The following is a 57,671-nucleotide window of genomic DNA, read 5'->3' as shown; positions in this document are numbered from 1 at the left end:
GTTGAAAAAGGTGCACAAATAAAACAAGGTGGAAATAAGTATGATTCAAAACATGGTAATTATTATCAGCCAACCATTGTTGTGAACGCTACAGATGACATGCTTTGTATGAATGAAGAAACATTTGGACCATTACTTCCAATCGCTATCTTTAACAATGAGCAGGAAGCAATTCAACGAGCCAATAATACGCCATTCGGTTTGGCATCCTATGTGTTTACAGAAAATATCGGCAAAGCAATCCGAATCAGTGAAGCATTGGAATATGGTATTATCGGACTAAATGATGGAGGCCCGTCAACACCACAAGCCCCATTTGGCGGATTTAAAGAGAGTGGTTTAGGTAGAGAAGGCGGCCATCAAGGAATTGAGGAATTTTTAGAAACGAAATATGTTTCACTTGCATTTTAAAGCGTGGGGAAGAAGAACTTTTACTTTGAATGAACCCGAATAAGAACGTATCGAACGTTTTTATTCGGGTTTTGTTTTGCGTAATGTTTTGCTAATTATCAAAATTGCTCTATAATAGGAAATCATCCATAATATAAATCACTTGGAGGTTATTATGAGCCGTATTATTAAACCTGAATCTCTCCATTTGCAAGCCTACAATATCATAAAAAAAGGAATTTTGGAGGGGGATTACCAACCTTCTGAGCGTGTGGTAGAGGCTAGGATGGCTGACAAGCTTGGTATTAGTAGGGGACCAGTTCGTGAAGCGCTTCGTATGCTTATACAAGATGGATTACTTAATTATAATGATGGCTTTGTTCGCGTATACCAGCCAACTGTCCAAGATGTTGTGGAAATTTTCCAGTGCCGTGAAAGTTTGGAGACATTAGCGATTAGCTTAGCAATTAAAAATATAGCTGATGAAGAAAGAAAAAAATTGGCAATAAACCTAAAAGAAACAAGCAAAGCGTTTGCAAATGATAAAGGGATGGAATTAGGGAAACTGGACCAGCAATTTCACGATATCATCATTACAGCATCAAAAAATAAACAGTTAATGGAATTATTGGATGTTATCAGAACAAAAATTCATTATATGCGCACGAGCATGGTGAATGGTGACTTTTACCCATCTTTTGTTGAGGAACATGAACGAATTTATCAGATCCTGTTAGAGGGAAACGAGGAGGAAGCTAAAAAGATAATGAAAAAGCATATTAATAAAGGTTTGGAAGGTGTTCTAATGCATATTCAGACGCAATGAATCATGAAAAATCCCTTAGTCCCTAATCCTTAACGTGATAGATTGGGGATTTTTAATTGTTTAATTCAGTTAACTGTTAACTGTTGACTAAGTAGATTAAATATTGTAACATACAAAATATATTAAAATATTTAAACTATTTATAAATTATAAAGGGATTCGTTCGCCTGTTGCGTTTTCTAAAAGGTAAAATGAAAGCGGATACAAAAACAGATCTACATAGGCATATAAATACCTTTGCGTACAGCTAGCAATTTTCGAAAGGATGAATTCAATGAAAGAAGGCTAAAAGGTTGGTGATTCTGAATTTTAATAGCGGAAGTAACAAAAGAAAAGGTTACACAGCTTGATGGTGAAATCGGAAACGGAATGGTTAAGCAGGAGATAGTTCCTTAAAGAGGTTGTTCAAACCCTCATGTCTTATCCCGACACCGCAATTAATGAATAATAAGCGGCGAATCTCTTCGTTGGCTATTGATGTGACGTTCTTAGTCGAGCTTGCTTCTAATTTGGCAACTTTTTGAACACGCACTTAAACTAGGAAAGCATGAAATTCCACAATCTTGAGGACTATTTAGATGGTAATGACTTAGAGGAGGAAATTCAAAATGAAACAATTGGAAAAATCCAAGACTATGGAGTTAGATACGTTTCAAAAAATAGCGGAACATGAGCAGGTGATGTTTTGTAATGATCCTAAAACAGGGTTACAAGCCATTATTGCGATTCATGATACAACACTTGGTCCTGCTTTAGGTGGAACACGAATGTATCCATATGCAACTGTTGATGATGCATTGGAGGATGTGCTTCGACTTTCAGCAGGAATGACATCCAAATGTGCTGCATCTGATGTTGATTTTGGTGGAGGAAAAGCGGTAATTATAGGTGATCCCAAAAAAGATAAGTCTCCTGCGATGTTTCGGGCATTTGGACAATTTGTGGATTCATTGAACGGGAGATTTTACACGGGTACAGATATGGGAACCACGATGGATGATTTTGTGCATGCATTAAAGGAAACGAATTTCATTAATGGAGTGCCTGAAGCATTTGGTGGTAGCGGTGATTCATCAGTACCGACTGCACAGGGTGTTATATACGGGTTAAAAGCGACTAATCAATATTTGTATGGAAATGATAGTTTAGCAGGGAAAACCTATGCTGTTCAAGGATTAGGAAAAGTTGGATTTAAGGTTTGCGAGCATTTGTTAAGGTCAGGTGCAAATTTATATGTAACGGATATTAATTTAGCATCAATTGAAGCAATAAATGAAAAAGCCAAGGCAATGGGATCAATTGTAAATGTTGTAGATAGCGATGATATTTATAGTGTTGATGCAGATGTATTTGTACCGTGTGCTTTGGGCGGTGTAATTAATGATCAAACAATTCCGCAGTTAAAAGTAAAAGCTGTCGTAGGTTCAGCAAACAATCAATTACAGGCAGATAGTCATGCGAAAGATCTTTTGGATAAAGGAATTCTGTTTGCACCGGATTATATTGTGAATGCGGGTGGTCTGATACAGGTTGCAGATGAACTCTATGGTCCAAATCATGAACGTGTTTTATTAAAAACGAAGGCAATCTATGATTCACTGTTGGAAGTCTATGAACAGGCAAATCTTGATTGTATGACGACGGTTGAAGCGGCAAATCAAAAATGTCAAAAGCGGTTAACAGAAGAACAGAACCGTAATAATTTCTTCGTACGTACCCGCAGGCCGAAATGGAATATCAAAGGATAGGTTAAACTTCTTAAATGGAGGAAATGAAATGTATTCTCTTTTCCAAATTGTTGACCAAGCAAGACATTGAAAAAGTGGCAATGTCTTTGGAAAATCGAGACAAATGCCTTAATCTTGATGCGATCCATTAATGACGGATTACATGTAATGCTTGCAGAAGACAACCACACGTTTTTATTTAGGGGAAGATATCGACCATGTGATAGATGCTATTCAAACGATTGTAAATTTTCAGGAGGTGCAAACATGGTTCAAGTAAAATTTAGCGATGTAGGAGAAGGAATGAATGAGGGGGAAATCCTTCATTACTTTGTCAATGAAGGCGATGAAGTTAAGGTTGACCAGCCACTTGTTGAATTACAAACAGATAAAATGGTTGCAGAAATTCCCTCGCCAGCAGCAGGAAAAATTAAAACGATTCACTATGGTCCGGGCAATGTGATAACGGTCGGTACTGTACTAATTGAAATTGATAATGGTCAAGAGGAATCTCAATCTCAAGCCCCTAAGAAAGAAAATCAACAGGAAACAGTAACAATACCACAACAACAGGAATTCCCCAAGCGAACAAAGCGAATTTTGGCAGCACCATATACAAGAAAGATTGCCCGCGATCTTGGCATAGATATTGAACTAGTTAAAGGGACAGGACCTGCCGGCCGTGTGACAGATGCAGATGTCTACCAATTTACCAAAAGTGATATACCATCTCTTGAAGAAACAGAAGTGAAAGTTCCGATTGGTGAAACTAGCGCTAGCACAGATCAACCAGAAGCAGATACAATCCCATTTAGTGGGATACGAAAACAAATTGCAGCAAAAATGACACATTCTTTAACAACGATTCCACATGTGACCCATTTTGAGGAGGCTGATTTAACGAATCTGCTTAAATTTCGCAACGAATTGAAAGAAGAAGGTGTGAACATATCTGTTGTAGCATTTTTTATTAAGGCAATCGTCATTACATTAAAAGAGCATCGTATTTTTAATGCACAGTTGGATGAAAGAAATGGAGTAATTCGATTAGCAACCGATTACAATATTGGACTTGCAACAAATACTGATTCTGGATTAATGGTCCCTGTACTTCAGCAAGCTGATAAAAAGTCATTACAAACAATCAACAAGGAAATGAAGGCGCTAACAAAGAAAGCCCAGGATGGAAAATTAACTCCAAAGGATATGAAAAATGGCACATTCACAATCAGTAATGTTGGGCCACTTGGGGGGGTTGGTGCAACACCGGTTATTAATCATCCGGAAACAGGAATTATCGCCTTTCACAAAACGAAAAAAACACCTGTTGTGATGGGAAGTGATGAAATTGCAGTGCGTTCCATCATGACCATGTCACTTTCATTTGATCACCGGGTCGCAGATGGTGCATTAGCCATTTCGTTTACCAATCGGTTTACGGAGTTAATTGAAGATCCGAAAAAGTTATTATTGGAGTTGGTTTAATTGGTAGTAGGAGAATTTGCAGAACAACGTGAACTAATCGTTATTGGTGGTGGACCTGGTGGATACAATGCTGCAATTCGTGCTGCACAACTAGGCGTTCAAGTAACACTGATTGAAAAAGAGGAACTTGGTGGAATTTGTTTGAATAAAGGCTGCATCCCATCTAAGGTTCACACTCACGTAGCGAAACAACTTGCTTCAATCCCGAATTTCGCATCGTTAGGAATTTCCATTAGTAAGGCAAGTGTTGACTATGATCAGTTGACAAAATATAAGGATAAAACAGTCACCCAGCTAAGGAAAGGGGTAGAGGCGTTATGCGCTCAGAATCAGGTTGAAGTGATAAAAGGGACGGCAAATTTTCTCGCTGAAAATCGAATCGGAGTTGAAATTGGTCATCGTTTTGAAATGTTTGAGTTTAAGCATGCAATTATCGCAACGGGAAGCAACTCCGTCATTCCGGATCGTTTTCAGGAACATAAGGATCGCGTTTTAGTTGCTGAGACCATTTACAATCATAACGTTATGCCAGAGGAACTAATTGTCTGTGGCGAGGATGCGATTTCCTTAGAAGTTGCATTTAGTTTCCATCATTTAGGCGCCAACGTATCGATTGTCTTAGAGGAAGGAACTGATTTTCCATTTGACGGTGCTATAAATAGGGAACTGAAACGAATACTGAAAAAGGAAAAAATAAATGTATACCGAGGATATACGATAGATAAGCTAACATCTTCAAAACAAAATGTAGAAATCAGTCTGTCAAAGGATGGAAAAACAAAAAATATATCCGGAACACATGTGTATATTGAAACAAAACAACAACCAATAGTTGATACATTAGGGGTAGATCGCATTGGTATTCATATTGCAAACGATGGTTATATCGATATAGATAGCCAGATGCGGTCAACAGTAAAGCATATTTTTGCGATTGGTGATGTTACAGCAGGAGCACCATCTGCCGTAGTAGCGATTAAACAAGGAAAAGTAGCGGCGGAAACAATAGCAGGACTACAGAGTGAAGTTGATTATACCTTCATGCCCACTGTTGTCCATAGTACGCCACCGATTGCCTCTGTTGGACTGACAGAAACAGAAGCCGTTGAGCAGGGTTATACGATAAAAACGAGCCAGTTTTCATATAGCGGAAACAGCTATGCAATGATTGCCAATGAAAAAAACGGTATCACGAAGGTAATAAAGGATGCTGATACAGATTTACTTTTAGGGTATCATGCGATTGGTGCTGGTGCTATTGAATTAGTTAATACTGGTGTGACGGCACTAGAAATGGTTGGCCGTAATGAAGATTTGCGTTTCCCAATGTATCCACATCCAAGTTTTAATGAAACAATTCTAGAAGCAGTGGAAGGATTGACGGAAAGCGCTATCCATATACCACCGAAAAAGAAACGCGAATTAAGGGTACATTAATGCTATTCGAAATTAGATGATCCTCTCCCTTTAAAGAAAGGTTCTTTTTTCATACAGTTATCCGGACATATGCCTAGTCAACTATCTATCTGACAACAAATAAGGTCAACATTCCTCTTTTTACTAAAATAGGACTGTTGACCTTCATTTTGAATTAAAATTTTTGGAATGTTTGCTAATAGAAATTCACCGCAATAATAGCACCGATAAATACAATTAGGGGTATATACCACAAATTGTCTGTGAATTCCCGTTTAGCTGTATTGCCTTTACCTTTCATTTTAAATACCTCCTAAGCTAATTTTCGCACTTAGATTTTCAACATTGTTTAGTCTAACTTTTTTATTTGGATTTAGCAATACTTTTTTTAAATTTTTTTGGTGAATTTATTTTACTTAAAAAGTGCACTTAGGCTAGTCGAGCAGGAGCTTTAGACTGTGAACGAGAACATCGGCGCGAGAGCGAAAACATCAGCCTGAGAGCAGACACATCGGCGGGAGAACAGAAACATCGGCGCGATGATGCAAACTCTACAAAAGCTCAAAAAAACAGTCCGCCAAAAAAAGGCGAACTGTCGTTTAAGAAATCATTGTCCGGCATCATGAAATTTCCCTTACCGGTTTTGCTAATAAGCTATTCTCCAATATATTTCCAAAACGCTCCATATTTAACTGGGATTTTTTCAGCGGTTCGTTTTAGTTGTAGTTTTTTCATTTCTTTATCAGCTTTTTCGATTGTCCAGTCATATACGACAGCCACTTCTTTGTTTCCCACTACATCGAAGTCAGCTAAAAAGTCTTCTAAAGGTGGTTTTTCAGCAGGTCTAGGGTCTTTTTGTAACATTTGTTTTAAGACACGTACATAGATGTCATACGGGTAGAGGCCGGAAATTTTGATGCCTTGTTGCTCGATGACTTGATTGAAAAAAACGATGGTGGGGATGTAGTCAACCTCCATTTCTTTTGTTAGCTTTAGGTCCCCTTGAAAAGCCTTCTTTGCTGAGGTCGAATACAAATCATTTTTAAACTCATCAAGATCAAGATGTGCCTGTTTAGCGCAATCCAGTAGGACCTCTTCATCAGAAATATTTTGTTTTAATAAGAATAGATTTTCTTGTACCTTTCGCAAAAATAATCGTCCTGCTTTTTTCCCTTGGAGTTCAGCTGCTTTTATGGCAAGCGAGGCAACCCAAGGGGAGGAAATAGGATTCTCCATCCATAAATCTCCATCACAGCACATTCCTGTACGATTTGCTGTTTTTTCCCAAATATCTTTGAGTTTCTTTGGCTTATCAAATATATCTTTATTTAAATTGTTTAAATGACCGCTGACAATTGGTCTAATGGTGAAATAGTCTCCATATTCGATCGCTAATTTTTTTAGATACGGTTCTAATGACCAGCATTCAGGACAAAGTGGGTCGACAAAAACGTAAATTTCAACCGGTTTTTGTATAAAATCAAGTAATCTGTACCCTGCCGATGTGTTAGTCTTGTTTGAGCTTGATAGCCCAGCATGTTCCCAACTCACATCGATTCTCCTTTCTGTTATTCCGGTGTGTTCATCATATGGTGTGCCGTCATGGTTAATTTTTCAAATATAGCTGTACGATATGGTTCTTCAATTTCTGCTTCCCCTAGTGCGGCATGCATGCATTCCAGCCATGCGTCCTTCCTTGATGGGGTGATTTTAAATGGTAAATGCCGTCGTCTCATCATAGGATTGCCGCGTTCTTCGGAATAAATTCTTGGCCCTCCAAAAAACTGGGTGAGAAATAATCGCTGCTTCCTTGCTGTTTCAGTTAAATCTTCTGGGAAAATCGGTACCAATTTTGGATGTTTCCCAACTCGTTTATAAAAAGCTGTAACTAGTCGATCGATTGTATCAAATCCACCAATTGCTTCGTATATTGTTCCAGTTTGGTTCATAATCTTACTCGCTTTCCTTTTTATGTTTGTCTATATTGTAGCAACGTTCGCTACAAATGGGCAATTAATCTGATTGGAGACGAAAATTGGAGCGCAAGTTCACAGCTGTTTAATTCCCAAATTCGAACAATCTACCTTTTACTTCGATAATGTTGCAAAAAATCGTTTAATTTTATTCGGTGTATTTCGTTTTTCAATTTGGTTATTTTCCAACACATCGCTAAAAACGTGCATTCCGATTTCCCTCGTTGGTGCTTCCACTTCTAATTCGTAATCTGAAGTCTGATTGTACATACTATAGTCAAGAACAAGCAGCGCATTATCATGTTCAACTTCCCGTCGCTCAGTTGTTAATTTACCATAGTATACTAATTTGTTAATTGGAATATGCAATGCCTGCAAACGTTCCATCACATGGTGTTTTTGAACGATGTTGCCATTTATCCAATCAGTAGCTTCCTCTTCTGTTAATGTGTCATGTGTTTCCAGTAGACCGTGTGGATGTGGTTCCTTTAGTGTTAAGACATAATTTCCATGCTTTTTACGGATACGTAATGCACTGCCGTTTTTCCTTAGTAATAAATCGTCCGTTTCAAAATAATAGTTTGTTTGGCTATCGGCCTCCTTGGGAAAAGGATAACGTTGTAAAATTTTTGTATATTCTGTCCTTGTTAACAAATTTTTATATTCAATTTCAACTTCTTGATTCATGTGTGTGCCTCCATAAACTGCAGTAGATTATTATTGATTATCACGAATTATCGCTGATAATGCAAAAGTTATCTATTATGATATGTTATGTTAAAATATAAAGGGCTATGAACGATAGATGATAGTTAGGTGGTGCGTAAAATGAATTGGGAAGCATTACTTGCACCTTATTCACAGGTTGTTGAAGAATTGAAAGTAAAATTAAAAGGGATGCGAGCGCAATTTGAATATGAAAAAAGACATTCACCGATTGAATTTATTACTGGCAGAGTGAAACCGATACCAAGCATATTGGAAAAGGCAAAACGAAAAGGTGTTGCACTTGAACATATTGAGTGTGAGATTCAAGATATTGCTGGAGTGCGAGTAGTGTGTCAATTTGTTGATGATATTTATACAATCGTGACGATGCTCAGATCAAGAAATGATTTAACCATTATTGAAGAAAAAGATTACATTTCAAATAAGAAAGAGAGTGGCTATCGTTCGTTCCATATGATTATTGAATATCCCGCAGAAACCATTCACGGGGAAAAAATAGTTCTAGCAGAAATTCAAATCCGCACACTGGCGATGAATTTTTGGGCAACAAATGAACATTCGCTGAATTATAAATATGAAGGTAGGATTCCGTCTGATATTAAAACAAGATTAAAACGGGCAGCAGAGGCCGCGTTTAAGTTGGATGAGGAAATGTCCAAGATTAAAAATGAGGTTCAGGAAGCACAGGCGATTTTTCATCGGAAATAGGGGGATGCTGAAGTAGCAGTTTTCCGACTTGTAGAATTTATATATAGGGATAAAAGGGGATGACACACGTGAAATTTGTTATTGTATCAAAAGGTGACGAACGGTCAAACAAAATTAAGGCAACGATGAAACAGTACTTAACCGATTTTGATTTGGTGTATGACAAGCAGGAACCTGATCTTGTTATTTCAGTTGGTGGTGACGGGACATTACTTGAAGCATTTCATCGTTATGTACATAGGGCAGATACAACATCATTTATTGGGGTCCATACGGGTCACTTAGGGTTTTATGCGGACTGGGTTCCTGATGAGGTGGAGAAATTAATCATTGAAATCGCCAAGACACCATTTCAAGTTGTGGAATACCCATTGCTTGAAGTGATTATCCGGGCCAAAACGGGTGGCACAGAAGATCGGTACTTAGCATTAAATGAGGCCACAATAAAAACAGCAGATGGTTCTGTCGTATTCGATGTAGAAATAAAAGGAGAACACTTTGAAACATTTCGGGGAGACGGGTTATGTGTGTCAACCCCTTCTGGCAGTACGGCTTATAATAAAGCGTTGGGCGGAGGGATTATTCATCCATCACTTGAAGCGTTCCAATTAACCGAAATGGCGTCGATTAATAATCGTGTTTTCCGTACAATTGGCTCACCACTAATTTTGCCGAAACATCATACTTGTTTGTTAAAGCCAATTGTCGATCGCAGTTTTTTAATAACAATCGATCATTTTACAGAAACATATACAAATGTAAAGTCGATTCAATGTCGGGTAGCCAAAGAAAAGGTACGGTTTGCGAGATTCCGACCATTTCCGTTTTGGAACAGGGTACGTGATTCGTTTGTATCGGATGAAGATAAGAAAAAATAGAAGGTGACTTTCAGTGCAATGGACGATCAAGAAGGAACATGACGGGATGTCAATCCGTGATTATTTACAACAGGTGCAAGGATTTTCGAGAAGGATCTTGAAAGGGGTAAAATTCGATGGGGGAGAAATATGGGTGAATGGAGTTGTTAAAACGGTTGGTTTTCACTTATCCGCCGGTGATGTCTTGCAAATCCAATTCCCCCCTGAGATTATCGGAACTGGTATGAAACCAGAGGCATTACCACTAACCATTGTCTATGAAGATGATGCGCTCATCATTTTAGAGAAGCCAGATGGAATCGCTACAATCCCATCGATGAACCACTCATCTGGAACGATTGCCAATCGCTTATTGGGGTATTACCAGCACCAGCGTATCCCGTTTACCGTCCATGTTGTGACTAGATTAGATCGTGATACGTCTGGTCTATTGCTAATTGCCAAACATCGCTACAGTCATTCACTACTTTCCAGATCACAAAAAATGGGAAAAATAAAGCGGCATTATCAAGCGATTGTGGAGGGGAAACTGCCAATGAACGATGGTACGATTGAACAACCGATTGGCAGGAAAACAGGGTCGATTATTGAGCGAACAGTTATAGAAACAGGAAAGCAGGCAAAAACCAATTACCAGGTTCTTCAGGAAACGACAGAGCATTCGTTGCTTGATGTCAACCTGGAGACAGGTCGAACCCATCAAATTCGGGTTCACTTTTCCCATATTGGCCATCCACTTGCAGGTGATGATTTGTATGGAGGATCGACTGCTTTGATGAAACGGCAGGCATTGCATTGCTATCAGATTACGTTCGAGCATCCATTTACAAAAGAAAAGATGCAATTCCATTCAGCAATTCCTGATGATATGAGAGAGTTACTTAGTCAAAATAGCTGAATTTCTCCTCAACAAGTGGTTGCTTTGATGGGACGGTCACCGTTTCTTCCTCAGGCAAACGAAAAGCAGTCAAGGCGTTGCCGAATACACATCCGGTGTCAATATTAATCGTTTTGTGGACTTTTCTCGGCTCCTTTACTGGTGTATGACCATAAACAATCCAACGGTCCCCATGATAATGTTTTGCCCAATCCCTTCTGATGGGACGCCCATCTGGATAAAACTCACCGGTTGTGTCGCCGTAAAGGACGAAAGACTTCACTTTTTTATCAGTACGACCAATGAATGATTCTTTGATGCCTGCATGGGCAACAATAGCTTGTACATCCGTTATTTCTAAGTAAAGCGGTGCCTTCTCATACAGAGTCATGAATTGCTTTTTTATGAGGGTCTGGTCTTTTTTGTCCAGAGCTAAATACTCCGCAACTGTTGTCTCTAATCCATGTTTTTGCATCACATTATTCCCTAAAAAATAACGATAAAGTTTGTTGCAATGATTTCCCGGGACATATTTTGCTTTCCGCTGCTGTAAGACCATCTCGCTAACGAGTCTGATTACATCGATGGAATGTGGCCCTCTATCGGTAATGTCTCCCACAAAAACAGGCAATCTCCCGTCTGGATGGATAAAAATATTGTTCTGCTTTTGATAGCCTAGTACATAAAACAATTCGTGTAATTCTTCAAGACACCCATGTACATCACCAATCACATCGATTTTCATGAAAATCACCCATCTCTAAAATTGATTATAGAAAAGAAATCGACATATAACATATATTGCCGATTTCTTAAAAAATATTTAGTTGGTCATCCCCTGATATCCAGGGGGTTTTTCTATTCAAACATATATTTTCGCGTTCTTGAATGAACATTCAGTACAACGCCGATTGCCAATAAATAAGTTAAGGTCGAACTACCGCCATAGCTTAAAAACGGTAATGGTAATCCAGTGATTGGTAGCAACTGGATTGACATCCCAATATTTTGGAAAATCTGATAGGCGAACATCCCAACCATACCTGTTACAAGGTAGCTTCCATAATTATCATTGCTTAATAATGCAATGTGAATCAAGCGGTAAATTAAAATAAAGAATAGGGCAACGACAAGACTTGCACCAATAAAGCCAAATTGCTCGGAGATCCCAGAAAAGATCATATCGGTATGCTTTTCTGGCACATATACCTCCATGAAACTGATACCTTTACCAAATAGCTGTCCAGATCCTATAGCTCGCATTGCATAGATAAGTTGGTACCCGGAATCAATATGTTTTTCCGGATCAAGCCAACCATAAAACCTGCTTGATACGTGTCCGAAAACAGATTCTTCCAGGTAGTCAGCGATTGGCCCAGGGAAAAAGTACCAAGCTGCAAGTCCAGCTGCAATGATACCTATCCCAATCGATAAGATGGATAAGATAATTCGCCATCTTATCCCAGATACAAGCACCATACATGCGGTTATTGCCGCCAACACCAAAAACCCACCTAAATCGGGCTGCACAGCAATTAATAGCATTGGTGGAACAGCAACCAACATTATTTTGAGTAGTAATCCCAGATCACTTTTAATTGTGCGCTTTATATATTTATCATTATGCTGAACCATCACATTTGCGAGTGCCAACACAAGGAATACTTTCATAAATTCTGCAGGTTGAATCGTTCCTAAACCTGGAAATTTGAACCAACTGACGGCACCGTTTGATTCATGAATAATTGGTGCAGGAAAGTGCAAATACAACATAACCAATGATGTTAAGCAAATTCCATATAATATCCAAGTGATTTGTCTGAATCGATCATAATCCAGTATCATTGTGACAGCAATAAGTAAACCACCGCCAATGTACCAAATAAATTGTTTCAATACGAAGTGGGAACCGTCGTATTTTGGTGGCAGTGTCGGTACGATTGTATAAAGTGAAAATAAACTTACACACCCTAAAAGGATGACAATAAAAATTAATGTATAATCAATGTTTGATCGCATGTTTTGATTGTTCATTCTTATTCCTTGCTTTCTGCATCATCAGTGCTTGCTTTATTTTTTAAAGGATATAATAGACTCCTTTATGCCAGTTTACACGAAATGACGAATTTTTTTAAGCTATCTTATTGTATTTGGAAAAGTGAAATAATGGTATGTTGTTTGCAATAGTTGATGACGGGGAAATAATGATATAGTATAGTGCGGAAGGAAGTGATACATATGGAAGAACTGAACGAATCGACCGGGCAATGGGAACATCTAGAAAGTGTCTTGGCGAACGAACAAATTGAGATGTTTCGTGAAGAATTTATTGATATGCATCCATATGATCAGGCAAAATTTTTCATGAGTCAACCAAAAGAAATCCGTTTACAAATTTATCGTTATTTATCTCCAGAAGAAACTGCTGAAATAATGGAAAATATTGAGCTCGAGGAGATAGAAGTCTTTTTTAGTGAAATGGATCCACGGTTTGCGGCGATGGTTTTTGCTGAAATGGCAACAGATGATGCCGTTGATATATTAAATGAATTAGAAAAGGATAAAGTCGCAAGCTTTCTAACCATTATGAACCAAGATGCTGCAGAAGAAATTAAACAACTTCTCCATTACGAAGAAAAAACGGCCGGCAGTATTATGACAACTGAATTTATTGCACTGTACAAAACGCAAACAACAAGACAAGCGATGCTCGATTTGAAAAAAGAAGCACCTGATGCAGAAACGATTTATTATTTATATGTGATCGATGAAGATAAAAGACTAGTAGGGGTGCTTTCTTTACGCGATCTGATTATTGCTGATGAGGACACATTGATTGGCGATGTGATGAGTGAAAAAGTTGTGTCTGTTTCAGTCGGGCTTGATCAGGAAGATGTTGCACAGATGATGCGTGATTATGATTTTCTAGCAGTACCTGTTATTGATTTTCAACAACATTTACTCGGAATCATTACTGTAGATGATATTTTGGATGTTATGGATGAGGAAGCAAGCGATGACTATTCGAAACTTGCAGGGGTATCTGACGTTGATCGTCCAGATGAAAATGCTTTTGTATCTGCGAAAAAACGTTTACCATGGTTAATTATTTTGTTATTTTTAGGCATGTTAACAGCAAGTCTGATCGGCCGATTTGAGGAGACACTTAATAAAGTAACGATTTTGGCGATTTTTATTCCCTTAATTGCTGGTATGGCCGGTAATACAGGGACACAGGCACTCGCTGTTGCTGTAAGGGGGTTGGCAACTGGTGAATATGGAAAATCTGGCAAAATAAAACTCATTATGCGCGAGGCTGCGACAGGGATAATCACCGGTACAAGTTGTGGGATCGTGATAACAATTGTGATTTACTTATGGAAAGGAGAAATTTTCCTTGGGCTTCTCGTCGGTATTTCTATTTTGGCAACACTCACCGTTGCAACACTAGCTGGGTCACTGGTTCCACTTTTGATGGACCGTTTGAAAATTGATCCCGCTGTTGCATCTGGTCCGTTTATCACAACCATTAACGACCTTATTTCCATTTTAATATATTTTGGCATGGCAACTGCATTTATGGGCTTTTTAATAGGAGAGTGATTCCAGATTGGGGTCGCTCTTTTTATAGCTTTTCGTCCCCAAAGCGGCAGGATCATTCTAAGACGAAGGACATCTTCTGGCACCTTACCCATCAAACACATTTCCAAACCTGGGTTCATATAATAAGTTGATTACTCGTATAAAAAGGAGAGATTGTTCGATGGTGAAAAAGAGATATGCTAGAGATCCATTGTTCTATATTCAACAGCCGAAAATAACCAAACCGGAAGCACCAATGCAGCATAATTATTCTACTCCACGAAACGCGTCAAAAGGCAAGCCACAACAAAATAGTGATCATATAGGGAGGACACAATCTTTAAAAGGGGATAATTTCGAGCACTTTCGCAACCCTTTGCCCGATGACGAAAATGGTGATGTTGTTGAGTTTCAGCGAGAAGAAGAGGACAACAGAGAGGAACAAGATGGTGCAGAAGATCCAAAGGAAGAAGCGGAAAACAAGAATCGGCCAAAATTCAAGGATATGAGTATTGAGGAGAAAATTGATTATTTTGTGAATACGCCACCACATATACCTAAATTAAAATGTGAAGTGAGAACAGAAGAAAAAGCTCATCGTGGAATTATGGTTGATCAGGAAGATGAGACAATTTTAATGCGCACTGGCAGAAGAAAAGTCAGCGTATCTAAAAATGAAATTATCGAAATCCGAATGCTTGGTATGTAAAGATAAGAAGAGGACCTGTGGTGGTCCTCTTCTTATTTTTTATTGATTAATGGTGGTGATGATGGTTAGAGCTCTCCATGACATTATTAAAAGCAGAAATTGCTGGTAAGCATGTTACATGGCAGAAGCAATTTACATCAACTGTCATGCAGATTCCTGTAGCGCGTAATTGACAGGTGTTTTGATTGATCGGATCTGTCGGATTGCAATCAGTATCAGTAGGATCTACTAGTAACTCAAGAATCGCACAGCAATCATCATCCACTTTTTTTACTCTAAAGTAGTAGCTGCTGACTACCTCGCCAAAGTCACAAGGGGAGTTATTGTTACCGTTGCTATTTCTAAAAGCACCATACCCCTTAAACGGTTTGCAACCATCTTGGCAATATAAGAGAACAGGAACTGTATCCAAATCATTTCCGTTGTCTTGCTCCCCAAGTAAATCATTAATGGATCTTTCGCAACTTGTGTCACAGCAATTTTCTACTATATCGTTTTGTACATCCGCTATCTCTTTTAAAATGTCGCATACACAGTTACCCGTATCAAATTCTTTTCCACAACAACCCATGAATTAATTTCTCCTTCCTAATGTTTATTGACCTATTGTCCCTAATAGAATATGTCAGTTCCCCAAGTTGGTGTGGGCATTCAACCTGACAGGTAAAGAAGAGTAAGATTTGATTAAAAAAGGGCAGATGTCCATACATATGGGGAAGTGTCTACATAGACTAATAACGACCAAATTTCTACCTAGAAATATAAGGAGTGATAACGTAATGTCAGACAAGAAAAAGGTTATTCATGTAAAGGATTTAGTTATTAAAGCGGATAACGTCTATGTTGAACCTCGTCACCATCGCCGTTATGATCCATTTTTTGGACCAGGACGACAAGTGGAAGAACAAGAAGAAGTTGTAGAATCCACAAGCGATCGTGATGATCATTATGACAAGGACGATGATGAAAGTGGAGACAACCGGAGACCGCCGTTTTCCTGGATATAAATGGTTTTCAATAAAGGCAGCTTGCTTAGCTGTCTTTTATTTTTCATGAAAGGCGGCAAGTTTTATGAACCAAAAACCCCATATACCATGGTTAAAACATTTGCGGGATATCGAAAAGCATTTAGAAAAGAATGAAAAATGGTTTCAATATCCCGAGAAAAAAATGGAACGAATTGAGCAGGACATGACCAAATGGAATGAGGACTTTTTGCAAGGTATTACCCATCTGGAGAAGTTAATTAAGGAATTGGAGAAGAAAATGGAAGGATAATTGAAATTTTTAGATTAATTTTTTGGGAAAAGGGTATAAATAGGTAAAGGAAGGACATAATTTAGTTTGACTCAACGTATATGTATAAAAAATGATTGGGAGGATGTCATATGGGCTATGTTTTGCCAATTACACAATACCAATATATGGATTATAAACAGCGCCTCATGAAGAATAAACAAGATCCATTCTATATTGAAAGTCCATTCAAAGTTATTTTAGATTCCCAACATCAAGATATCCCACAAAAATACACACATCAACCACACGCAAATACCACATCTGATGATCCTGTTAAACGACCCTTTCGCTATGGAACAGAAAAAGTATATGCTGATATAACCGGAAAAGGGCGTAATTTTAGTAAAAGCATATAAGAAAGTTATGATCAAAGCCGTACCAGATAACATGGTACGGCTTTGATCGGTTTGCCATAAAGTTAAATTAATCATTTTGTTCTTGCTTTCGCTCCACGAATGGGAGAATGAATAGTTTTTTGTCTGGAATATACTCGGCATAAAAAATATCTTTAACGGATTGGTAATTTTGTCTGCTTAATTCTGTATGTAGCCATTCCTCACTGAGATTTGCTTCATGAAGATTATCCCATAAAATCTCACCATCGTTAATTAAGGTTACAGCAAGAAAAGCATTACCCGGTGCTACATTCAAATCCTTTTTGGTAGGAGATTGATGTTCCGGTTTTTTTAAAACAGACAGGCTACCATCTGATTCCAGGATTGCGTATTCTACTTCCTGAACGGAAAAGGCATTTTTCGATCGTAGTAAGTGTTGAAGTTGGTTAATATCAAGTTTATTTTTTTTCATGACCTCTTTGATTAAATTTCCTTTGTGAATAACAATTGCTGGATTACCTTCCAATAACCCCCGTGTACGCTTGAATTTTTGTGTCACCAATTCAGTAAGGTATAACAATACACCCCATAACACTACAACAAAAGCGATATCCTTAATTCCTGCCTTTGGATCAAATAATGCATTCCCAACAAGTTCCCCTAAAACGAGGGCCGCTACAAAATCAAATGCCGTTAATTGTGAAATTTGTGTTTTTCCGAGAACTTTTGTCAAAACGAACAAAGCAAAAAAACCGAAAAGTGTTTCCCATAACATCGGCATTAAGCTATCCATCATACTCATCCCCTTTAATCATACATGCTTTAGCATAACCGGAAGGAAGTAGAATATGCGTGTTGGGGTTTATTGATGGGAAAGTGGGAACATCGGCGCGAGAGCAGAAACATCGTCCCGAGAGGAGAAACATCGGCGCGAGAGGAGAAACATCGGCGGGAGAGGAGAAATATCGGCGGGAGAGCAGAAACATCGGCGCGAGAGGAGAAACATCGGCCCGAAAGCAAAAACATCGTCCCAAGAGCAAAAACCCCCAACAAACCAAAAAACAGTCCGCCAAAAAAGGCGAACTGTTGCTTAAGATAATTGTTTAATCATTGTTACGTGTGGGATACCGGCATCAAGAAATTCTCCTGACACGGTTTCATACCCTAACCGTTTATAAAAATTCTCTGCATGTGTTTGAGCATTTAGCTTTGCTTGTTGGTAACCATTTTTTACAATCTCGGCTTCCATTGCTTGCATTAGTTGGGCACCGTACGATTTGCCGCGTTGTTCTTTTAGCACGCAAATGCGTTCTAATTTTCCATATTTATCTACAAAGCGTAAGCGGCTCGCAGCAATTGGCTCACCGTCTTGGTAGCAGATAAAATGGATCGCTTCTTCATCGTATTGATCAAGTTCTTCTTCGGGCGGTACATTTTGCTCTTTGACAAAGACGGTAGTACGCACCTCAAACGCTTGTTGTTTTTCTTGTTCTGACTTAACTAGCGTAATATTCACACGTATTCCTTTCCGAACACGAATGATTCGTAAACGGTCCAAGAACCATTGTCCAATTGATATAACAATTGAAAACGATCAACTGTATCTTCAATTTTGAACTCTTTCATTTTCATGCTACCGAACACATCAGAATATTCATCGTCTTTGAGCTTTTGTGCAACTGTAATATGCGGAACAAAATTGTATGCATCGTTTTTAGGGAATTTACCGCTTTGCATTTTTTCATGTAAATCGATTAATTCCTGGATTGGTTCGACTTTTAGATAAATTGTATTGGTCACCGGTGCAAACGTGCTTACTTTATTGATATTAATAGTGAATGGTTTTGTTTGGTTAGCGATATGCTTAAGCTCAGTAATTAATGTCTCAAGTTCATCATCATCCGCTTCAAATGCTTCCTTCAATGTAAGATGTGGGGGAACAAGCGCATAATGCGGATCATACCGTTTTCTATATGAGTTTACTTCGTCTTGGATAGGCTTAGATGGAAAAATAATAATACCGTATTTCATCGTAAAACCTCCTCTTCATATTTTGTCCATTATTACGATGATACATTTACCCTATAATGTGATTTACCTTCTATTATAACAAAAAAAGTTCTGAAATTGAAAGAATCTTTTTAGAAATTTTATACTTTTACTCATCAAACATTGTTATAAGGGCGCGTTTAAGATCCTTTTGCCATGGTTTCCAAGTGTGGGGCCCGTCGAGTTCATGATAAATATAACTCGTTCCTTTTTCGGTTAAGAGTTTGTTTAATTCTCGATTTGGTGTAAGAAAGTCTTGTTTGGAACCATCTGTCGTATCTACTTCTGTTTCTTCTACACCAATTGTATGGTAAATATCCATGGAATCCATTTGTTTGGCATTTTTGACAGCACTCATCACCGTTTCATCGACATATGGTGATTGCATAATCACATTGCTGAATGTATTCGGATATTGAAGTGCAGTCATTAATGCAAGTGTTCCAGCAAGGGAATCCCCCATTAATGTGCGTGATTGTCCCATATGATATGTAGGAAGTAAGTCGTCTAAAAAGGGAGCGACTTCATGAACCAAAAATTTGATATATGCTTTTTGTTGTTTACCACTTGGGTGATATTTTTCGCGTCGATCAAATTTGTCTTGATAATGAATACCGACAAAAATCGTATTCGTTATCTCCTGACTTGCATGGAGTCTGTCACTTAATGTAGCAACCCGACCAAGTTGATAGTAATCATTTCCATCCTGCATGATACAAATATGGTACTTATACAAGTCGGAAAATGCTTCGGGTTGGTAAATTTTTAACATCATTTCTTCCTCTAAGTACTTACTTTTGATTGAACGCTCGATCATTGTTCCTTTTCTTGCCATGTAAGCCACCTCAATTCTATAGTACATTCCCGAATTTTATTATCCCAAAACAAGTTTATCATTATTTTATTTAATATTCTAATGCACACCTTAATCTTTTAATTGTCCTTTAAAAAGCTGATAATAGTTGCCATGCTGTGCAATAAGTTCCTCATGTGACCCTTGTTCTAAAATGCAACCATCCTTTAACATAATAATTCTGTCTGCTTCCTGAATTGTATTTAACCGGTGAGCAATAACAAAACTTGTCCGCCCTGCCATTAATCGTTGCAGTGCATCTTGAATGGTCAGCTCCGTAACCGTGTCAATGTTGCTTGTTGCTTCATCCAATATCAGAATTTCCGGTTCAGCTAAGATAGCTCGGGCAATCGTGAGTAGTTGCTTCTGCCCTTGACTAATCCCTGTACCGTTCTGATCAAGCACTGTGTCATAACCATTTGGGAGACGACTGATGAAGGCATGTGCATTGGCATTTTTAGCAGCAGTTACGACGGCGGCATCTGTTGCTGCCAACTGGCCATAGCGGATATTTTCCCGAATGGTTCCTTGAAATAGAAAAGAATCTTGTAAAACAAATGCCATATGTGACCGAAGACTTGAACGTTTAATGTTCTTCAAATCGATACCATCAAGCGTGATTTTGCCCTGATCATAGTTGTAGAAACGGGAGATCAGGTTAATAATCGTTGTTTTTCCCGCACCTGTATGGCCAACGAAGGCAATCGTTTCCCCGGGATTTGCCTCGAAACTAATCTGCTTTAGAATGTGCGTATCCTCATAGGCGAATGACACATTTTGGAAAACAACATGCCCGTTTGTCCGCGCAAGCCGCTGTGCATCATTTTCGTCATTTTCTTCCTGTTCTTCGTCGATAACGTTAAACACACGTTCTGCACCAGCAACCGCGGATAATAAAACATTAAACTGATTGGATAGTTCATTTAATGGACGGGTGAATTGCCGGGCATACTCGGTAAAAATCACGATCACGCCAACGGTAATTACCTGGTGAACGGCGAGCAACCCACCAACTAAAGCGATTAACCCAAAGCTTAAGAAATTAAGCATGTTCATCACTTTAGGGATAAAACCGGAAATCGTCTGCGCCCAAAAGCCAGAAAGCTTTAGTACCCTGTTTTTCCTAGCAAATTCTTGAATCACTCGTTTTTCCTGGGAAAACGTTTTTACAATATGCTGCCCGGAAACGATCTCTTCTACATAACCATTCAGTTCACCTAAATCGTGTTGCTGTCGTTTGTACAATGGTCCAGTTCGTTTCGTTATCCAGCGCATGCCGACAAACATGATGGGAATGATCGTCATCGTAACAATCGTCAATAATGGGCTTAATATAAGCATAACAACCACAGTTCCCACTAGAGTCAAGATACTGGTAAAAATTTGAATGACCGACTGATTGAGTGTGTTATTTATCGTGTCGATATCATTCGTGATTCTACTCATTAATTCGCCGTGTTGTCGTTTGTCAAAATAAGAAATTGGCAGACGATGGAATTGGCGAAACAAATCATCCCGTAGTGCATAAACCGTATTCTGCGCAATCCCAACCATCCAATAATTTTGTAAAAAAATCGACAGCGAATGAACCAGATAAATGATAATTAACCAAAGTAACAAGATGCCAAGTCCGGCACTTTCCTTTGTAACAATATAATCGTCAACCGCCATCCCAATCATGTATGGTCCGAGCAGGCTTAATCCAGAACTTGCTATAACCATCAGAATAACAAGTGCAAGTTTGACTTTTTCACGAGCCAAGTAGGACCAGATTCGTTTAACAGTTGCTGTAGTATTCCGAGCTTTATTCGACTTCTTCCCGTCAGTAAGCGGTTGGAAATGGATTTTTTCGTGTTGGAAAGGTTCTTTCATTTGTTTAAGTTGCATGTGGATACTCCTTTCCAAACTGTGATTCAACAATGTTACGATACAAGCTTGACACTTGCATTAGTTCGTGGTGTGTCCCAAGGGCGAGGCGTTCACCATCATTCATTAATAGAATACGATCTGCACGAATTGCAGTTGTAATTTTTTGTGTGATGATTAACGTTGTGCAATCATAATGCTCAATTGCCTCCAACAACTGTGACTCGGTAGCTAAATCAAGTGCACTTGTACTGTCATCCAGCATTAAAATCTTTGGGCGGCGAATAAGTGCCCTGGCAATCGAAATTCGTTGCTTTTGACCACCAGATAGATTAACACCATTCTGGCCAATTTTGGTCTTATATTGATGTGGGAGTCCCATAATTGTTTCATGGATTTGTGCATCTTTGGCTGCTTGTTCTACTTCTTGTGGTGTTGCATTTTCTTTTCCCCAAGCAATATTATCAAAAATTGTTCCACTAAAAAGCAATGGATTTTGTGGAACATAACCAATTCCCCGGCGTAAGTTCTCCGTTGTATACGACGTAATTGTTTGGTCATCAAGCAAAATTTCTCCTTCATTTACATCATATAGACGCGGGATAAGTTGCAATAGGGATGTTTTACCTGATCCGGTTGCACCGATAATTGCCAATTTTTCTCTAGGATTTATGACAAACGAAAGATCACGGAGGATTGTTTCATTTGCGTTCGGATAGGCGAAAGAAACGTTGTTGTATGTGATTTTTCCAGTGATAATACTTGCTCCTTGATTCACACCTTGATCATCGACTAAATCAACGTTTACTTTTAGAACATTGTCAATCCGTTCGGCGGAGGCTTTGGCTCGGGAAAAAGCCATCGTAATAAACGTAAACATAGAAATGGACATGGCCACCCTTAATGCATAATTGACAATCGCTACGATATCTCCGACTGATGTCTCACCAGTAAGAACCTGCTTGTTACCAAACCATAAAATAAAAATCAAACTCAAATTCATGATAAAAAGCAGAACTGGCATGGAAGACTCCACAAAGCGAAATGTTTTCCGATTTTGAATGGCTAGGTCTTGATTTGCTTTCGTAAACCGATTTTCTTCATGGTCACGACGGAGAAATGCCTTAATCAAACGCATGCCCGATAAATTTTCCTGCATCACTTGATTAACACGGTCCACACGTTTTTGCACATTATTAAACATGGAACTTGCTTTCTTTAACACCCAAAACAGAAAAGCGATCAGAAGCGGCACCGTAATAAGAAAGATGACTGCAAGCCGGGCATTCACCACAAATGCCATGACGACACCTCCAAGCACAATGAGTGGTGCTTTTGTCATAATCCTTAATCCCATAAAAATAGTGTTCTGGAGTTGACGAACGTCATTGGTGAAACGGGTCACAAGTGATGACGTTGGATATTGATTCAGGTTGGCAAATGAGAAAGATTGGACTTTCTGGAAAAGCTTCTCGCGCATGTCATAAGAAACACTCAAGCTAGTGTGAGAAGCGTAAAAGGAATTTATAATCCCTGCTAGAAATGCTGTAAATGCGAGACCAATCATGATACTGCCCCAGATAATGATAGAATCGATATCCTTATTTACTACCCCTTGGTTGATCATTTTCCCTAAGAAAAAGGGGAGAAGCAATTCGGTTGCCAGTTCAATCATGGTTAAACTGTATGCGACAATGATTGTGAGTTTGTAAGATTTTAAGAATGAGAAGATAGTTCGCATGTGGACCTCCGTGTTGTGATTAAGGATGATATGATCTATTATACTGATATTTAAGGAATTATCCAAAAATTGTTTCTGTGACGGTGGAAATTGCGGGGATGTACAGAAGTGGTAGAAGTTACGATCTTGTGCAGCTGTTAAGTCTAGAACAAATCAAGGAGAAAACCTGGCAATAGTTTAACTTTGCTTAGAGGAAAATTGATAAATAGAGTAGTAGAATTTTCATCAGTAGACAAATAAAAGCCTCCGCCTACCTTTTTATTTTCCAAATAGAAGAGGAAGGTGGAGGTATAACTTATTGGGATAATTTACATATGAGGTTATTTCTCTATGCATGTTGTCTGCAGGTGTTTCGAAGTTTCTTTTCATGTTGTGCGTTTTTACTTGATAAATAGTCAACTGTTTCCTGTGTTTCGGTTAGTTCGACCCTTATGCCATTAGATTTTTTATTAAGGTTATCTAATTTTTTATCAACACGTTTAAATCCTTCGTCCATACGGGTCTCTAAGCCGTCCATACGGGTCTCTAAGCCATCCATCCGGGTCTCCAAGCCATTTATCTGACTTGTTAAATCAGCTTTCAATGTATCCATTTTCTTATCAATATGCTCGGAATGAAGCTTAAACGCATTTAAAATTTCCTTAAATCCGTATTCATCCATTTTCGTTTCCTCCTTTCCGTTAAATCTATTATATAGTGTAATCGCATTTTTGAGAAGGGTGGTGTAATTTGTCAAAATACTGGTTTTAAGAATGTTTAGTTAAAATTAAGAAGAAGGTTAGTTTCATCATCTTTTAAAAACGTATCTTCAAAGAAATAGGCAGTATCTGGGCATAAAAAATGGAACTGTAAAATACAGTAGTGTAGAAGATGTTCAAAAGGTTCGGTAAAATTGTACGTCGGATTTCAAACTTCTGATCCCTTTTTTCCTCATTTTCAACACGCACTGGTAGACTGTCAAATTAGAAAGAGGTGAAACGTCATCAGTGTTTATATCCAACCTCAAGAATATGTGCAGGCAAGCTTCCGGGCCCTTACGGATGCTTTACTGCCTCCAGCAAATCAACATGAGCCCCCTTTTATTGAACAAGACATGGGGGTACATAATTATGTCATCTATGGTTTAAATCATTACATTTCGATTCAGCAGCAGTTGTATCATACTGTTATCCCTCTTGCTTATCCCACGGCTCAAATGTTAGACGTTGCAGCAACACAGCTTGTAAATCGCCATCAGAAACAGGCCTTTCCACAATGTTTCTTTCCTGGAGGTGGGATGTTTTCTTATCTTTCCCGAAAAGATCGAATTCTTACGTTATCTACCCTAGAAGAACTTGATATCGACCTTTACTTATTACCATCTCCTTTTCAAAATAATGCTGGAATGGTCAAATATGTGACAGATGCATTAAATCGTTTATCATTGTTTGGCTACTATTCAGAGTGGCCGGCTTATGGCTCTACACGGTTATATCCCCCAAGCAATCGCCGACTAGAATTTTTCCCTTTGAGTTGGCAACAAATTGGTTACCCTGGTGTATCTTTGGGTTATCGTGACTTCCGTGGCTTTTTATTAAGGATGTTTACCTAAGGATTGGGACTGCGCTCACTCGTCCCATCAAAAACGTTGTTGCTATTAGTCACAGTTGATATAAACTGCAACCTAAAGTTACGTCGCATTTTATACCAACTATGGCACTTTATAAAAGAGAAATGAGGGTGGCGAATGAAAACAGATTCTGATGTAATTGTTATTGGAGCAGGTGGTGGCGGACCTGTTGTTGCGAAAGAACTTGGGGAGTTAGGAGTCAATGTGCTAGTACTTGAAGCAGGCCCCTGGTATGGAAATAAAAAGTGGCCAGAACCTAATGAGAACCGTGGAGATACGAAGGAAAGTTCCGACCCAAGGTATTTGGATGGTTCACTTTACCGGAGTCAGTTGACAAGACTTGAAAATGATATGAATGATTTCGTTACTGGTAAATTCCGCTGGGGTCCAGCAGATCGTAGACGCACCCCTTGGTACAGAAATATTCCTGATCCGGCGATATTATGGCAAAGTGCCGGGATTGGCGGGTCTACGCTTCATTACTATGCAAACTCTCCACGCGCATTTCCTGAAGCAATCGCTGAGTGGCCTATTCATTACAATGAGCTCGTTCCCTATTATGAAAAGGTAGAAGCCACATTACCAGTTGAATTTGCACCAACGACAACGAAAGAGGCGCTTTTCTATTATGGCTCAGAAAAAGCCGGCTTTTCCGTTAATCAAACATTAGATGTAACAAGTATTGGCTACCGTCCGCAACCGAATGCAATCTTACCCCCAAATGAACATTTAATGGATCCTAACTACTCTTTAGAAGAATTAAGCCATATGGAGGGTTGTACGTTAAGCGGTCATTGTGGTCAGGGATGTCCTTATGGCCCAACATACGAAAAAATGGCTAAACGTACAACGGCAGTCAGTTATGTCCCACTGGCCATGAAGACAGGGAATGTGACATTTAGGCCGAATACATTTGTAATGAAGGTATTAACAGAGATGAATCCCAATGGAAACCAATGTGCAGTAGGGGTCCAAATACGGGATACGTGGACAGGTGAAATCAAAGAGTTAGGTGCAAAAGTAGTTGTGATGGCGGCTGGTTGTATAGAAACACCACGACTTTGGTTGAACTCTGATTTGCCTTATAACCCTTGGGTAGGTCGTGGTTTGACAAATCATTATATGGATATGGTTACAGGAACATTTGAAGAGCAAACATTGATGGATATTGTGGGCAGTCCATCCGTTAATCCATTCATTGGCCATACTTCCGGAGCACGACTTGACTATCCTGGTCTCGGTATGATTGAAATTATCGGGGAAAGTCCAGGACTAACAGCTCAACCTCTATTTGGGTTTAGTCAATCCGGCTATAATAGTCTTCATCCATCTGATTCAGATATGTGGGACGGGCGGGGAAGACTTGTCGGTTCTGAGCTTGAAGAAGCTATGAAAGGCTACAGAAGATCGCTCACACTTTCCATTATTACAGATGACGAAGTGCAGTATCATAACAGAGTTGAGCTGGATCCCCATATTAAAGATGAACATGGAGCGGTACCGTTCGTACATTATACACCAAGTGAAAAATCGAAAAAAAGAAGAGAACAATTAGCAAAAATCGCCACAAGTATTTTACGACATGCAGGTGCGAAAAAAGTCCACCGAACCGATCTTCCGCCGAATTACTTCATTCACCTACAAAGCTCGATGCGGATGGGGTTTGTCGTTGACACATCATGTGAAGCTTATCAGGTAGAACGACTCTATATTGCTGATAATAGTGCCGATTATAATTCCCTTGGAGGGCCTAATCCAACCATAACAACGCAAGCGCTTGCTACACGTACAGCCAAAATATTGGCCTCGAAATATTTTTGATGTAAAGCATCTGTTACAGTCAAAACAAAAGCCTGTACGCCTTGATATTCAAGGGTACAGGCTTTTGTTATCTAGTGATTCCGATTGGGCTCGAACCAACGACCTCCACCCTGTCAAGGTGGCGCTCTCCCTGCTGAGCTACGGAATCAAATTATATGAGACTATCTACACTTCTACTATATAGGTGCAGCTGTATTCTGTCAATATTAAACGAATAAAAGGAAAAAACAGCACAGTTATCAATGAGATTTTGATATAATTAACGTTAGATGATGTGTGGTATTGTAGAATGTAGTGGAGGTGAACGACGTGAGTAACAATGTAAATAACGACTTAGAGGAAACCCTAATAGATGCCTTGGCAGAACTAAAAGAAGATAGAGTGAAAATGGAGAAAAAAGTGCGTGAAAAGTTTTGGAGTGAAATTGACGTTCCTTTTACACTCCATAAAGGCTTGAGCAGATATACGAAATATGAATTAGATAGCATCCGAAAGCGTTTAGGGATAAAAAATGCTAGTACCTTAAGGAAAACAGAACTAATCGCATCCTTACAAGAAAAAATTCCCGAATTACTCGAGGATATTTGCTTGGAATTGGATATAGAACGATTCAATATAATAGGGAAAATTGCCCGCAATGGCGGTTACATGGCCGCACCAAAATTAGAATTAGATCAACTTGAATATTTTCGTGAGAGTGGTGTCATCTATACTGGATCTTTTAAAGGAAAAGAGATCCTAGCAATACCAGAGGAACTAATAGAACCATTATTTTTCCTTGAATCCAGTTCTAAAGTTAAATCGATAGTGAGAAAAAATACTGAATGGATCAAGCTCACACGTGGACTTTTGTATTATTATGGAACACTAAATTTATCACAATTGGAAAAAATGCTTGCGGAATACACACATGAAACGCTAGATCTTATTGAATACATATCTGTGATTCATAATGCCAATTCATACAATGAGGAAATCACTATCGATGAGAATGGTTACTCAAATTTCAGGGTGTTTGATTCGAATAGAGTGAGACAAGAGCATCAGAAGAGAGATAATCTGTCTTTCTATCCATTTACGAAAGAACAACTTCTAGAAGCTGGGGAGCCTGATTTTGTCGATCGTAACAAGATCTATACTCAATTCGTGGGCTTCCTTAGGAAAAACTACGATCTAGATAGGCAAGAGGCGGATGAGCTTGTAGAAGAATGTGTATATGCAACACGAATCGGGGATGGACCAAACGATATTTTACATTTTTTAAGTGCTAGACTCGAATTTGATAGTATGGAAGCAGTTCAGGCTGTAATGGATCAACTCGTTAATTTGATGAACAACACGAGGGAATGGTTCCTAAAAGGCTACATGTCAACAGAGTTGCGTGGACAAGAATCATTGCAATCCTTACCAACAAATAATTTTACCAGCAAGAAACGTGTTAAGGTAGGCAGAAACGACCCCTGTCCGTGTGGCAGCGGCAAAAAATATAAAAAGTGTTGTGGAAGGTTATGATGAAGTAAAGTGCGATTTTTTCATTGATACAGAGGTCATATGAAAAGAACTTTTAGTATTAAGACGTGAGCGTAAATCTATTTGAATAAGAAGAGAGGGAGTTAGGTTGAAACTTGTTGGAATATCAGGAACTTTGGCTGGAAATAAGACGTCTCAAGCTGTTTACGATGTGCTAGCAGCTGCCAAATTTACTGACCCATCCATAGAGATAGAATTAATTGATTTAAAAGATTATGAGGTGGAGTTTGCGACTGGAGCCCCCATCGCATTATATAATGATGATACGTGGAATGTTGTTGATAAGATTTTGTCAGCAGACTTTTTGATATTTGGCACACCAATTTATCAAGCCTCTATTTCAGGTGTATTGAAAAATCTATTGGATCATTTTCCCGAAAATGCTTTTAAATATAAAGTAACAGGTATTGTTTCAACAGGATGGTCGGACAAACATTTTCTTGTAACGGAGTATCAACTAAAACCTATACTTTCTTATCTTAAAGGGTTGATACCAACAGGAAACGTCTTTATCCAAAATGATTCCTTTGATATAGAAAGTGATGACATCATCGATCGTAGTGTTTCTGAGCGTATTCAAAAACTTGCTGATGAGATGATCTTTCTCCAACAAAGTATTAATAATAGAATGAAATGATGTGCGATAATTGTGAAGCGGATCCCCATATTCAAGTTTCGAGAGCGAATACGATCGGTAAATTCAAGAGTGCTTTATCGGAACTTTAGAATTCACCTAGTAGTAGTGCAATTCAATATTATAATAAGGTAGGTGTTCGATTTGACTACCAATTTGTACTTGGTTAGACATGCGCATTCCACATATACACCTGATGAACTAGGAAGGCCGTTATCAGATCGCGGTTTTGCGGATGCACTGACAGTTACGAAATTACTCAAAGCCGAGAAAGTTGATAATGTCTATTCAAGTCCGTATAAGCGTGCGATCCAGACCGTTGAAGGGATTGCCAAATACATCGGCAAAGAGATAAAGATAGAAAATAACTTTAGAGAGAGAATGTTATCCGAAAAACCGGTTGTGGACTTTATGGCTGCAATCACGAGGGTTTGGGAGGATTTTGATTATTATTGGAAGGGTGGAGAATCCAACAGGGTTGCTCAAAATAGAGGTGTACAGGCAGCGATCAAAATATTAGATCAACGTGTAGGGGAAAATATCGTTATCGGAACACATGGTAATCTAATGGTATTAATAATCAATTATTTTGATAACAAATATGGCTTTGATTTCTGGAAAGGTCTTGGAATGCCGGACATTTATAGGTTATCGTTTGATGGTAAAAGGCTCGTCGGTGTGAAGCGGATTTGGGGAGTGGTTTGATTCTTTCAGCTGCTAGGACGGAGCATTCGATATGGGCGTTGCAATGATAAAGTTGTTTGCTAGGGGGACAACGGTTATTGCGAATGAAGAAAACTTACAAAAAATTGCCAAGTTAGATGAAGTCAAGAGCTGAAATTGATTAAAAATAAAAAACTCAACATATAAAGTACATTCATTCATAAATATAAATATGTAGCAAATCAGTACGTAAAGGAGGATGAAATGGTCTTTGAGGTTTTGTTTTTATATGGATCAGCTTGGAATGTTCCACTTTTGCTGTTTCTAATAGGTGTGGCATTTTTATATGGGTATTGGCTGCACCGTCATACTGCAATAAAAGCATATTCGAAACAGCCAATCTTGTTTTTACTCTCTCTATCCTTATTTTACATGGCGATCGGTAGTCCGTTCTCAGCTATCAGTCCTCTTTCATTCAGTTTGCACATGATACAAATGAGTGTGCTATATTTTATTGTTCCACCAATTTTTATGCTAGGGATTCCTGAATCAATATTCAAGGCAATCCGTAAACTTCCCGCGATAAAAGGTATCCTAAAATTATTCCCGCCACCTAAGGCTGCTTTAGTCGCATTTGCCGTCCTATTCTTTCTGTATCATGTACCCGTTATGCTGAATATGCTATCCCAATTTGCCTTCATCCAGTATATATACCTTTTCCTGTTGTTTTTACTCGCTTTTCATATGTGGACACCAATTACGTCACCAGATTCCAGCCGCCGATTGCACAAGGAGCAGTTAAAACGTTATGCATTCAAGAGTAGCCTTTTCATCATGCCGGCCTGTTTGCTATTCATTGTAAATGCATTGGTCAATGGGATGGATAACCCATTTCTCACACAACGTACAGCGCACCTTTGTATCCCTTATCAAACAACATCTTCTTTTAGTTTACTCCCTCCGCCATTCAACACGAAATATGACCAAATGTTAGCTGGTGTCTTTATGTTGGGGATGCACAAAACGGGTATTAAGCTTTCCCTTCATCTTGTTCGTAAACATAACAGGTAAAGCTGAATCGCAATTTTTTATTATAGAGGTTCATTTGTTCTAAGGACCATAAGGCTAACATAAAATGTATTATTATTCGTTATAAGGTGGTGAGTGCGTCATGAATGAAACAGCATACCTTGATATTAAAGGAATGCATTGTGTGAATTGCCCAATTAAAGTTGAAAAAGCTATTTCAAAAATGGAGGGAGTAATCGAAATAGATGTGAACTGGGGAAGTGAAAAAGGGTGTGTGACATACGACCGAAATCTTGTAGCCATTTCCGACATCATCAATCGAATTCATAAAATGGGATTTGAGGCAAAAGAAACGAAGGAAGTTCAAGCGTGATACTGTTTCATGACAGGATTTAGGAATTTTGATCATGAGTGGGGACAGGTAAAATTTTATTTAATTGCAGGTTATGACCTCTTTAGTATGGTGTGCTAAGGGGGTTTTTGATTGCAAAATATGATACAATTTTACTCAAAGTCTTAACAGATAATGAAATAAAGTGGCTAAACAGATTTTAAATATGGCTAATAATAAATTACTTAAAAACCAGCTAAAAATGAAAGAAGTGAGTAAAGTGATAACAGTTGTCGGAAGCATTAACATGGATTTAATCATAAAAGTTAAGGATGTCCCTGCGCTTGGCGAAACAATCTTAGGTCAAGAATTTGCTACTTCGCCAGGTGGAAAAGGTGCGAATCAAGCAGTAGCAGCAGCACGACTTGGGGCAGATGTACAAATGGTAGCATGTGTCGGGGATGATGTATTTGGGCGTGAACTAAAGACGCATTTACATAATGAAAACATAAATGTCGCTAATGTTAGGAGCCTCCCAAGTACATCAACTGGTGTAGCGAACGTTATTTTAACTAATAATGATAATCGAATTATTGTTATCCCTGGTGCAAACTATGAATTAAAAAAGGATACGATTGTCGGACTGAAGGATACCATTAGTCATAGTAAAATGGTTGTTTTGCAGTTGGAAATATTGCCTGAAACTGTCCGTACAGTTGTTGAACTATGTAACGAAAAAAATGTACCTATTATATTGAATCCCGCACCAGCTGAACACTTTGATAAGCAGTTTATTTCCCAAATCAACTACCTTACACCTAACGAAAGTGAATGCAGGCAAATCTTTGGTATGGATATGGAGGATGCCTTGGAAATGTACCCAAATCAGTTAATTGTTACGTTAGGGAAAGATGGCGCCCAATATTATGACGGTAAAGCCCATGTGAAAGTCCCTGGTTTTCCAATAAAGGCCCTCGACACAACTGGGGCGGGTGATACATTTAACGGGGCACTTGCCTATGCATTGGTTAATCAGTACGATCTGAACGAAGCAGTGTTATTTGCAAATGCTGCAGCTTCACTTTCCGTTGAAAAACAAGGCGCCCAGTCCGGGATGCCAGGGAAAGAAGATGTGGAGAAGCGGATGCTGAGCATGGGTGACTTGAATGATGTTTGACAGAAATAATTAGCTTGGGGCTTGCTCACTGGTAAACTTGATCGGTTTACTGTCCAAAATGGGTGAAATGCTGTCGGAAACAGATGAAATACTTCCAAACATGAGGAAAAGACCTGTACGATTTTTCAATGGTCGAATATTTTTCTGACAAGTTACAAGAAAATCACTCTTTAAAACTTTGGAAATAGTAATGACAATGGTATAATGAATACATGCAATAGTCGTTTTTCTCATGGGAGATCGGCGCACTTCAGTCGGTTGTAGGTGTCTTACGATATGCTATAACGGAAGGAGGTGTTGCCTCTGTCTGTTTTTGAGACGTTGGTTGTCATGATCGCTTTTGCAACGCTTGTTGTGATGATCATAGACCATAAAAAATAGACCTCCCTTAGATTATCAGTGGGGTGAGGTCTATTCCTTACTTGCGCTGACCCTCTTAAAGGGGAAGCGATTCATTGCTGACCGAAGATATTACCGTATCTTCGGTCTTTATTATTTTATGACTAATTTATGTTTCTATGTTTATTATAACACGAAAAATTAGTTTGCAAACAAAAAATGTATGAATCTATTGGAAATGTGTTAGTTTCGTATTAATTAATACACCTTATCCCCATTAAAAATTGAATTCTTCACTACAACATAATCGACTGTACGGATTGCTTCCAGTTTGTTTCCGCCCGCATAAGAAATTGAGGATTGTAGATCTTGCTCCATTTCATTCAATGTGTCTTGTAATGGACCTTTATAATCGACCATCATTTTCTTTCCCTCTACATTTTTCTTTTCGCCTTTTTGAAATTCCGAGGCCGAACCAAAGTATTCTTTATAAAGCTTTCCATCTTTTTCAACGGTTTCTCCTGGAGATTCTTCATGACCGGCAAATAAGGAACCAATCATGACCATTGAGGCACCAAAACGAATGGATTTCGCGATATCACCATGTGTACGAATACCACCGTCCGCAATGATCGGCTTGCTTGCGGCTTTGGCACACCATTTTAGGGCAGCTAATTGCCAGCCACCAGTCCCAAATCCAGTTTTAACCTTTGTGATACATACTTTTCCAGGTCCAATACCTACTTTTGTCGCGTCTGCACCAGCATGCTCTAGCTCCCTAACTGCTTCTGGTGTGCCGACATTTCCGGCAATGACAAAGCTATTAGGCAGGTGTTTTTTTATATGCTGGATCATGTTTATCACCGCATTGGAATGACCATGGGCGATGTCAATCGTAATAAATTCTGGTGTGAGCTGTTCATTAGCTAATTGTTGGATGAATTGATACTCTTCCGTTTTCACCCCAACACTTATTGATGCGAATAACCCACGTGCTTGCATATCTTTAACAAAAGCAAATCTTGTTTCGGGTTCAAAGCGGTGCATAACATAAAAATAATCATTTTCTGCTAAGTAAAGCGCTATCTTTTCATCGACAATCGTTTGCATATTTGCCGGTACCACAGGCAGCTTAAATGTATGGCCACCAAATGTTACGGTAGTATCGCATTCTGATCGGCTATTTATCACACATTTTGCTGGAATCAGCTGTATATCTTCGTAATCAAATACATTTTCCATGATTTACACTCCTAAACACGAATATTAAAGTTATGTTTAATTAAATTGTTCGTCTATTGATAATATACCTTAATTAGATTCGCGTGTCAAAGTTTTGGAAATGTGACGACACAGGATAAACATAATTAATCGTTATCTCGTCAATTACAACCTTATAATGGAGGATGGGGTAATGGAAAAAGCGAATATTTGTAAAGGAAAATAGTGCAGTGTATACTAATGAAAAAGTTCAGAGACTCTTTGAATCTATTTTCTGAAGGGGGATTGATTTAACATGAGAAAGCTACGAATTGGGATGGTAGGTTTGGGGGGGATAGCCCAGAAAGCGTATTTACCTGTCCTTACTAAAGAAACTGATTGGACATTTTCTGGTGCATTTTCACCAAGCACCGAGAAAAGGAAACATATTTGTAAGCAATACCGTATTCAGTATTTTGCCAGCTTGTCAGCATTAACGCAACATTGTGATGCGGTTTTTGTACATAGTTCGACAGTTTCCCATTTCGAAGTTGTGTCAGAGCTTTTAACCAATGGAATAGATGTTTATGTTGATAAACCTTTAGCAGCAACCGTTTCAGAGGCTGAAAAATTGGTGAATTTAAGTAAAAGGCATGGAAGAAAGCTGATGGTAGGTTTTAATCGCCGTTTTGCTCCAATGTATGTAGAAGCAAAGGAAAGCGTTAATGATCTAGCTTGGGCTCGATTTGAAAAGCATAGAGTGAACGGAATCGGTGGCAATTCAGCTAGCTATACGATGTTAGATGATTACATTCACTTGGTTGACACGGTTCGTTGGCTGGCGGGCGGAAACGTGCAAGCTATGTATAAGAATATACGAGTCAACAATGAAAACCAGCTCATCTATGCACAACATACATATGAATCCTCACATAAACGATCTTTTAGCACAGCAATGCACCGGAATACAGGTAGTAATTTAGAACAATTGGAACTCTTTGCGGACGGCACCATTTATCGGGTTAAAAACATGCATACGATGGAAGTGGAACAAAATGATACAATGACGATGAAAACACCATCTTCATGGGAAACCATCTTAAAGCTACGAGGATTTGAAGGTGCGATTAGGCACTTTATTCACTGTGTTCAAAATGATATACAGCCTGCTGTTGACGGGTTAGAAGGATTAAAATCGCAATTAATGGTAGAAGAATTGCTTCATGAATTCATTTAGTGTGGAAAAATTTTTAATGAATATAAGGTATGGCGGTTATTGAGGAGGTCATGCAAAATGGACAATATAACACAATCGTATTTTGAAGATCTTCAATTAAAGGAAGGCTTGACCGATCCAGATAACCATACTAGATCAAGAGCTGCACAATTTCTTTCCAGTTTGGCAATTAGTGATCCGTAGAAGCGAATACTAACCGATTTTCCGCAAATTTGGGAGGTAACGAAGGATAAGAAGTTTGTCACCGCCAGACATAGCTTACAATCTATTTGGAAAATAGGACTAGCAGGACCAGAGCAAAAACAGATGGTGATCCATCATTTGGTTGATCGTTTTCACCAGTGTAAAGATGAAAAGAATTATACGCTGATCCGATTTGATATTATCCAAGACTTAAAAAATTTGTATGATGAAGTAAAAGATGAAGAAATAAAACGAACCGCACTAGACTTGATTGAAACAGAAGAAGATAACAAGTACAAGTACAAGAAGAAGTATTTAACGGTATGGAAAAAGAAATAGCGTTTAAATAGCGCGGGGAGCCTTCTAGGTTCTTCGCGCTTTTTAAGGTCAAACACTAAAACGGGGAAGATTAGTCCCGTTGGCATATTATCTTGGTTATCAATGTTTTTATAGCAATAAATGGACAAAAATTAATAAGAACAGAGACATGCCCAAATACAAATGTAACTTCCGCTTTCGTATTGAGGGTCGGAATAAACGCAGCCATCCGGTCGTTACCATACCGATTAAAAGAATCCCAGCTACAGATCCGACTGCCATTTTAGACCAGCCAAGTTGTAAGCCATAGCGATGAATAACAAGTATAGCGTGGATAATAATGATGATGAGTGCAGCCGTACCAGTCCAACGATGATAAGGCACGATTCTTTTGGATAAATTAGCAAGTTTAATTTTGGTTTCACGTTTTGGTGTGTTGCGAATGGTGGAAAAGACCGCATGTCGTGTCCAATTGAATAAGAAAAATAAGAGACCTAGCAGGCCAAGAAAAATATGTAATTGCATACCTGGCAATGGATTGATTCGAATAACTTGCCAAATTGCAGCAATGAACAATAAAAGATTAAGGTAAAACCATTTATTCATGTGATCGCCTCTCAACTGTTTGTATGTAAAAACTTCCTCATTTTACATTGAGTTCGACTCTAAATATAACGCATATTAGCAGTAAATGGAATCTATTCAAACACTGTTAAATCTTTGCTAGTGAATAACTTCCCCTTCTCTGTAAACAATAACTGCTGTCAATTTTAAGAGTTTAAGCTATTATCGTCACTTTTTTCACTATTTTCGCCATAAAAGAATTTTTTCTTAATGCATTGAAATTGAAAAAAGAGAGGGGTATTCTAGTACTATTCTTATTAAACCATTTACCTAAAAATAATAGAATTATCAAATTATTTAGGCAACAAGAGAGATAGAAGAGAGGTTAAAACAGATGAAGAGCAGGAAAGAAGAGATTTTGGAAACCATACCACAGAAAGGTTTTTTTGGCCATCCTCCAGGCCTACTTACTTTGTTCTCCATAGAATTCTGGGAACGTTTCTCCTATTATGGTATGCGTGCTGTACTCTTATTTTACATTTATTATGAAACAACCAAAGGCGGTTTAGGGCTTGATAAAACGACAGCAGCGTCCATTATGTCCATTTATGGAGCAATGGTTTATATGTCGACCATTCTTGGCGGCTGGCTTGCTGACCGTATATTGGGAAGCAGATCAACTATTATATATGGCGGGGTCTTAATTGCGCTCGGTCACTTGGCATTATCGATACCAGGAAGCGTTACTGCGCTGTTTGTTTCAATGGCATTGATTATATTAGGATCAGGTATTTTAAAACCGAATCTGTCTAGCATTGTTGGGGATTTGTATTCTAAGAAAGATTATCGCCGTGATGCTGGTTTTAGTATCTTTTATACAGGGGCGAATGCAGGGGCTTTATTAGCGCCGTTAATTGTTGGTACAATTGGCCAGACATACAATTTCCACCTTGGTTTTGCAATTGCAGCAGTTGGTATGGTAATTGGTTTGATCTGGTATATTATAACGTCACGTAAAACGTTGGGTGAGGCGGGACGTTATGTACCAAATCCAATCAGCCCTGCTGAAAAGGGTAAATTGATACGTTGGTTTTCGTTGGCAGGTATTGCTATTTTACTTATTTTAGGAATTACAATACCAACAGGCGTAATGACAATTAACGTCTTTACTGGAATAATCAGTATTCTTGGTATCATCATTCCTGTTAGCTACTTTTTGGTTATGTATAATAGTAAGAAAACAACAGCGGATGAGAAGTCGCGCTTACTAGCTTATATTCCGCTATTCATTACAGCGATGATGTTCTGGGCGATTCAGGAACAAGGATCGACTATATTTGCGCAAATTGCGGATTCACAGACGAAATTGGATTTTGGCTGGTTGCATATTCAATCAAGCTGGTTCCAATCCATTAATCCATTTTATATCGTATTTTTGGCACCATTGTTTGCAGTAGCATGGACGAAATTAGGGAAGAGACAGCCAACAACCCCAGTTAAATTTGCTATTGGTGTTATTCTAGCCGGACTATCGTTCCTTTTAATGGTAATTCCATTTGTACTCGGAGGCGGACACCAAATTAACCCAATGTGGCTAGTATTGAGCTTTTTAATTGTTACATTAGGTGAATTGTTCTTATCTCCAGTAGGGGCTTCAGCAACAACTAAGCTTGCACCAGCGGCGTTTGCATCACAAACAATGAGTGTTTGGTATTTGTCCAATGCCTCCGCTCAAGCAATAAATGCGCAATTGGTTAAGTATTACAGCATTGATACACAGGTTACCTACTTTATGATTATTGGTACCCTTTCAGTAATTATTGGAATTGTATTATGGGCATTTTCGAAAAAAATACACAAATTTATGCGTGGTGTCGATTGACTAGTACTGAGAGTATAATGATTAATAATAAAAAGCAGCGATCCTGTTAACAGAATCGCTGCTTTTATTATTACATTCAATTAGGCTGATATGGCCCTTGTTTGGACAACCGAAGCTAATTATAGACTAATTAGAACTTAAATTGATGAACCAACGCATTCAAATCTTCGGTTAATTCAGCAAGGTTGATGGAGTTGGTTGCTAATTCTTCCATGGAACTGGTTGTTTGCTGTGTTGATGCTGTTGTTTGTTCAACGCCAGCTGCTGATTCCTCAGCGATTGCGGCGATTTCTTGAATAGAACTATTCATTTGTTCGCTATTCGTAGCCATTTCTGATAAGTTGCTTGTTATCGACTGTATGATTGTTCCCATTTCTGATACGAAAAGACTAATTCCATTAAATGTTTCCTGGGTCGTTTTTAATTGACTTGTTCCTTGTTCAACTTCACTATAACTGCTTTGAAGTGACTCAGTTACCGTACTCGAATTTTGTTGAATACTTATTACAATATTTGTTATTTCCGTTACGGAATTAGATACTTGTTCAGCAAGTTTCCTTACCTCATCGGCCACTACAGCAAAACCTTTTCCATGTTCACCAGCTCGTGCTGCTTCAATGGCTGCATTCAATGCTAGGAGGTTTGTTTGATCAGCAATATCTTTGATAACATCAACCAAATTAGATATTTCTTGAGACTTCTCATCTAGGCTGCTTACCTTAAGTGCTGCATCTTTGACAATATCATCAATTTTTTCCATCTGTATTGTAGAGGATTCCATCAATTTTTCGCCTTCGTTTGTCATTTCCAGAACCTCATTTGATGCTTGTTGGATAACTTCGCCATTATTATTTGTTTCTTGCATTTTTTTCGTGAATACGCTCATCATTGATGCCAGTTCACTTGCATTATTTGCTTGTGTGTCTGAACCAGATGATAATTCCTGCATTGTCGTGGCAACTTGTTCAGATCCGGTTTTCACTTCATTTGCGGATTGGAACAACGCTTCACTCTGCGTGCCAACTGTTTTAGATACATCGTTAATTTTATGTAGTAGCTGATACGTACTTTGTTGCATTTCGTTTGTGGCTATAATAAGCTGACCTGTCTCATCCCTTAAATTTGTCTCCAACGGTTTTGTGTTGAGATCACCGTTTGCAATTCGTTTCATTCGGTTCATCACATTAATGATCGGATCGGTGATAATTCGAACAGTAATTAGTTCTATTGAAATACTAAGCACTGCAATCAAAATGGTCACGACAATTGTTATAATTAACATCGTCTCGCCATTCGATATAATGTTTGCTCCATTTTGGTTTACTAATTCCTCTTTATTAGCTTGTAGTTCTTCCAACTCTAAGGCAATTTCATTTTCAAGCGGTTCAGCTTTGGTAGACATTATTTCCATTGCCTTTTCCTTATTGTCAGTATCATATGTAGCAAAAACATCTGTTAATAATGCTTCCAATTGGTTCTTTTTATCAATCAAATCTTTGCTCTGTCCTGAATCAGTTAATTGAAGTATATCTTCCCAAAGCTTTGTTGATATCTCTTTCTTTTCGTCAAATTGATCCCTGTATTTATTATCTTCATATAGTAAAAATCCGCGAACTAATCCCGTTTGTTGGGACATAGTAGCGTTTAATTTTTCACTAGCCATTAACAGGGGAAGATCATTATTTGCTATTTGATCTATATCTTCATTTGTTTTTCCGATTGAAAGAAAATTATAAATACCTAATAAAAAACTTGTGATAATAACGATGGAAAAGCTGACATAAAGTTTATTTTTTACACTTTTAAAATTCATTATTTTTTCCATTACCATTCACTCTCTTTTCTTTTTGTTTGTATGAATCCGTTTTTCAATATATTTCTTTTCCCTCCCTGAGTTTTGCATCCTTTTGTATATGAAAGCATTCTTATGCAGAACGGATCTGGTTCATAATACCTATATTATTTATCGGGATAAAGGTAAACGTTATGAATATCTTTGATTATATACAAAATATTATGGTTACTTGTTAACGTGTTGCTCGATTCTGTTAAGCTCTCCAGCGCCGATGGTAGTTGGGGCATTGCTCCTGCAAGAGTAGGACGCTGCAAGGCACTAAATAAAGAGCCAGAATATGATGAATCGTATTTCTGGCTCTTTTTCTGTTATTCGAAATACTTATTACTAATAGTGATGCCAATACCGCGTATATCCACTCTACCTGAGATACATAAAACAATTAAGTAGTTAAAGTTTTTAGAAAATTAACTTGACATTTAAAAACTAAACTTTTAGAATTATAAATAAATATAATAGGCTACTTAGAGGAAGTGGGCAATCATGTCTTTAAGAGAAAAGAAAACTGCAAAGAAAAAGGAAGACATTTTGCGGACAGCTATTCGTGTTTTATCGGAGAAAGGGTATCATGGAACAACAATGGAAGAAATAGCATCCAAACTTCTGATGACCAAGGGTTCTGTATATTACTACTTTCATGATAAGCAGGATCTGTTGTATCAAAGCCAGATCATGTTGTTAGAGCGTAGTTTGAAGAATATAGAACAAGTACGCAAGCAGGATTTGCCTGTAATCAAAAAGCTACGAAAAGCCGTGATAGTTCATATTGAATATTTGCTTTCTGAACGATCTGGATTTGAACTAATGATGCAGCCTGAGCATATTTTTACAACTGAACAATTGGAACAAATTCTCCGTCTACGTGACGATTATGGGGAAAATTTCGATCAGTTAATCTTGATAGGTATAGAAGCAAATCTATTCCATACTGTGGACGTGAAAATCGTGAGAAATATTATTTTAGGTGCGATGAACTGGGTGACGCAATGGTATTCGGCTGAGGGAAAAATGAGTGAGACGGAAATTGCCGTATCTATTTCTGATTATCTGTTACGCATCTTGATGAGGAAATAAAATACATATAAATGGGGGATAATCAAATGGAAATTGAAAATAGTGTTGCTATTATTACAGGCGGAGCATCTGGTCTTGGTGAAGCGACTGTAAGGAAGATTGTTTTAAAAGGTGGGAAAGCTGTTATCTTGGACCTAGCAGAGGAAAAAGGTAATCAATTGGCGGAAGAATTAGGTGAAAATGTCTATTTTATCAAATCAAATGTAACAGATGAAACAAGTGTGCAAGCAGCGTTAGATGAAGCTAATATAACGTTTGGAAACATTGATTTACTTGTTAATTGTTCGGGAATTGGCTCGGCGGAAAAGACTTATGGCAACAAAGGAGTACATAATTTATCTGCATTTTCAAAAGTTATTCAGGTTAATTTAATTGGGACATTTAATGTTATTCGTCTTGCAGCGGAAAAAATGGCTGATAATGAACCGAATGATAACGGTGAGCGTGGGGTGATCATTAATACAGCATCAGTTGCTGCGTTTGAGGGACAAGTTGGGCAGGCTGCTTATAGTGCCTCTAAAGGGGGGATTGCAGGGATGACCTTGCCGATTGCTAGGGATCTTTCTACACTGGGAATAAGAGTGATGACAATTGCTCCAGGTTTATTTGAAACACCACTTTTTGCTACATTGCCCGATAAGGCACGAAAAGCTTTAGGAGAAATGACACCGTTTCCATCTAGGTTAGGTTATCCTTCAGAATATGCGCAATTGGTTACAAGCATTCTGGAAAATCCGATGTTAAATGGAGAAATTATTCGGCTTGATGGCGCAATCAGGATGCAACCGAGGTAACGTAGGCTTGTTTTAAATCAGTTGAAAAATATTGGAGTGATTTTGATGGAAAGGTCTTTTTTAGGGGAAGAACATGCTATTTTTCGTCGTTCATTACGAAAATTTCTAGAAAAAGAAGCGATACCGAATTTTGCTCAATGGGAAAAAAATCAACAAGTACCAAGATCCTTTTGGAAAAAGCTAGGAAACGAAGGCTTTTTATGTCCTTGGGCCGATGAGAAGTTTGGGGCTGTTCATGCTGATTTTGGTTATTCAGTTGTAATCAATGAAGAATTTGAGCGGGTAGGCACTGGAATGGTTGGGATTGGTCTCCATAATGATATTGTTATGCCATATATTGATTCATATGGAACAGACGCTCAGAAAGAACGGTGGCTAAAAGGAGCAATTAGTGGTGACTTAGTATCTGCTATTGCTATGACAGAGCCTGGGGCAGGGTCGGACTTGGCAGCAATTAAAACGATTGCTATAAAAGAGGGTGATGACTATATTGTTAATGGAGAAAAGACATTTATAACAAATGGATATACTGCTGATTTAGTTGTCGTAGTCTGTAAAACAGATCCTAAGGCAGAACCCGCACACAAGGGGATCAGTCTTCTAGTTATTGAAGCGGATACACCAGGGTTTACCAAGAATAAAAAACTACAAAAGGTCGGTCAGCATGCAAATGATACGTGTGAACTGGTTTTTGAGGATGTCCGAGTCCCATCAGGCAACTTGTTAGGGGATGAGGGGAGAGGTTTTTATTACTTGATGGAAAAATTGCAACAGGAGCGATTAATGGTTGCTATTCAGAGCATAGCAGCCGTTGAAATCATGCTAGAATTAACGATTGATTATGTAAAACAACGGGAAGCCTTTGGGCGATCGATTAGTAAGTTTCAAAATACGCAATTTAGTCTCGCTGAGATGAAAACGGAAATGCAAATAGGCAGGACATTTGTTGATCGCCTGATTGAGGATCACGTTTCAGGTAATAATGTAGTGACTGAAGTTTCGATGGCAAAATGGTGGACAACTGATCTGGCCAAAAAAGTTGCAGGTGAATGTATGCAATTACATGGAGGCTATGGCTATATGGAGGAATACGAGATTGCTAGAAGATATCGCGATGTGGCGGTTTCATCGATTTATGCAGGCACTAATGAAATTATGAAAGGTATTATTGCTAAAAATATGGGATTGTAAAAACAAAGGAGAAATGAAATGAAATTTGATGCATTTTCTGTAGGAGAACGTTTTTTTACTACTCCAGTTACCGTGACAGAGGAAGATATTATAGAATTCGCAAATAAATATGATCCCCAATATTTCCACATTGATAGGAACGCTGCTAAAGAAAGTCCGTTTGGCTCATTAATTGCATCGGGTTTTCATACATTAGCTGTAGTTTGGTCAGAGTGGATAAAGATGGATGTTCTAGGTAAAGAATGTCTTGGCGGTGTCGGCGCTGATAAAATCAGGTGGAAACAGCCTGTTCTGGCAAATGACCGATTATCAGGTCAATTTACAATCGCCGATAAAAAGAAGTCAACTAATGGAAATAGAGGACTATTAACGATAGATATTGGAATCAGAAATCAAAGGAATGAAGAAGTATTAACCTGTAATACGAGCGTATATGTTGCAGTCTGATAGATTTGCAGAAGATAGAAAATGAATGGAAAGGATGTTTATGATGCGCGAAGCAGTAATCGTGGAGGCGGTTAGAACTCCAGTTGGCAGACGGAATGGGGTTTTAAGTGGTATTCGGGCTGAAGATTTGGCAGCAAAACCATTAAAAGAAGTGGTGAAAAGAGCGGGGATCTCTGCTGGACTTATAGAAGATGTAATTTTTGGCTGTGTGTCACAAGTTGGGGAGCAAGGATTTGACATTGCACGACAAGCTGCACTTATTGCCGATTATCCTGTTGAGGTTCCTGGAACAACAATTGATCGTCAGTGTGGATCGAGTCAACAGGCAGTCCATTTTGCTTCACAAGCAATTATTAGTGGGGATATGGATATTGTAGTTGCTGGTGGGATTGAGAATATGTCACGTGTACCAATGGGATCAAATATGCAAGGTGTGAAACTTAGTGAGGAATTAACAAGCAGATATGAAATTATAAATCAAGGGTTATCAGCAGATCGGATAGCAGATAAATGGGGGTTTAGTCGTGAACAAATGGATGAATTTTCATTGGAAAGTCATGCAAAGGCAGTTGCTGCTCGTAAGGCTGGACATTTTACGAAAGAAATTATGCCACTAGAGGTAACACTTCCAGATGGTACAAAGAAAGTAGTGGAAGATGATGAGGGACCACGAGATAATACAAATCTTGAGAAACTCGGTAGTCTTAAACCAGCATTTAAAGAAGATGGAACTATAACAGCTGGTAACTCCAGTCAAATTAGCGATGGAGCTGTAGCAATCCTAATTATGTCGCGCGAAAAAGCAGAAGAACTTGGATTAAAGCCAAGGTTTCGCATTGTTGCTCGATCTGTTGTTGGTTCAGATCCAACACTCATGCTAACGGGGCCAATCCCTGCAACAGAAAAAGTATTGAAAAAAGCAGGGCTCACAATTGACAACATCGATATATTTGAAGTTAATGAGGCATTTGCTTCAGTACCGCTTGCTTGGCTTGAAGAAACAGGGGCAGATCCGAAAAAATTGAATCCAAATGGTGGGGCAATTGCATTAGGTCATCCGCTTGGTGCAAGTGGTGGTCGTCTAATGGCAACCATGTTATACGAACTAGAAAGAACTGGTGCACGTTATGGATTACAAACAATGTGTGAAGGACATGGAATGGCTAATGCGACAATTATTGAGCGCTTGGATTAGGAGTAAACGTAATATTTCAGCTGCAAAGGAGGAATGAAAATGCCACTAAAATCCATCCGTGTTCTTGATTTAACCCGACTATTACCGGGACCGTATTGCACGATGCTGCTTGCAGATTTTGGTGCAGAGGTTATTAAAGTGGAGGATCCAAAGATGGGGGATTATGCGCGAGCGTATGAACCTAAGTTAGATGAGGACAGCACTCTCTTTCATTCGCTTAACCGAAATAAAAAGAGCGTGTGTTTGAATTTAAAGTCGGACGAAGGGAAAGCAGATTTTTTAAGAATGGTTGAAAAAGCGGATATTGTAGTGGAATCATTCCGTCCGGGGGTGATGGAACGGCTTGGTCTTAATTACGAAGCGTTAAAAAAACTAAACCCTAAATTGGTTTATTGTGCGGTAACGGGTTTTGGACAAACAGGGCCGTACGCAAAACAACCTGGCCATGACCTCAATTACCTAAGTTATGCTGGTTTACTTCATCTAATGGGAGAGAAAGACGGAAAACCGGTTATTCCCGCTACACAAATAGCTGATATTGGTGGTGGGGCTTTCCCGGCTGTTGTTGGTATTTTACTTGCACTATTTGAAAGAGAAAAATCGGACACTGGACAGTTTGTTGATATTTCCATGATGGATGGCGTGATCTCATGGTTACAAACAGTACTTCCTAATTATTTAATGAAAAATGAAACACCAAAACGAGGCGAGCAACTATTAGATGGGGGACGGGCTTGCTATGCAGTTTACGAAACCAAGGATAACCGTTTCATTTCTGTCGGGGCTTTGGAACCAAAGTTTTGGAAAGCTTTTTGCCAGACAATCAATAGAGAAGATTTTATTCCTTTGTTGGATGCACCATTACATGAGCAGTATCGATTAAAATATGAAATTCAAACCATTATAATGGAAAAAACGCTCACTGAATGGATTGCTGCTTTTTCGAATGTCGAGGCTTGTGTTTCCCCCGTCTTGGACTTTGAGGAGATGATGAATGATCCTCAGGTATTGGCCCGTGACATGATCCAGACAGTGAACCATAATTCGTTGGGGGCTGTAAAACAAATTGGAATTCCAATTAAACTATCAAAGACACCTGGTGAAATTCGCACAATGGCCCCGAAGCTTGGCGAGCATACAGCAGAAATGAAGGGGGAGATGGGAATTTTAAAATAACGAATGATGAATAGTTCATGCCTTTTATCACCATACATTTGGAACCGACTTCGTGAAGAACGCAAAGCTGAGAGATGTTGTTTAATAAAAATGAGAGGGGAAATTTGTGATGATGAACACGCCGTTAACGTTAGTGTCTTTGGTTGAACGTGCTGAAAGGTATTTTCCTAAGAAACAAATTATCTCTAGAACAATGAAAGGGGTACAGCGCTTCACTTATCAAGAAATGGGGAAAAGGACTAGATCACTATCGAGTGCATTAGAATCACTTGGCGTCAAAAAAGGGGATAGAGTGGGAACATTTGCATGGAATCATCACCGGCATTTAGAAGCCTATTTTGCCATTCCATCCATGGGTGCCGTACTGCATACCATCAATATTCGACTTTCAGCAGAACATCTTCGTTACATTATTAATCATGCTGAAGATAAAGTGTTACTAGTAGATGCTGATTTGCTGCCACTGATTGAGAATATAAAGGATGAATTGACAACGGTAGAAGCCATTATTGTGATGACGGATGAGGAAACACTGCCCAAGTCGGATCTTGCACCGCTTTATTCCTATGAAAATCTAATCGCTAAGGTAGATGAAACGTATCAATTTTCAAACGATATTGCTGAAGAAGATCCAGCCGGTTTGTGCTATACATCAGGCACTACAGGAAAGCCAAAAGGGGTAGTCTATTCTCATCGGGGCCTCGTTTTACACAGTATGGCATTGAGTCTTACGGATACGGCGGGAGTCTCTGAAGCGGATGTTTGTCTACCGGTTGTGCCAATGTTCCATGCGAATGCTTGGGGTATGCCTTTTGCTGCAACATGGTTAGGCTCGACACAAGTTCTACCAGGACCATCACCTACACCGAAAATACTTGCCCAATTAATTGAATCGGAAAAAGTGACGTTAACAGCTGGCGTACCGACTATTTGGCTTGGTTTACTGAATGAACTGGAGCAAAATAATTATCAGACGGACAGTTTGCGTGCTGTCCTTTGTGGTGGAGCGGCAGCACCATCAGGAATGATACGAACGTTTGAAACAAAATATGGTATCCCGTTTATTCACGCATATGGCATGACTGAAACAACACCGCTCGTTATTCTTTCTAGATTAAAAAGCTATCAAACAAATTTACCGGAAGAGGAAAAACTAGCATTGCGTTCAAAACAAGGAACGGTTGTACCAGGAATTGACATAAAAGTCGTCAATGAAAATGGAGAAGCAAAACATGATGGAAAAGATATGGGGGAATTGCTTATTCGCGGTCCCTGGATTGCAGATGAATATTATAAAGACGACCGAAGCAAAGAGGCATTTCGTAATGGATGGCTCTATACGGGAGATGTTGTAACGATTGATGAAGAAGGTTTCATTAAAATTGTTGACCGAACGAAGGATTTAATTAAAAGTGGTGGTGAATGGATTTCTTCCGTTGATTTAGAAAATGCCTTGATGGCACATGAAGCCGTATTCGAAGCAGCGGTTGTATCTATTCCACATCCAAAATGGCAAGAGCGACCTGTGGCTTGTGTTGTCTTAAAAAGCAGCTATCGTGATACAGTTTCTAAAGAAGATATTTTTAGCTTTTTGGAACCTCAGTTTGCAAAATGGTGGTTACCAGATGAGGTTCTTTTCATGGAAGAAATACCAAAAACATCAGTCGGTAAATTTTTAAAAACTGCATTGAGGGAACAAGTGAAAAACGATATGGCGGCACAATCATAATGGTGTGATTCTAGTAGGGGGTGTTTTCTAAAGCACCTCTTTTTTATGTGTAAAAAGAAGGGAATCGTTCATAAGATAATTGGAATTGAATCCCGAATTAAAAATGTAAAATGCGGGACAGTTATCTTTTCGTTATTAGCAGCTTTTGAATAGAATATAATAGCTCTTGATATGGGAGGTGTTATCGTTATGTTTCCTGGAGGACCGAGACGACCAATGCCCAGAAATCCATTGCTCCCGCCACCAAGACAAATGCAACGGAAGCAGGCACCGAATAGGCAGAATTTAATAGCAATGTTTCAAACAGCTGACGGAAATTTGGATATAGAAAAAATTTCATCTACGGCTAGGCAAATAAATGATGTTTATAAGCAGGTAAGTCCAATGGTTGCTAAATTTATCAAAAAGTAGGATGGGACTTGTCCAATAATTAATAAAAGCTGGTTTCCTATTTAGGATTGCCAGCTTTTAAATAATTTTGTTTAGTCGTCGATATCGATAAATTTTCTACTCTCATTCAATTTGGGAACGGTGATTTTTAAGATTCCATTATTTAATGTTGCTTTCGTATCCTTTTCGGAAATCGTAAATGGTAGTGTAACGAGGCGTTCAGCTCGCCTAAAAGATTCCTCTTTGTTATCATATGTCTTCTTGTCATTTTGTGCTTCAAGACTGGCAGTGTCTTCAGCGGAAATACGAATTTGGTTTCCAATAATCTCTAAGTGAATTTGCTCCCTTTTGTAACCAGGTAATTCTGCTTCAATGACAACTGTGGATTTTGTTTCATAGGTGTTTATGCGAATTGACTTTTTAAACAGAGAGTTAAAATTTTTAATGGAATCGTTAAAAAAAGAATCCATTTGCTCCAATAAGTGATTAACCTGTGGCCTTTGTGTCCGTCTCGATTCACTATCTCTATTTGCAGCCACTTTCTTTCACTCCTCCCATACTAAAAATTATACTATTAAACTATGCGCAAATAAAAAAAGTGTAGTGGGCGGAAATATAATTATTGTGGCATAAAGATTCAGTAATCGTGCACTTTAATAAATGAAGCAGTAAAGGCGAGTTTACAAGGAGAAAGAAGATGTATAAAGATATATTGAAAAGTACCCGTCATCGTGAATATCCAATGCCACAAGGTCCTTGGGTCATGATGCAAAAATGGGAGCATATGCTATTTTTAAATTGGCCTGTAACAAAGCATGTAATGGAAGCGCAACTCCCTCCAGGTCTGGAGCTGGATACGTATGATGGTGATGCATGGATCAGCGTTATTCCATTTAAGGTGAGTAAAATGCGCCTTAGGAAAATGCCGAAACCCCCATATTTTGGATCCTTTTTAGAATTGAATGTTCGAACATATGTGAAACGAGATGGTATTCGCGGTGTCTATTTTTTCGGCTTGGATGCAAGTAAATTGTTCACGGTACTTGGCGCAAGGATGGCAACATTGCCGTATTTTTATGGATCGATGGCAATGAAACAAATCGAAGGATCGTATCACTTTTATAGTAAGCGTCAGGGAAAAGAACCTGCCAATTTCAGAGGAAGCTATAAGCCAATGGATGACCTGTTTATTCCAGATGAAGGTAGTATTCCACATTGGTTACTTGAGCGGTATTATCTGTGGACGTATCGGAATGGTTCATTGTATCGAGGGGCAATTCATCATAAAAAATGGGAAGTCCAGAACGCAAAAGTCAATCTAGATGAACAATCCTATACATCCTTTTTACCTGATAACTCTATCGGTTCGGAACCTTTAATGTATTATGCTCCATCAAAAGTAGCCCTGAATTGGCTAATAAAAAAAGACGACTAGCGTAAAAAAACGCAGCCAAATAGTTATTGGCTGCGTTTTTTAATGAAAAATTAATACGTCTGATCATACTTGTTTTCTTCAAACAAATCGATTAATTCAACATCGGGATTCTTATCCTGGAATAACCTAAGTGAAAAATCGTTTTTAAATAAAACAACGAAATTCCCTTCTCGATCCAGCGTAAGCAAACTCCGCTCATCAAAGATTGATTCATCTATCTTGTCAGTTTTTAACCAACGAGGGATTCGCTCTCCGATTGACTCAAACATCACTTCTGCATTGTATTCATTTTGCATTCGGTATTGGAACACTTCATATTGCAGTTCGCCGACAGCACCAAGAATGTTGGCTTCTGAGCGATGACCTTTATATAATTGGATTGCCCCTTCTTGGACAAGCTGTTCGATCCCTTTTTTGAATTGTTTGGCTTTCATGACGTTTTTCGCTGTTACCTTTTTAAATAGTTCTGGTGGGAATTGTGGTAACTCATCATATTCAAAATTCCCTTTTCCTTCTATCAATGTATCACCAATTCGATAGGCATTTGGGTCATAAATACCGATGATATCTCCTGCATACGCTTCTTCCACAGTATCTCTTGCTGATGCAACAAACTGCTGTGATTGAGATAGCTTAACCGGTTTGTCTGTTCTCGCCAATTTTACTGTCATTCCGCGCTCAAATTTGCCGGAGCATACACGGATAAACGCAACCCGATCGCGATGAGCAGGATTCATGTTGGCTTGAATCTTGAAAATAAATCCGGAAAATTCCGGGTTGTCAGGTGAAATGACACCATCCGTTGTTTTCCTTGGGGCTGGCGCTGGTGCCATCGAAATGAACGTATCGAAAAATGTTTGTATTCCAAATGGGGCCAGGGCACTACCAAAAAATACAGGTGTTTGTTTTCCGGCTAAAACGGAGTCTAATGAAAACTGATCTCCTGCCTCATCCAACAAAGAAAGCTCATCTGCAGCTGTTTGATATGCTGCCTGAGAGACTAATTTCTGATGTTCCGGATTTTCTAAATCACCGTATGGAATATAAGTTTCTTCCTCGTTTCCGTTGTAACTGACAAATTGCTCATCATGACGATCAAAAATACCCAAAAATCGTTTACCCATTCCTACCGGCCAATTCATTGGATATGTTTCAATATCTAAAACTTGCTCGATTTCTTCCAGCAAGTCAAAGGGTTCTCTTCCTTCGCGATCTAATTTATTGATGAACGTGAAAATAGGGATACCACGCATGCGGCACACTTTAAATAATTTAATTGTTTGCGCCTCGATACCTTTTGTTGCATCAATGATCATGACAACACTGTCCACCGCAGTTAACGTGCGATACGTGTCTTCACTAAAATCTTCGTGACCAGGTGTATCAAGAATATTAACTTCGTAGTCATCGTAGGGAAAATTCATAACACTTGATGTAATTGAAATTCCACGTTGTTTTTCTAGTTCCATCCAGTCTGATGTAGCGAATTTACCAGATTTTTTCCCTTTTACCGTTCCGGCTGAGCGGATTAAATTTCCGTATAGTAATAATTTTTCAGTTAGGGTTGTTTTACCCGCATCAGGGTGCGAGATAATTGCAAAGGTTCTTCGTTTATTAACTTCATCATGTAGACTCATAAAAAATCCCTTCCATTTTCAAAATTTAATACCTACCTCGTTCGCAAGCGTACAATCGGGGATTTTTAATTTTACATCGGAATAATTCTCCTTTTTGAACTTGTTTACTAATAAAAAATGCATAATAAATCATGTCTAAGTTTGTGCTCGATTAATTATAATACCATCAAAAGATAGCATGAGTAAGGTCTCAAAGTCAATGCAGAGTGACTTTTGCAATAACCTTTACTTATTCTTTGTATTCCTATACTATTTATGATAAGAGAAAATAGTGAATTTTCTATTTTTAGTGATAGTATGCTGTAGAAAGAATCTGGTGGTGAATGGATGAACATAACATATTTCTTATTTTTTCTCTGTATTATTGTTTGTACACTAATTATTACGTATTGGGCGGCTAGAAGAAGTAAAACGGCCAATCAATTTTATATCGCAGAGGGAAGTTTAACAGGTATTCAAAATGGCATGGCGATCGCAGGGGATTATATTAGTGCAGCTTCTTTCTTAGGCATTGTTGGTACAGTTTCGATCAATGGGTATGATGGATTTTTATATGCTATCGGTTTCTTAGTTTCCTATTTAATTGTGCTGTTTTTTATCGCTGAACCTGTTCACCATTTGGGAAAATATTCACTCGGAGATGTGATTTGTTCGCGTTTTCCTAGTTATAACATGCGCTGGGTGATGGCGATCGGGGCGTTTGTCATTTCTATTCTTTATATTATTCCGCAATTAGTAGCTGCAGGCCTTTTAATACGATTGTTGCTAGATATTAATTATTCAACCTCTGTCATCGTTATTGGCGGTTTAATGACGGTTTATGTTGTATTTGGTGGCATGTTCGCAGCGTCATGGGTGCAAATTGTAAAAACAGTCGTCCTCATGTCAGGTACGTTTCTACTTTCCTTAATTGTGTTTTCTCGTTTTGATTGGAATGTTTCTGAGTTGGTTGCCCACGTAAAATTAGGAACCCCTTTAGGTGAGCAATTTTTTTTACCTGGAAATTTATTCGAAAGTCCACTGGAAACAATCTCTTTGAATTTGACGTTAATGCTTGGTACAGCAGGTTTACCACATATTTTGATTCGATTTTATACGGTTAAAAACGCAGTGGAGGTGAGGCGATCTATCGTAAGTGCGAGCTGGATTATTGGCATATTTTATCTGATTACACTTGTTTTAGGGCTAGGAGCTGTGGCAATGGTTGGGTTTGAGAAGTTAGTTGCACTTGATTCAACAGGGAATTTGGCTGCACCATTACTGGCGGAAAAATTGGGTGGTGATTTTTTAATGGCCTTTATAGCCGCGATTGCCTTTACAACAATTGTTGCTGTTGTTGCTGGTTTAGTGATTTCAGCTACGACCGCGTTCGCATATGATATCTACTATCATATTATGAAAAAGGGACGTACGACAGAAAAAGAGCAATTACGTGCTGCACAAGTGACGGCCTTTATCATCGGCCTCATTTCAACGCTATTTGCACTAGGGTTAAAGAATATTAATGTTACATTCCTTGTTTCGTTAACATTTCTTGTCGCTGCATCCAGTAATCTACCTGTTTTGTTGTTTACAATCTATTGGAAGCGATTTAACCAAACAGGTGCGATCACCGGAATGATTTGTGGATTAATGGCTTCTTTAACGCTTCTATTGTTTGGACCACATATTATGAATCCAGATGGTGGCTGGATTGCAAGAGAGCCGCTTTTCCTATTACATAACCCAGGAATAATTGCTATCCCGCTTGGTTTTTTAGGTGCATATCTCGGAACTATTATGTCAAACAAGCGACAGAAAAATATGGATGCATTTTATCAATTCTACCTCAGAGCACATGGTGGAATAGATTCAAGGAGAGATAACTTGTGACGGATTTGACAATCATTCTGTTTGAACGTCTGGGATTACTGTTGGTTATCGCTTTCGTACTTACACGTATACCGGGATTCCGATCATTGCTTTATCGTGAATTTAGTTGGAAAATGACACTTATCCATGCATGTATGTTTGGTCTTTTTGGGATTGCTGGCACCATAACTGGGGTTGTGATCGAAGGTGATTTCGTCATTCATCATACATTTGTCTGGTCTGTTGGTGCCGGAGAGATGGTTGTGAGTTCCAGTCTCGTTGCGATTGTAATTGCCGGATTATTGGGAGGCCCCATTGTTGGACTCGGGGCTGGATTAATTGCCGGGACACATCTATTCTTTCTTGGCGGTACCGGATTTCTAGCTAATAGCCTAGTAAATCCGTTAACAGGGTTGCTAGCAGGATTAACCGCTCGTTTCTTTTCCCAAGAAAGGGTTATCTCACCAATGAAGGCGTTGTTTATCGGAATCTTTCCACCGATTTTGCAAATGCATCTCCTGCTAATTTTTAATGCACAACCAGATTTCATGATCCAGATTGTGAATACGATTGGTCTACCCCTTGTATTATCGAACAGCATTGCAATTGCCATTTTTACAGCGATGATCGGTATCGTGTTACGTGAGCAGGAAGACGAAGCAGCACTGGCGACGAAACAAGCATTGACGATTGCCGAGGAGGCACTACCATTTTTAAAAAAAGATGCTCCACATGACATGGCTAGGGGCATTGCCAGATTGCTTTACGATCGGTTGACATTAGCTGCCGTTTCAGTGACAGATAAACAGACTGTACTTTCGCATATTGGGTTAGGTGCAGATCACCATCGGGAGGGGGATAAAACCATCACATTGTTGTCACAACAAGCATTTGCCACAAAACAAATGCAAGTGGCTTATTCACGTTCAGAAATACAATGTAAAAATAGGAACTGTCCATTGGAAGCAGCGATCATTATTCCGCTGGTCGATACCAATGATGCAATAGGACTCATTAAATTATACTTTCGTAAGGCACAACATATCCGTCCAGTTGAGCTTATGTTAGCAAATGGACTTGGACAGCTATTATCCCAGCAACTAAAAACAATTTCGGCTGACACATTAAAAATACATATGCGTGATGCGGAATTAAGGAATTTACAGGCTCAGATTAATCCTCATTTCCTTTTTAACACGCTTCATTTAATTGCAGCATTATTTCGCAAAGACCCTGATCGAGCACGTCACATCACAATAAAATTAGCACAGTACATGCGATTTAATCTCAAATTGGTTTCAACATCACTCGTAAACTTGGAAAAAGAATGTGAACATGTGGAAGCTTACATCGAGATAATTCAAGCGCGATTTGCCAGCCGCTTACAGATTGATTTTTCCCAACCAGAAGATCTTACACACGTATTTATTCCACCATCAACGATTCAACCACTTGTTGAGAACAGTATCCAACATGGTTTGCGACAGGTTACAAAAGGAGGAGTGGTCGAAGTTATTATCCGAAAGCTAAACAAATCCATACGCATAACAGTTCGAGACAATGGTTGCGGATTCCCTGAGGATATTATCAAACGGGTGGGGCATATGACACTGACCAGTAATCAAGATGGTGGGACGGGGCTATACAATGTTAACCAACGATTAATTCGTTTACTAGGTGAAACGGCATGTTTACATGTTCGTAATTTATCCGCTGGAAGTGAAGTGTATATTGATATTCCAGATAAAAATGAAAGGGAGGTAATTAGATGAAAATCCACGCTTTGATCGCTGAGGATGAAGCATTGGCACGGGAAGAGTTAGTTTATTTACTGGAAAAAGAACAGGATGTCATTGTCTGTCCAAGTGCGGAAACAGGTGAAGAATTAATCGAATTATACATGAAACACGAGCCAGACATTATATTTCTTGATGTTCATATGCCTGGGATGCCCGGAGTGGAGGCTGCTAAAAAAATAACAGAGCTAGCATACATTCATCCACCATTATTTATTTTTACGACAGCATATGACGAATATGCGGTGGATGCGTTTGAGATAGAAGCGGTTGATTACATGTTAAAGCCTTATGATACAACGCGTTTTCAAAAAGCAATGGCACGTGCACGTAAACGATTGCCAGATACTAAGAGGAGCCAATCGTTACAAAATCATGACTCTCCTTCTACAGCAAAATTACTTGTTGATGATGGGGAGCGGATGGTGGTTTTGTCGCCGGAATCGATTTACTATGCGGTCCCGTTTAACCGGATGTTGGAGATTCATACGGATCATAATGTGATCGAAAGCCGTATGACATTACAGGAGCTGGAAAAGAAGTTACAAGGATTTTCGTTTTTTCGGACACATCGCAGCTATCTGGTGAACTTAAATCACGTTCAGGCGATCACACCATGGTTTAATGGTACGAGTAATGTAACTCTTAAAGATAGAAATCAAACAACAATACCTGTTAGTCGAGCTGCGAGGAAAGTTCTATTTGACCTATTTGAAAGCTAACGGTTGATGATTAGATTTTGACTATTCAAACATCAATCGTAACCATTGACCCAAAAATACAACTCCTGTCATGAAACATCATATATACTCTTTGGTAAGCGCTTTCAAAATAATAAAAATAAGGGAGGATACTTTATGAGTGTAGAAAAAGCGGAGCGAAACGAGGAGAAAGAGATTGATTTTGTTCAAGTAGCAAACAGTAAGCAGTTCAAAACGTACATGCATAATCGAAAGAAGTTCATTGTGCCATTAACTATTTTTTTCCTGATATTTTACTTCTTACTGCCGATTTTAACATCTTATACAAACTTCCTAAATACACCAGCAATTGGTGATGTTTCATGGGTTTGGCTGTTTGCATTTGCGCAATTTATAATGACTTGGGTTCTGTGTACGATTTATGTAAAAAAGGCAGCCTCCTTTGATGAGCAAGCAAATCAAATCATTGAAGACCAGATTAAAAATGGAGGGGATGCCTAATGGATGCAACGGTTGTAATTCTTTTTTTAATTATCGTTATGATAACACTTGTAATTACGTATTATGCAGCGAAACAAACACAGACAACTGGTGATTTTTATACAGCAGGAGGCGGATTAACTGGATGGCAAAATGGGATTGCGATTGCTGGTGATTATTTATCGGCAGCTTCCTTCCTTGGAATAGCTGGAGCAATTGCCCTCTATGGGTTTGATGGGTTCTTTTATAGTATTGGTTTTCTAATTGCCTATTTAGTTGTGTTATTTTTAGTAGCTGAACCGCTGAGAAACCTTGGGAAGTATACACTTGCAGATATGATTAATTCCCGGTTTGACGCCAAAAAAGTTAGAGGAACAGCTGCGCTTAGTACGATCACGATTGTAACATTTTATATGATTGCACAGCTTGTTGGAGCAGGAGCACTTATTCAGTTGTTGTTTGATATTGATTATTGGATTGCTGTATTAATTGTTGGTGTGATGATGACCATATATGTACTGTTCGGGGGAATGATTGCAACTAGTTGGGTGCAAATTGTCAAAGCTGTCCTCCTGATGGCCGGGATGGTTATTATATCGTTTCTTGTTTTATTAAAATTCAACTTTAATATTGGAGAAATGTTTAGTAATGTTAAAACGGTTACAAGCCATGGTGCTGATTATTTAAAACCAGGCTTGAAATATACTGAACCATTGGGGACTATTTCGTTAATGATTGCCTTAGTACTTGGAACGTCTGGTTTACCACACATTCTGATGCGCTTTTTCACGGTTAAAGATGCGAAAACAGCAAGAAGTTCTGTCATTACGGCAACATGGACAATCGGTATTTTCTATGTGTTAACATTATTCCTTGGGTTTGGTGCAGCTGCATTTGTAGGGGAAACGAACATTCTTGCGGCGAATCCAGGTGGTAATATGGCAGCACCACTACTGGCAAAAGCGCTAGGTGGAGATATTCTTTTTGCCTTTATCTCTGCAGTTGCCTTTGCGACTATTCTGGCGGTTGTAGCAGGACTCGTATTATCCGGAGCATCGGCATTTGCCCATGATTTGTATGGTCAAATTTTTAAAAAGGGGAAGGCTTCAGACAAAGAACAAATGCTGGCAGCACGCTATGCTTCTTTAGCAGTATCAATTTTTGCAATTATTTTGGCTTTATTCGCGCAAAATTTGAATGTAGCATTCCTCGTTTCCCTTGCCTTTTGTATTGCAGCAAGTGCCAATTTACCGGTTATTCTTTATACCGTTTATTGGAAAAAGTTTAATACTACAGGGGCCGTTACAGCAATGCTATGTGGATTAATCTCCGCTCTCGTTCTTGTATCATTAAGTCCAAGTGTTTTCTCACCGGTTGAAGGTGCAGCATTGTTTGTGGGAGATCCGATTTTCCCATTAACTAACCCGGCATTAATCTCCGTTCCACTAGGATTCCTTGGAGGGTATATTGGTACGAAACTGTCTAAGGAAACAGATGATGTACGATATGCTGAAGTAAAGGTGAAAGCAAATACAGGATATCGGGAAATTTGAGGGAGAGGCGGCTGTTTATCAGTCGCTTTTTCTGTTTTGGGATGAATAGTGTTTTCGAGACAATACATACAAATTATTCTATTTGGCAGAATAGTTTATATGGAGGTGCTTTTTGATGAGCAATAGAAACAAGCAAAAAGTAAATAGTAACGTAAGCGATGAACAGGCTGTAAGGAAGAAATTATCGAGAGATTTTGATCATGAATTCGCGAATGAACCCCTTACGGATAACGAAAAATACAACAATAAAAAGACAAAAAAGCGGCAATAAGTTTTAATGGGGATTATGGAGGAATAATGTAGAGACCACCATGCAAATCTTTCTTAGAAATCCGATGGTCAAGAAGATCATCGGATTTTTTCGTTTCACTTGATTACATGAAAAAATCTTTTATTACACTTTTGAT

At 38.7% G+C, this 57,671-nt stretch carries 57 protein-coding genes, 1 tRNA gene and 1 pseudogene (1 of these 59 running past the window's edge); 40 read left to right on the top strand and 19 right to left on the bottom strand.

The window, feature by feature from the left end; genetic code table 11:
• The 5 genes from ACW2QC_RS15980 to ACW2QC_RS15960 all read left to right on the top strand — a co-directional run.
• On the top strand, positions 1 to 411 hold the 3' end of the coding sequence (locus ACW2QC_RS15980) for an NAD-dependent succinate-semialdehyde dehydrogenase (protein ID WP_457544948.1). Its footprint begins 1,002 nt before the window's first position; the window shows 411 of its 1,413 coding nt (coding positions 1,003–1,413); its start codon lies off the left edge, out of view; it ends in the stop codon at positions 409 to 411.
• Between the two features lie 154 nt (positions 412 to 565).
• A complete protein-coding gene (locus tag ACW2QC_RS15975) occupies positions 566 to 1,216 on the top strand; it encodes a GntR family transcriptional regulator (RefSeq protein ID WP_457544940.1) in 651 nt (216 codons plus the stop codon).
• A gap of 608 nt (positions 1,217 to 1,824) precedes the next feature.
• Positions 1,825 to 2,964, top strand: a complete 1,140-nt coding sequence (locus ACW2QC_RS15970) for a Leu/Phe/Val dehydrogenase (protein ID WP_457544939.1) — start codon at positions 1,825 to 1,827, stop codon at positions 2,962 to 2,964.
• 246 nt (positions 2,965 to 3,210) lie between these two features.
• Complete coding sequence (locus ACW2QC_RS15965) at positions 3,211 to 4,428, top strand: dihydrolipoamide acetyltransferase family protein (protein WP_457544938.1); 1,218 nt, start codon at positions 3,211 to 3,213, stop codon at positions 4,426 to 4,428.
• Entirely contained in the window at positions 4,429 to 5,865 is a 1,437-nt protein-coding gene (locus tag ACW2QC_RS15960) for a dihydrolipoyl dehydrogenase family protein (RefSeq protein ID WP_457544937.1), read from the top strand. It abuts the gene before it with no gap.
• Between the two features lie 633 nt (positions 5,866 to 6,498).
• On the opposite strand, the gene ACW2QC_RS15955 is transcribed toward ACW2QC_RS15960, so the two are convergent.
• The 3 genes from ACW2QC_RS15955 to ACW2QC_RS15945 all read right to left on the bottom strand — a co-directional run bounded on the left by ACW2QC_RS15955 (position 6,499) and on the right by ACW2QC_RS15945 (position 8,504).
• Entirely contained in the window at positions 6,499 to 7,395 is an 897-nt protein-coding gene (locus ACW2QC_RS15955; protein ID WP_457544936.1) for a ClpXP adapter SpxH family protein, read from the bottom strand.
• Between the two features lie 17 nt (positions 7,396 to 7,412).
• Positions 7,413 to 7,793, bottom strand: coding sequence for a globin domain-containing protein (locus ACW2QC_RS15950; protein ID WP_457544935.1), 381 nt, complete (start codon positions 7,791 to 7,793; stop codon positions 7,413 to 7,415).
• Positions 7,794 to 7,931: 138 nt separating this feature from the next.
• Positions 7,932 to 8,504, bottom strand: coding sequence for a CYTH domain-containing protein (locus ACW2QC_RS15945; protein ID WP_457544934.1), 573 nt, complete (start codon positions 8,502 to 8,504; stop codon positions 7,932 to 7,934).
• Between the two features lie 141 nt (positions 8,505 to 8,645).
• Between ACW2QC_RS15945 and ACW2QC_RS15940 the strand changes: the two genes are divergently transcribed.
• From ACW2QC_RS15940 to ACW2QC_RS15930, 3 genes are all read left to right on the top strand, one after another.
• Positions 8,646 to 9,254, top strand: a complete 609-nt coding sequence (locus ACW2QC_RS15940) for a GTP pyrophosphokinase (protein WP_457544933.1) — start codon at positions 8,646 to 8,648, stop codon at positions 9,252 to 9,254.
• Positions 9,255 to 9,322: 68 nt separating this feature from the next.
• Entirely contained in the window at positions 9,323 to 10,132 is an 810-nt protein-coding gene (locus ACW2QC_RS15935; RefSeq protein WP_457544932.1) for an NAD kinase, read from the top strand.
• A gap of 13 nt (positions 10,133 to 10,145) precedes the next feature.
• The gene (locus ACW2QC_RS15930) at positions 10,146 to 11,030 is read left to right on the top strand and encodes an RluA family pseudouridine synthase (protein WP_457544931.1); all 885 of its coding nucleotides are present in this window, start codon (positions 10,146 to 10,148) and stop codon (positions 11,028 to 11,030) included.
• Here ACW2QC_RS15930 and prpE read toward each other — a convergent pair.
• Entirely contained in the window at positions 11,014 to 11,754 is a 741-nt protein-coding gene (gene prpE / locus ACW2QC_RS15925) for a bis(5'-nucleosyl)-tetraphosphatase PrpE (protein WP_457544930.1), read from the bottom strand. The two genes, ACW2QC_RS15930 and prpE, sit on opposite strands and share 17 nt — an antisense overlap.
• Positions 11,755 to 11,867: 113 nt before the next feature.
• Positions 11,868 to 13,043, bottom strand: a complete 1,176-nt coding sequence (locus ACW2QC_RS15920; protein WP_457544929.1) for an FtsW/RodA/SpoVE family cell cycle protein — start codon at positions 13,041 to 13,043, stop codon at positions 11,868 to 11,870.
• A 204-nt stretch (positions 13,044 to 13,247) separates the two neighbouring features.
• Between ACW2QC_RS15920 and mgtE the strand changes: the two genes are divergently transcribed.
• Both mgtE and ACW2QC_RS15910 read left to right on the top strand, forming a co-directional pair.
• Entirely contained in the window at positions 13,248 to 14,612 is a 1,365-nt protein-coding gene (mgtE, locus tag ACW2QC_RS15915) for a magnesium transporter (protein WP_457544928.1), read from the top strand.
• Positions 14,613 to 14,772: 160 nt separating this feature from the next.
• A complete protein-coding gene (locus tag ACW2QC_RS15910) occupies positions 14,773 to 15,300 on the top strand; it encodes a CotO family spore coat protein (RefSeq protein WP_457544927.1) in 528 nt (175 codons plus the stop codon).
• Positions 15,301 to 15,346: 46 nt separating this feature from the next.
• On the opposite strand, the gene ACW2QC_RS15905 is transcribed toward ACW2QC_RS15910, so the two are convergent.
• Entirely contained in the window at positions 15,347 to 15,871 is a 525-nt protein-coding gene (locus tag ACW2QC_RS15905; RefSeq protein WP_457544926.1) for a CotY/CotZ family spore coat protein, read from the bottom strand.
• A 208-nt stretch (positions 15,872 to 16,079) separates the two neighbouring features.
• On the opposite strand from ACW2QC_RS15905, the gene ACW2QC_RS15900 reads away from it, so the two are divergent.
• The 3 genes from ACW2QC_RS15900 (at position 16,080) to ACW2QC_RS15890 (ending at position 16,955) form a co-directional block, all read left to right on the top strand.
• Complete coding sequence (locus tag ACW2QC_RS15900; protein WP_457544925.1) at positions 16,080 to 16,307, top strand: hypothetical protein; 228 nt, start codon at positions 16,080 to 16,082, stop codon at positions 16,305 to 16,307.
• Between the two features lie 64 nt (positions 16,308 to 16,371).
• Entirely contained in the window at positions 16,372 to 16,578 is a 207-nt protein-coding gene (locus ACW2QC_RS15895; protein WP_457544924.1) for a hypothetical protein, read from the top strand.
• A 110-nt stretch (positions 16,579 to 16,688) separates the two neighbouring features.
• Positions 16,689 to 16,955 carry a hypothetical protein gene (locus ACW2QC_RS15890; protein ID WP_457544923.1) on the top strand — a complete coding sequence of 89 codons (267 nt, stop codon included), beginning with the start codon at positions 16,689 to 16,691 and terminating at the stop codon, positions 16,953 to 16,955.
• A 67-nt stretch (positions 16,956 to 17,022) separates the two neighbouring features.
• Here ACW2QC_RS15890 and ACW2QC_RS15885 read toward each other — a convergent pair whose 3' ends face one another.
• Positions 17,023 to 17,727, bottom strand: a complete 705-nt coding sequence (locus tag ACW2QC_RS15885) for a DUF421 domain-containing protein (RefSeq protein ID WP_457544947.1) — start codon at positions 17,725 to 17,727, stop codon at positions 17,023 to 17,025.
• A gap of 75 nt (positions 17,728 to 17,802) precedes the next feature.
• Here ACW2QC_RS15885 and ACW2QC_RS15880 point away from each other — a divergent pair, with 75 nt between their 5' ends.
• Positions 17,803 to 18,033 carry a hypothetical protein gene (locus tag ACW2QC_RS15880; protein WP_457544922.1) on the top strand — a complete coding sequence of 77 codons (231 nt, stop codon included), beginning with the start codon at positions 17,803 to 17,805 and terminating at the stop codon, positions 18,031 to 18,033.
• On the opposite strand, the gene ACW2QC_RS15875 is transcribed toward ACW2QC_RS15880, so the two are convergent.
• The 6 genes from ACW2QC_RS15875 to ACW2QC_RS15850 form a co-directional block, all read right to left on the bottom strand.
• Positions 18,025 to 18,450, bottom strand: a complete 426-nt coding sequence (locus ACW2QC_RS15875) for a GNAT family N-acetyltransferase (protein ID WP_457544921.1) — start codon at positions 18,448 to 18,450, stop codon at positions 18,025 to 18,027. The two genes, ACW2QC_RS15880 and ACW2QC_RS15875, sit on opposite strands and share 9 nt — an antisense overlap.
• Positions 18,447 to 18,965, bottom strand: a complete 519-nt coding sequence (locus ACW2QC_RS15870) for a YjcG family protein (RefSeq protein ID WP_457544920.1) — start codon at positions 18,963 to 18,965, stop codon at positions 18,447 to 18,449. The genes ACW2QC_RS15875 and ACW2QC_RS15870 overlap by 4 nt, the downstream gene beginning before the upstream one ends.
• Before the next feature lie 127 nt (positions 18,966 to 19,092).
• Positions 19,093 to 19,818, bottom strand: a complete 726-nt coding sequence (locus ACW2QC_RS15865; protein ID WP_457544919.1) for an alpha/beta hydrolase — start codon at positions 19,816 to 19,818, stop codon at positions 19,093 to 19,095.
• A 90-nt stretch (positions 19,819 to 19,908) separates the two neighbouring features.
• Entirely contained in the window at positions 19,909 to 21,723 is a 1,815-nt protein-coding gene (locus tag ACW2QC_RS15860; RefSeq protein WP_457544918.1) for an ABC transporter ATP-binding protein, read from the bottom strand.
• Positions 21,713 to 23,443: an ABC transporter ATP-binding protein gene (locus tag ACW2QC_RS15855; protein WP_457544917.1), complete on the bottom strand. Its 1,731-nt coding sequence runs from the start codon at positions 23,441 to 23,443 to the stop codon at positions 21,713 to 21,715. The genes ACW2QC_RS15860 and ACW2QC_RS15855 overlap by 11 nt, the downstream gene beginning before the upstream one ends.
• A 328-nt stretch (positions 23,444 to 23,771) precedes the next feature.
• Positions 23,772 to 24,104 carry a hypothetical protein gene (locus ACW2QC_RS15850; RefSeq protein ID WP_457544916.1) on the bottom strand — a complete coding sequence of 111 codons (333 nt, stop codon included), beginning with the start codon at positions 24,102 to 24,104 and terminating at the stop codon, positions 23,772 to 23,774.
• A gap of 351 nt (positions 24,105 to 24,455) precedes the next feature.
• On the opposite strand from ACW2QC_RS15850, the gene ACW2QC_RS15845 reads away from it, so the two are divergent.
• Entirely contained in the window at positions 24,456 to 25,034 is a 579-nt protein-coding gene (locus ACW2QC_RS15845; RefSeq protein ID WP_457544915.1) for a hypothetical protein, read from the top strand.
• A 135-nt stretch (positions 25,035 to 25,169) separates the two neighbouring features.
• On the top strand, positions 25,170 to 26,873 hold the full coding sequence (locus ACW2QC_RS15840) for a GMC family oxidoreductase N-terminal domain-containing protein (RefSeq protein ID WP_457544914.1): 1,704 nt from the start codon (positions 25,170 to 25,172) through the stop codon (positions 26,871 to 26,873).
• Positions 26,874 to 26,948: 75 nt separating this feature from the next.
• Here the strand turns inward: ACW2QC_RS15840 and ACW2QC_RS15835 are convergent.
• A tRNA-Val gene (locus tag ACW2QC_RS15835) sits at positions 26,949 to 27,021 on the bottom strand.
• Between the two features lie 161 nt (positions 27,022 to 27,182).
• On the opposite strand from ACW2QC_RS15835, the gene ACW2QC_RS15830 reads away from it, so the two are divergent.
• The 6 genes from ACW2QC_RS15830 to rbsK all read left to right on the top strand — a co-directional run bounded on the left by ACW2QC_RS15830 (position 27,183) and on the right by rbsK (position 32,237).
• Positions 27,183 to 28,385, top strand: a complete 1,203-nt coding sequence (locus tag ACW2QC_RS15830; protein WP_457544913.1) for an SEC-C metal-binding domain-containing protein — start codon at positions 27,183 to 27,185, stop codon at positions 28,383 to 28,385.
• A 106-nt stretch (positions 28,386 to 28,491) separates the two neighbouring features.
• Positions 28,492 to 29,040, top strand: coding sequence for an NADPH-dependent FMN reductase (locus ACW2QC_RS15825; RefSeq protein ID WP_457544912.1), 549 nt, complete (start codon positions 28,492 to 28,494; stop codon positions 29,038 to 29,040).
• 141 nt (positions 29,041 to 29,181) lie between these two features.
• Positions 29,182 to 29,742 carry a histidine phosphatase family protein gene (locus tag ACW2QC_RS15820; RefSeq protein WP_457544911.1) on the top strand — a complete coding sequence of 187 codons (561 nt, stop codon included), beginning with the start codon at positions 29,182 to 29,184 and terminating at the stop codon, positions 29,740 to 29,742.
• Positions 29,743 to 29,964: 222 nt separating this feature from the next.
• Positions 29,965 to 30,771 (top strand): cytochrome c oxidase assembly protein, encoded by an 807-nt coding sequence (locus tag ACW2QC_RS15815; protein ID WP_457544910.1) that lies wholly within the window; start codon positions 29,965 to 29,967, stop codon positions 30,769 to 30,771.
• Between the two features lie 100 nt (positions 30,772 to 30,871).
• Positions 30,872 to 31,102, top strand: coding sequence for a cation transporter (locus ACW2QC_RS15810; protein ID WP_457544909.1), 231 nt, complete (start codon positions 30,872 to 30,874; stop codon positions 31,100 to 31,102).
• Positions 31,103 to 31,265: 163 nt separating this feature from the next.
• On the top strand, positions 31,266 to 32,237 hold the full coding sequence (rbsK, locus tag ACW2QC_RS15805) for a ribokinase (protein WP_457544908.1): 972 nt from the start codon (positions 31,266 to 31,268) through the stop codon (positions 32,235 to 32,237).
• 597 nt (positions 32,238 to 32,834) lie between these two features.
• Here rbsK and guaC read toward each other — a convergent pair.
• Positions 32,835 to 33,818 carry a GMP reductase gene (gene guaC, locus ACW2QC_RS15800; RefSeq protein ID WP_457544907.1) on the bottom strand — a complete coding sequence of 328 codons (984 nt, stop codon included), beginning with the start codon at positions 33,816 to 33,818 and terminating at the stop codon, positions 32,835 to 32,837.
• Positions 33,819 to 34,092: 274 nt separating this feature from the next.
• Here guaC and ACW2QC_RS15795 point away from each other — a divergent pair, with 274 nt between their 5' ends.
• Positions 34,093 to 35,013, top strand: coding sequence for a Gfo/Idh/MocA family protein (locus tag ACW2QC_RS15795; RefSeq protein ID WP_457544906.1), 921 nt, complete (start codon positions 34,093 to 34,095; stop codon positions 35,011 to 35,013).
• A 57-nt stretch (positions 35,014 to 35,070) separates the two neighbouring features.
• Positions 35,071 to 35,535: pseudogene (locus tag ACW2QC_RS15790) on the top strand (hypothetical protein).
• 108 nt (positions 35,536 to 35,643) lie between these two features.
• Here the strand turns inward: ACW2QC_RS15790 and ACW2QC_RS15785 are convergent.
• Complete coding sequence (locus ACW2QC_RS15785) at positions 35,644 to 36,120, bottom strand: DUF6529 family protein (protein WP_457544905.1); 477 nt, start codon at positions 36,118 to 36,120, stop codon at positions 35,644 to 35,646.
• Positions 36,121 to 36,472: 352 nt separating this feature from the next.
• Here ACW2QC_RS15785 and ACW2QC_RS15780 point away from each other — a divergent pair, with 352 nt between their 5' ends.
• Entirely contained in the window at positions 36,473 to 37,960 is a 1,488-nt protein-coding gene (locus ACW2QC_RS15780; RefSeq protein WP_457544904.1) for a peptide MFS transporter, read from the top strand.
• Positions 37,961 to 38,090: 130 nt separating this feature from the next.
• On the opposite strand, the gene ACW2QC_RS15775 is transcribed toward ACW2QC_RS15780, so the two are convergent.
• Positions 38,091 to 39,785: a methyl-accepting chemotaxis protein gene (locus ACW2QC_RS15775; RefSeq protein WP_457544903.1), complete on the bottom strand. Its 1,695-nt coding sequence runs from the start codon at positions 39,783 to 39,785 to the stop codon at positions 38,091 to 38,093.
• 513 nt (positions 39,786 to 40,298) lie between these two features.
• Between ACW2QC_RS15775 and ACW2QC_RS15770 the strand changes: the two genes are divergently transcribed.
• The 8 genes from ACW2QC_RS15770 (at position 40,299) to ACW2QC_RS15735 (ending at position 47,832) form a co-directional block, all read left to right on the top strand.
• On the top strand, positions 40,299 to 40,889 hold the full coding sequence (locus ACW2QC_RS15770; protein ID WP_457544902.1) for a TetR/AcrR family transcriptional regulator: 591 nt from the start codon (positions 40,299 to 40,301) through the stop codon (positions 40,887 to 40,889).
• Between the two features lie 26 nt (positions 40,890 to 40,915).
• Positions 40,916 to 41,683 carry a 3-hydroxyacyl-CoA dehydrogenase gene (locus ACW2QC_RS15765; protein WP_457544901.1) on the top strand — a complete coding sequence of 256 codons (768 nt, stop codon included), beginning with the start codon at positions 40,916 to 40,918 and terminating at the stop codon, positions 41,681 to 41,683.
• A gap of 45 nt (positions 41,684 to 41,728) precedes the next feature.
• A complete protein-coding gene (locus ACW2QC_RS15760; RefSeq protein ID WP_457544900.1) occupies positions 41,729 to 42,874 on the top strand; it encodes an acyl-CoA dehydrogenase family protein in 1,146 nt (381 codons plus the stop codon).
• A gap of 18 nt (positions 42,875 to 42,892) precedes the next feature.
• Entirely contained in the window at positions 42,893 to 43,321 is a 429-nt protein-coding gene (locus tag ACW2QC_RS15755) for a MaoC/PaaZ C-terminal domain-containing protein (protein WP_457544899.1), read from the top strand.
• Positions 43,322 to 43,364: 43 nt separating this feature from the next.
• On the top strand, positions 43,365 to 44,516 hold the full coding sequence (locus ACW2QC_RS15750; protein WP_457544946.1) for a thiolase family protein: 1,152 nt from the start codon (positions 43,365 to 43,367) through the stop codon (positions 44,514 to 44,516).
• A gap of 39 nt (positions 44,517 to 44,555) precedes the next feature.
• The gene (locus tag ACW2QC_RS15745) at positions 44,556 to 45,692 is read left to right on the top strand and encodes a CaiB/BaiF CoA transferase family protein (protein WP_457544898.1); all 1,137 of its coding nucleotides are present in this window, start codon (positions 44,556 to 44,558) and stop codon (positions 45,690 to 45,692) included.
• Between the two features lie 109 nt (positions 45,693 to 45,801).
• Positions 45,802 to 47,421: a long-chain fatty acid--CoA ligase gene (locus tag ACW2QC_RS15740; RefSeq protein ID WP_457544897.1), complete on the top strand. Its 1,620-nt coding sequence runs from the start codon at positions 45,802 to 45,804 to the stop codon at positions 47,419 to 47,421.
• A 189-nt stretch (positions 47,422 to 47,610) separates the two neighbouring features.
• Complete coding sequence (locus tag ACW2QC_RS15735) at positions 47,611 to 47,832, top strand: YppG family protein (protein WP_457544896.1); 222 nt, start codon at positions 47,611 to 47,613, stop codon at positions 47,830 to 47,832.
• Between the two features lie 71 nt (positions 47,833 to 47,903).
• On the opposite strand, the gene ACW2QC_RS15730 is transcribed toward ACW2QC_RS15735, so the two are convergent.
• Positions 47,904 to 48,350, bottom strand: a complete 447-nt coding sequence (locus ACW2QC_RS15730) for an Hsp20/alpha crystallin family protein (RefSeq protein ID WP_457544895.1) — start codon at positions 48,348 to 48,350, stop codon at positions 47,904 to 47,906.
• 158 nt (positions 48,351 to 48,508) lie between these two features.
• On the opposite strand from ACW2QC_RS15730, the gene ACW2QC_RS15725 reads away from it, so the two are divergent.
• Positions 48,509 to 49,246, top strand: coding sequence for a YqjF family protein (locus ACW2QC_RS15725; RefSeq protein ID WP_457544894.1), 738 nt, complete (start codon positions 48,509 to 48,511; stop codon positions 49,244 to 49,246).
• 50 nt (positions 49,247 to 49,296) lie between these two features.
• On the opposite strand, the gene ACW2QC_RS15720 is transcribed toward ACW2QC_RS15725, so the two are convergent.
• The gene (locus ACW2QC_RS15720; RefSeq protein WP_457544893.1) at positions 49,297 to 50,883 is read right to left on the bottom strand and encodes a peptide chain release factor 3; all 1,587 of its coding nucleotides are present in this window, start codon (positions 50,881 to 50,883) and stop codon (positions 49,297 to 49,299) included.
• 327 nt (positions 50,884 to 51,210) lie between these two features.
• On the opposite strand from ACW2QC_RS15720, the gene ACW2QC_RS15715 reads away from it, so the two are divergent.
• The 6 genes from ACW2QC_RS15715 (at position 51,211) to sspO (ending at position 57,535) form a co-directional block, all read left to right on the top strand.
• On the top strand, positions 51,211 to 52,755 hold the full coding sequence (locus ACW2QC_RS15715) for a solute symporter family protein (RefSeq protein WP_457544892.1): 1,545 nt from the start codon (positions 51,211 to 51,213) through the stop codon (positions 52,753 to 52,755).
• A complete protein-coding gene (locus ACW2QC_RS15710) occupies positions 52,752 to 54,506 on the top strand; it encodes a LytS/YhcK type 5TM receptor domain-containing protein (RefSeq protein WP_457544891.1) in 1,755 nt (584 codons plus the stop codon). The genes ACW2QC_RS15715 and ACW2QC_RS15710 overlap by 4 nt, the downstream gene beginning before the upstream one ends.
• Positions 54,503 to 55,252 carry a LytR/AlgR family response regulator transcription factor gene (locus ACW2QC_RS15705; protein ID WP_457544890.1) on the top strand — a complete coding sequence of 250 codons (750 nt, stop codon included), beginning with the start codon at positions 54,503 to 54,505 and terminating at the stop codon, positions 55,250 to 55,252. The genes ACW2QC_RS15710 and ACW2QC_RS15705 overlap by 4 nt, the downstream gene beginning before the upstream one ends.
• Before the next feature lie 135 nt (positions 55,253 to 55,387).
• The gene (locus ACW2QC_RS15700) at positions 55,388 to 55,732 is read left to right on the top strand and encodes a DUF485 domain-containing protein (RefSeq protein WP_457544889.1); all 345 of its coding nucleotides are present in this window, start codon (positions 55,388 to 55,390) and stop codon (positions 55,730 to 55,732) included.
• A complete protein-coding gene (locus tag ACW2QC_RS15695) occupies positions 55,732 to 57,264 on the top strand; it encodes a solute symporter family protein (protein ID WP_457544888.1) in 1,533 nt (510 codons plus the stop codon). The genes ACW2QC_RS15700 and ACW2QC_RS15695 overlap by 1 nt, the downstream gene beginning before the upstream one ends.
• Positions 57,265 to 57,379: 115 nt before the next feature.
• The gene (gene sspO / locus ACW2QC_RS15690) at positions 57,380 to 57,535 is read left to right on the top strand and encodes a small acid-soluble spore protein O (protein ID WP_457544887.1); all 156 of its coding nucleotides are present in this window, start codon (positions 57,380 to 57,382) and stop codon (positions 57,533 to 57,535) included.
• Positions 57,536 to 57,671 lie beyond the last annotated feature (136 nt).

The sequence above is a fragment of the Virgibacillus sp. FSP13 genome, assembly GCF_054048505.1.
The sequence above is the reverse complement of the archived record's forward strand: the minus strand, read 5'-3'. Positions and strand labels throughout refer to the sequence as shown.

Bases quoted from the DNA above. Each gene is read 5' to 3' on its own strand.
- ACW2QC_RS15965 (WP_457544938.1), top strand. From the start codon at position 3,211: ATGGTTCAAGTAAAATTTAGCGATGTAGGAGAAGGAATGAATGAGGGG.
- guaC (WP_457544907.1), bottom strand. From the start codon at position 33,818: ATGGAAAATGTATTTGATTACGAAGATATACAGCTGATTCCAGCAAAA.
- ACW2QC_RS15775 (WP_457544903.1), bottom strand. From the start codon at position 39,785: ATGGAAAAAATAATGAATTTTAAAAGTGTAAAAAATAAACTTTATGTC.
- ACW2QC_RS15785 (WP_457544905.1), bottom strand. From the start codon at position 36,120: ATGAATAAATGGTTTTACCTTAATCTTTTATTGTTCATTGCTGCAATT.
- sspO (WP_457544887.1), top strand. From the start codon at position 57,380: ATGAGCAATAGAAACAAGCAAAAAGTAAATAGTAACGTAAGCGATGAA.
- ACW2QC_RS15840 (WP_457544914.1), top strand. From the start codon at position 25,170: ATGAAAACAGATTCTGATGTAATTGTTATTGGAGCAGGTGGTGGCGGA.
- ACW2QC_RS15810 (WP_457544909.1), top strand. From the start codon at position 30,872: ATGAATGAAACAGCATACCTTGATATTAAAGGAATGCATTGTGTGAAT.
- ACW2QC_RS15855 (WP_457544917.1), bottom strand. From the start codon at position 23,443: ATGCGAACTATCTTCTCATTCTTAAAATCTTACAAACTCACAATCATT.
- ACW2QC_RS15890 (WP_457544923.1), top strand. From the start codon at position 16,689: ATGGGCTATGTTTTGCCAATTACACAATACCAATATATGGATTATAAA.
- ACW2QC_RS15860 (WP_457544918.1), bottom strand. From the start codon at position 21,723: ATGCAACTTAAACAAATGAAAGAACCTTTCCAACACGAAAAAATCCAT.
- ACW2QC_RS15900 (WP_457544925.1), top strand. From the start codon at position 16,080: ATGTCAGACAAGAAAAAGGTTATTCATGTAAAGGATTTAGTTATTAAA.
- ACW2QC_RS15720 (WP_457544893.1), bottom strand. From the start codon at position 50,883: ATGAGTCTACATGATGAAGTTAATAAACGAAGAACCTTTGCAATTATC.
- ACW2QC_RS15885 (WP_457544947.1), bottom strand. From the start codon at position 17,727: ATGGATAGCTTAATGCCGATGTTATGGGAAACACTTTTCGGTTTTTTT.
- ACW2QC_RS15780 (WP_457544904.1), top strand. From the start codon at position 36,473: ATGAAGAGCAGGAAAGAAGAGATTTTGGAAACCATACCACAGAAAGGT.
- ACW2QC_RS15745 (WP_457544898.1), top strand. From the start codon at position 44,556: ATGCCACTAAAATCCATCCGTGTTCTTGATTTAACCCGACTATTACCG.
- ACW2QC_RS15700 (WP_457544889.1), top strand. From the start codon at position 55,388: ATGAGTGTAGAAAAAGCGGAGCGAAACGAGGAGAAAGAGATTGATTTT.
- ACW2QC_RS15770 (WP_457544902.1), top strand. From the start codon at position 40,299: ATGTCTTTAAGAGAAAAGAAAACTGCAAAGAAAAAGGAAGACATTTTG.
- ACW2QC_RS15795 (WP_457544906.1), top strand. From the start codon at position 34,093: ATGAGAAAGCTACGAATTGGGATGGTAGGTTTGGGGGGGATAGCCCAG.
- ACW2QC_RS15940 (WP_457544933.1), top strand. From the start codon at position 8,646: ATGAATTGGGAAGCATTACTTGCACCTTATTCACAGGTTGTTGAAGAA.
- ACW2QC_RS15695 (WP_457544888.1), top strand. From the start codon at position 55,732: ATGGATGCAACGGTTGTAATTCTTTTTTTAATTATCGTTATGATAACA.
- ACW2QC_RS15705 (WP_457544890.1), top strand. From the start codon at position 54,503: ATGAAAATCCACGCTTTGATCGCTGAGGATGAAGCATTGGCACGGGAA.
- ACW2QC_RS15910 (WP_457544927.1), top strand. From the start codon at position 14,773: ATGGTGAAAAAGAGATATGCTAGAGATCCATTGTTCTATATTCAACAG.
- ACW2QC_RS15715 (WP_457544892.1), top strand. From the start codon at position 51,211: ATGAACATAACATATTTCTTATTTTTTCTCTGTATTATTGTTTGTACA.
- ACW2QC_RS15880 (WP_457544922.1), top strand. From the start codon at position 17,803: ATGGGAAAGTGGGAACATCGGCGCGAGAGCAGAAACATCGTCCCGAGA.
- mgtE (WP_457544928.1), top strand. From the start codon at position 13,248: ATGGAAGAACTGAACGAATCGACCGGGCAATGGGAACATCTAGAAAGT.
- ACW2QC_RS15895 (WP_457544924.1), top strand. From the start codon at position 16,372: ATGAACCAAAAACCCCATATACCATGGTTAAAACATTTGCGGGATATC.
- ACW2QC_RS15750 (WP_457544946.1), top strand. From the start codon at position 43,365: ATGCGCGAAGCAGTAATCGTGGAGGCGGTTAGAACTCCAGTTGGCAGA.
- ACW2QC_RS15870 (WP_457544920.1), bottom strand. From the start codon at position 18,965: ATGAAATACGGTATTATTATTTTTCCATCTAAGCCTATCCAAGACGAA.
- ACW2QC_RS15850 (WP_457544916.1), bottom strand. From the start codon at position 24,104: ATGGATGAATACGGATTTAAGGAAATTTTAAATGCGTTTAAGCTTCAT.
- ACW2QC_RS15765 (WP_457544901.1), top strand. From the start codon at position 40,916: ATGGAAATTGAAAATAGTGTTGCTATTATTACAGGCGGAGCATCTGGT.
- ACW2QC_RS15970 (WP_457544939.1), top strand. From the start codon at position 1,825: ATGAAACAATTGGAAAAATCCAAGACTATGGAGTTAGATACGTTTCAA.
- ACW2QC_RS15815 (WP_457544910.1), top strand. From the start codon at position 29,965: ATGGTCTTTGAGGTTTTGTTTTTATATGGATCAGCTTGGAATGTTCCA.
- ACW2QC_RS15735 (WP_457544896.1), top strand. From the start codon at position 47,611: ATGTTTCCTGGAGGACCGAGACGACCAATGCCCAGAAATCCATTGCTC.
- ACW2QC_RS15865 (WP_457544919.1), bottom strand. From the start codon at position 19,818: ATGGCAAGAAAAGGAACAATGATCGAGCGTTCAATCAAAAGTAAGTAC.
- ACW2QC_RS15950 (WP_457544935.1), bottom strand. From the start codon at position 7,793: ATGAACCAAACTGGAACAATATACGAAGCAATTGGTGGATTTGATACA.
- ACW2QC_RS15975 (WP_457544940.1), top strand. From the start codon at position 566: ATGAGCCGTATTATTAAACCTGAATCTCTCCATTTGCAAGCCTACAAT.
- ACW2QC_RS15725 (WP_457544894.1), top strand. From the start codon at position 48,509: ATGTATAAAGATATATTGAAAAGTACCCGTCATCGTGAATATCCAATG.
- ACW2QC_RS15760 (WP_457544900.1), top strand. From the start codon at position 41,729: ATGGAAAGGTCTTTTTTAGGGGAAGAACATGCTATTTTTCGTCGTTCA.
- ACW2QC_RS15945 (WP_457544934.1), bottom strand. From the start codon at position 8,504: ATGAATCAAGAAGTTGAAATTGAATATAAAAATTTGTTAACAAGGACA.
- ACW2QC_RS15740 (WP_457544897.1), top strand. From the start codon at position 45,802: ATGATGAACACGCCGTTAACGTTAGTGTCTTTGGTTGAACGTGCTGAA.
- ACW2QC_RS15755 (WP_457544899.1), top strand. From the start codon at position 42,893: ATGAAATTTGATGCATTTTCTGTAGGAGAACGTTTTTTTACTACTCCA.
- prpE (WP_457544930.1), bottom strand. From the start codon at position 11,754: ATGAAAATCGATGTGATTGGTGATGTACATGGGTGTCTTGAAGAATTA.
- ACW2QC_RS15920 (WP_457544929.1), bottom strand. From the start codon at position 13,043: ATGAACAATCAAAACATGCGATCAAACATTGATTATACATTAATTTTT.
- ACW2QC_RS15905 (WP_457544926.1), bottom strand. From the start codon at position 15,871: ATGGGTTGTTGTGGAAAAGAATTTGATACGGGTAACTGTGTATGCGAC.